The sequence below is a fragment of the Gracilibacillus timonensis genome (assembly GCF_900086715.1).
Lineage (GTDB): Bacteria > Bacillota > Bacilli > Bacillales > Amphibacillaceae > Gracilibacillus > Gracilibacillus timonensis.
This window is the reverse complement of record NZ_FLKH01000010.1, coordinates 634,098-691,330: the sequence shown is the minus strand read 5'-3', so window position 1 is coordinate 691,330 and position 57,233 is coordinate 634,098. Positions and strand designations below refer to the sequence as shown.

The 57,233-nt window shown below is 40.5% G+C and carries 44 protein-coding genes, 9 tRNA genes, 2 rRNA genes and 1 pseudogene (1 of these 56 only partly in view); 49 read left to right on the top strand and 7 right to left on the bottom strand.

All coding sequences use genetic code 11. The annotated features are described in order from the left end of the window. The 17 genes from BN6556_RS07230 to BN6556_RS07150 form a co-directional block, all read left to right on the top strand. Window positions 1-87 (top strand): 23S ribosomal RNA (locus BN6556_RS07230); the annotation flags it as partial. A 120-nt stretch (window positions 88-207) separates the two neighbouring features. Beyond that, window positions 208-322 (top strand): 5S ribosomal RNA (rrf, locus tag BN6556_RS07225). Between the two features lie 45 nt (window positions 323-367). Further along, window positions 368-442, top strand: a tRNA-Asn gene (locus tag BN6556_RS07220). Between the two features lie 3 nt (window positions 443-445). Further along, window positions 446-517, top strand: a tRNA-Thr gene (locus BN6556_RS07215). 26 nt (window positions 518-543) lie between these two features. Next, window positions 544-618, top strand: a tRNA-Glu gene (locus BN6556_RS07210). Between the two features lie 68 nt (window positions 619-686). Next, window positions 687-762, top strand: a tRNA-Val gene (locus BN6556_RS07205). Between the two features lie 5 nt (window positions 763-767). After that, a tRNA-Thr gene (locus BN6556_RS07200) sits at window positions 768-843 on the top strand. Window positions 844-869: 26 nt separating this feature from the next. Next, window positions 870-955, top strand: a tRNA-Tyr gene (locus BN6556_RS07195). 59 nt (window positions 956-1,014) lie between these two features. Further along, a tRNA-Gln gene (locus tag BN6556_RS07190) sits at window positions 1,015-1,089 on the top strand. A 35-nt stretch (window positions 1,090-1,124) separates the two neighbouring features. Then, window positions 1,125-1,200, top strand: a tRNA-Lys gene (locus BN6556_RS07185). Window positions 1,201-1,215: 15 nt separating this feature from the next. After that, window positions 1,216-1,291: transfer RNA gene (locus BN6556_RS07180), tRNA-Ala, on the top strand. 336 nt (window positions 1,292-1,627) lie between these two features. Beyond that, window positions 1,628-2,470 (top strand): rhamnulose-1-phosphate aldolase, encoded by an 843-nt coding sequence (rhaD, locus tag BN6556_RS07175; protein WP_392388587.1) that lies wholly within the window; start codon window positions 1,628-1,630, stop codon window positions 2,468-2,470. A 161-nt stretch (window positions 2,471-2,631) separates the two neighbouring features. After that, window positions 2,632-3,360: a GntR family transcriptional regulator gene (locus BN6556_RS07170; protein WP_066188952.1), complete on the top strand. Its 729-nt coding sequence runs from the start codon at window positions 2,632-2,634 to the stop codon at window positions 3,358-3,360. Window positions 3,361-3,476: 116 nt separating this feature from the next. After that, the gene (locus BN6556_RS07165; RefSeq protein WP_066188949.1) at window positions 3,477-5,228 is read left to right on the top strand and encodes a class I mannose-6-phosphate isomerase; all 1,752 of its coding nucleotides are present in this window, start codon (window positions 3,477-3,479) and stop codon (window positions 5,226-5,228) included. 131 nt (window positions 5,229-5,359) lie between these two features. After that, entirely contained in the window at window positions 5,360-7,792 is a 2,433-nt protein-coding gene (locus BN6556_RS07160) for a glycoside hydrolase family 38 N-terminal domain-containing protein (RefSeq protein ID WP_078059964.1), read from the top strand. Window positions 7,793-7,807: 15 nt separating this feature from the next. Continuing rightward, window positions 7,808-9,892: a DUF5054 domain-containing protein gene (locus BN6556_RS07155; RefSeq protein WP_066188947.1), complete on the top strand. Its 2,085-nt coding sequence runs from the start codon at window positions 7,808-7,810 to the stop codon at window positions 9,890-9,892. Window positions 9,893-10,288: 396 nt separating this feature from the next. After that, a complete protein-coding gene (locus BN6556_RS07150; protein WP_066188944.1) occupies window positions 10,289-10,780 on the top strand; it encodes a DUF4306 domain-containing protein in 492 nt (163 codons plus the stop codon). 17 nt (window positions 10,781-10,797) lie between these two features. On the opposite strand, the gene BN6556_RS21870 is transcribed toward BN6556_RS07150, so the two are convergent. Further along, window positions 10,798-11,055, bottom strand: coding sequence for a hypothetical protein (locus tag BN6556_RS21870; RefSeq protein ID WP_148436685.1), 258 nt, complete (start codon window positions 11,053-11,055; stop codon window positions 10,798-10,800). Between the two features lie 138 nt (window positions 11,056-11,193). On the opposite strand from BN6556_RS21870, the gene BN6556_RS07145 reads away from it, so the two are divergent. Further along, a complete protein-coding gene (locus BN6556_RS07145; RefSeq protein ID WP_066188939.1) occupies window positions 11,194-13,356 on the top strand; it encodes a Dam family site-specific DNA-(adenine-N6)-methyltransferase in 2,163 nt (720 codons plus the stop codon). Beyond that, the gene (locus tag BN6556_RS07140; protein WP_066188936.1) at window positions 13,353-15,470 is read left to right on the top strand and encodes an AlwI family type II restriction endonuclease; all 2,118 of its coding nucleotides are present in this window, start codon (window positions 13,353-13,355) and stop codon (window positions 15,468-15,470) included. Before BN6556_RS07145 ends, BN6556_RS07140 begins: the two co-directional genes overlap by 4 nt. Before the next feature lie 39 nt (window positions 15,471-15,509). Here BN6556_RS07140 and BN6556_RS07135 read toward each other — a convergent pair whose 3' ends face one another. Continuing rightward, complete coding sequence (locus tag BN6556_RS07135) at window positions 15,510-17,441, bottom strand: sucrose-specific PTS transporter subunit IIBC (protein ID WP_066188933.1); 1,932 nt, start codon at window positions 17,439-17,441, stop codon at window positions 15,510-15,512. Window positions 17,442-17,642: 201 nt separating this feature from the next. Here BN6556_RS07135 and BN6556_RS07130 point away from each other — a divergent pair, with 201 nt between their 5' ends. From BN6556_RS07130 to BN6556_RS07025, 22 genes are all read left to right on the top strand, one after another. Next, complete coding sequence (locus BN6556_RS07130; protein WP_066188930.1) at window positions 17,643-19,139, top strand: sucrose-6-phosphate hydrolase; 1,497 nt, start codon at window positions 17,643-17,645, stop codon at window positions 19,137-19,139. Between the two features lie 18 nt (window positions 19,140-19,157). Then, window positions 19,158-20,138, top strand: coding sequence for a LacI family DNA-binding transcriptional regulator (locus BN6556_RS07125; RefSeq protein ID WP_066188927.1), 981 nt, complete (start codon window positions 19,158-19,160; stop codon window positions 20,136-20,138). Window positions 20,139-20,605: 467 nt separating this feature from the next. Further along, complete coding sequence (gene sigW, locus BN6556_RS07120; protein ID WP_066188924.1) at window positions 20,606-21,172, top strand: RNA polymerase sigma factor SigW; 567 nt, start codon at window positions 20,606-20,608, stop codon at window positions 21,170-21,172. Window positions 21,173-21,187: 15 nt separating this feature from the next. After that, window positions 21,188-21,796 carry an anti-sigma factor family protein gene (locus BN6556_RS07115; RefSeq protein ID WP_066188921.1) on the top strand — a complete coding sequence of 203 codons (609 nt, stop codon included), beginning with the start codon at window positions 21,188-21,190 and terminating at the stop codon, window positions 21,794-21,796. A gap of 225 nt (window positions 21,797-22,021) precedes the next feature. Beyond that, complete coding sequence (gene cdaA / locus BN6556_RS07110; protein WP_066188918.1) at window positions 22,022-22,843, top strand: diadenylate cyclase CdaA; 822 nt, start codon at window positions 22,022-22,024, stop codon at window positions 22,841-22,843. Next, a complete protein-coding gene (locus BN6556_RS07105) occupies window positions 22,836-24,074 on the top strand; it encodes a CdaR family protein (RefSeq protein ID WP_066188915.1) in 1,239 nt (412 codons plus the stop codon). The genes cdaA and BN6556_RS07105 overlap by 8 nt, the downstream gene beginning before the upstream one ends. Before the next feature lie 61 nt (window positions 24,075-24,135). Next, on the top strand, window positions 24,136-25,488 hold the full coding sequence (gene glmM, locus BN6556_RS07100; RefSeq protein WP_066188913.1) for a phosphoglucosamine mutase: 1,353 nt from the start codon (window positions 24,136-24,138) through the stop codon (window positions 25,486-25,488). Between the two features lie 87 nt (window positions 25,489-25,575). Then, entirely contained in the window at window positions 25,576-26,442 is an 867-nt protein-coding gene (locus BN6556_RS07095; RefSeq protein WP_148436683.1) for a hypothetical protein, read from the top strand. A 141-nt stretch (window positions 26,443-26,583) separates the two neighbouring features. Further along, window positions 26,584-27,687: an ABC transporter substrate-binding protein gene (locus BN6556_RS07090; RefSeq protein WP_066188905.1), complete on the top strand. Its 1,104-nt coding sequence runs from the start codon at window positions 26,584-26,586 to the stop codon at window positions 27,685-27,687. Next, on the top strand, window positions 27,677-28,522 hold the full coding sequence (locus BN6556_RS07085; RefSeq protein WP_066188902.1) for an alkaline phosphatase family protein: 846 nt from the start codon (window positions 27,677-27,679) through the stop codon (window positions 28,520-28,522). The genes BN6556_RS07090 and BN6556_RS07085 overlap by 11 nt, the downstream gene beginning before the upstream one ends. Further along, a complete protein-coding gene (locus BN6556_RS07080; protein WP_066188899.1) occupies window positions 28,519-29,358 on the top strand; it encodes an ABC transporter permease in 840 nt (279 codons plus the stop codon). Before BN6556_RS07085 ends, BN6556_RS07080 begins: the two co-directional genes overlap by 4 nt. Then, window positions 29,355-30,212 carry an ABC transporter permease gene (locus tag BN6556_RS07075; protein ID WP_066188897.1) on the top strand — a complete coding sequence of 286 codons (858 nt, stop codon included), beginning with the start codon at window positions 29,355-29,357 and terminating at the stop codon, window positions 30,210-30,212. Before BN6556_RS07080 ends, BN6556_RS07075 begins: the two co-directional genes overlap by 4 nt. Further along, complete coding sequence (locus BN6556_RS07070; RefSeq protein WP_066188894.1) at window positions 30,209-31,222, top strand: ABC transporter ATP-binding protein; 1,014 nt, start codon at window positions 30,209-30,211, stop codon at window positions 31,220-31,222. The genes BN6556_RS07075 and BN6556_RS07070 overlap by 4 nt, the downstream gene beginning before the upstream one ends. Window positions 31,223-31,238: 16 nt before the next feature. Continuing rightward, a complete protein-coding gene (locus BN6556_RS07065; protein ID WP_066189069.1) occupies window positions 31,239-32,057 on the top strand; it encodes a DeoR/GlpR family DNA-binding transcription regulator in 819 nt (272 codons plus the stop codon). Then, a complete protein-coding gene (locus BN6556_RS07060) occupies window positions 32,029-33,030 on the top strand; it encodes a histidinol phosphate phosphatase domain-containing protein (protein WP_066188892.1) in 1,002 nt (333 codons plus the stop codon). Before BN6556_RS07065 ends, BN6556_RS07060 begins: the two co-directional genes overlap by 29 nt. A 664-nt stretch (window positions 33,031-33,694) precedes the next feature. Beyond that, entirely contained in the window at window positions 33,695-35,497 is a 1,803-nt protein-coding gene (gene glmS, locus BN6556_RS07055; protein ID WP_066188889.1) for a glutamine--fructose-6-phosphate transaminase (isomerizing), read from the top strand. Window positions 35,498-36,215: 718 nt separating this feature from the next. Next, window positions 36,216-37,058: a BglG family transcription antiterminator LicT gene (licT, locus tag BN6556_RS07050; protein ID WP_066188886.1), complete on the top strand. Its 843-nt coding sequence runs from the start codon at window positions 36,216-36,218 to the stop codon at window positions 37,056-37,058. Between the two features lie 188 nt (window positions 37,059-37,246). Beyond that, window positions 37,247-39,106: a beta-glucoside-specific PTS transporter subunit IIABC gene (locus BN6556_RS07045; protein ID WP_066188883.1), complete on the top strand. Its 1,860-nt coding sequence runs from the start codon at window positions 37,247-37,249 to the stop codon at window positions 39,104-39,106. Between the two features lie 115 nt (window positions 39,107-39,221). Beyond that, entirely contained in the window at window positions 39,222-40,634 is a 1,413-nt protein-coding gene (locus tag BN6556_RS07040) for a glycoside hydrolase family 1 protein (RefSeq protein WP_066189066.1), read from the top strand. A gap of 17 nt (window positions 40,635-40,651) precedes the next feature. After that, window positions 40,652-42,091, top strand: coding sequence for a glycoside hydrolase family 1 protein (locus BN6556_RS07035; RefSeq protein ID WP_066188880.1), 1,440 nt, complete (start codon window positions 40,652-40,654; stop codon window positions 42,089-42,091). 347 nt (window positions 42,092-42,438) lie between these two features. Beyond that, window positions 42,439-42,960 (top strand): TetR/AcrR family transcriptional regulator, encoded by a 522-nt coding sequence (locus tag BN6556_RS07030; protein WP_066188878.1) that lies wholly within the window; start codon window positions 42,439-42,441, stop codon window positions 42,958-42,960. A 395-nt stretch (window positions 42,961-43,355) separates the two neighbouring features. Then, window positions 43,356-44,306: an SDR family oxidoreductase gene (locus tag BN6556_RS07025; protein ID WP_066188875.1), complete on the top strand. Its 951-nt coding sequence runs from the start codon at window positions 43,356-43,358 to the stop codon at window positions 44,304-44,306. A 402-nt stretch (window positions 44,307-44,708) separates the two neighbouring features. Here the strand turns inward: BN6556_RS07025 and alr are convergent. The 4 genes and pseudogenes from alr to vanG all read right to left on the bottom strand — a co-directional run. Beyond that, a pseudogene (alr, locus tag BN6556_RS22390) lies at window positions 44,709-46,606 on the bottom strand (alanine racemase); the annotation flags it as partial. 43 nt (window positions 46,607-46,649) lie between these two features. After that, window positions 46,650-46,835 carry a hypothetical protein gene (locus BN6556_RS22385; RefSeq protein WP_205410314.1) on the bottom strand — a complete coding sequence of 62 codons (186 nt, stop codon included), beginning with the start codon at window positions 46,833-46,835 and terminating at the stop codon, window positions 46,650-46,652. Window positions 46,836-46,840: 5 nt separating this feature from the next. After that, the gene (locus BN6556_RS07015; RefSeq protein ID WP_066188873.1) at window positions 46,841-47,596 is read right to left on the bottom strand and encodes a D-alanyl-D-alanine carboxypeptidase family protein; all 756 of its coding nucleotides are present in this window, start codon (window positions 47,594-47,596) and stop codon (window positions 46,841-46,843) included. Next, window positions 47,593-48,648, bottom strand: coding sequence for a D-alanine--D-serine ligase VanG (vanG, locus tag BN6556_RS07010; protein WP_066188871.1), 1,056 nt, complete (start codon window positions 48,646-48,648; stop codon window positions 47,593-47,595). The genes BN6556_RS07015 and vanG overlap by 4 nt, the downstream gene beginning before the upstream one ends. Window positions 48,649-49,161: 513 nt before the next feature. Here vanG and BN6556_RS07005 point away from each other — a divergent pair. The 8 genes from BN6556_RS07005 to BN6556_RS06970 all read left to right on the top strand — a co-directional run bounded on the left by BN6556_RS07005 (window position 49,162) and on the right by BN6556_RS06970 (window position 57,015). Continuing rightward, the gene (locus BN6556_RS07005; RefSeq protein ID WP_066188869.1) at window positions 49,162-49,848 is read left to right on the top strand and encodes a response regulator transcription factor; all 687 of its coding nucleotides are present in this window, start codon (window positions 49,162-49,164) and stop codon (window positions 49,846-49,848) included. After that, window positions 49,845-51,629, top strand: a complete 1,785-nt coding sequence (locus BN6556_RS07000; RefSeq protein WP_066188867.1) for a sensor histidine kinase — start codon at window positions 49,845-49,847, stop codon at window positions 51,627-51,629. The genes BN6556_RS07005 and BN6556_RS07000 overlap by 4 nt, the downstream gene beginning before the upstream one ends. Before the next feature lie 191 nt (window positions 51,630-51,820). Next, window positions 51,821-52,498, top strand: a complete 678-nt coding sequence (locus tag BN6556_RS06995) for an N-acetylmuramoyl-L-alanine amidase family protein (protein ID WP_066188863.1) — start codon at window positions 51,821-51,823, stop codon at window positions 52,496-52,498. 429 nt (window positions 52,499-52,927) lie between these two features. Continuing rightward, complete coding sequence (locus BN6556_RS06990; RefSeq protein ID WP_066188857.1) at window positions 52,928-53,794, top strand: polysaccharide deacetylase family protein; 867 nt, start codon at window positions 52,928-52,930, stop codon at window positions 53,792-53,794. Between the two features lie 34 nt (window positions 53,795-53,828). Continuing rightward, entirely contained in the window at window positions 53,829-54,539 is a 711-nt protein-coding gene (locus BN6556_RS06985) for an N-acetylmuramoyl-L-alanine amidase family protein (RefSeq protein ID WP_066188855.1), read from the top strand. A 174-nt stretch (window positions 54,540-54,713) separates the two neighbouring features. Continuing rightward, a complete protein-coding gene (locus BN6556_RS06980) occupies window positions 54,714-55,271 on the top strand; it encodes a TetR/AcrR family transcriptional regulator (protein WP_066188852.1) in 558 nt (185 codons plus the stop codon). 98 nt (window positions 55,272-55,369) lie between these two features. Further along, entirely contained in the window at window positions 55,370-56,494 is a 1,125-nt protein-coding gene (locus BN6556_RS06975; protein ID WP_066188849.1) for an MFS transporter, read from the top strand. A gap of 116 nt (window positions 56,495-56,610) precedes the next feature. Next, window positions 56,611-57,015: a VOC family protein gene (locus BN6556_RS06970; RefSeq protein ID WP_066188846.1), complete on the top strand. Its 405-nt coding sequence runs from the start codon at window positions 56,611-56,613 to the stop codon at window positions 57,013-57,015. Window positions 57,016-57,168: 153 nt separating this feature from the next. Here the strand turns inward: BN6556_RS06970 and BN6556_RS06965 are convergent, their stop codons facing one another. Further along, window positions 57,169-57,233 carry the final stretch of a C69 family dipeptidase gene (locus BN6556_RS06965; protein WP_066188843.1) on the bottom strand. It continues 1,522 nt past the right edge of the window, so 65 of the gene's 1,587 nt are visible here — the last part of the coding sequence; its start codon lies beyond the right edge, outside the window — the gene reads right to left on this strand; the stop codon is at window positions 57,169-57,171.

Below are 57,233 nucleotides of genomic sequence, written 5' to 3'. Positions count from 1 at the left end.
TCCAAGACGAGGAGGTAGATAGGTTCGAGGTGGAAGCATGGTGACATGTGGAGCTGACGAATACTAATCGATCGAGGACTTATCTATACATGATGTTGGCTTGTCAGATGAATTCTTATCTAGTTTTTAGGGTATATGTGATATAATGGATAAGCAATGACAAGTTGTCTGATTCTGGAACGACGTCGAGCGATTTCCAACCAAAAGTCTGGTGACGATAGCGAAGAGGACCCACCTGTTCCCATGCCGAACACAGCAGTTAAGCTCTTCAGCGCCCATGGTAGTTGGGGATTTCCCCTGCAAGAGTAGGACGTTGCCAGGCTTTCCTATGGTAAGCTTTGTGGAACAGACGATTGAATCCATTCATTCCACAGTAGCTCAGTGGTAGAGCAATCGGCTGTTAACCGATCGGTCGTAGGTTCGAATCCTACCTGTGGAGCCATTTGCTTCCATAGCTCAGTGGTAGAGCACTTCCATGGTAAGGAAGGGGTCGCCGGTTCAAATCCGGCTGGAAGCTTTGTTTTACTTTAGAACTTCAAGATTGGCCCGTTGGTCAAGTGGTTAAGACACCGCCCTTTCACGGCGGTAACACGGGTTCGAATCCCGTACGGGTCACCATTATCACTTTAAAGAAGGCATGTTAAGATCGCGACTTCCTGTCGCAACACATGCATTAGCACATTATTGGAGGATTAGCTCAGCTGGGAGAGCACTTGCCTTACAAGCAAGGGGTCGCAGGTTCGAGCCCTGCATCCTCCACCATATAAGCCGGCCTAGCTCAACTGGTAGAGCAACTGACTTGTAATCAGTAGGTTGGGGGTTCAAGTCCTCTGGCCGGCACCAGTCAGTCCAATGTTATATTTATGTATGGAGGGATAGCGAAGTTGGCCAAACGCGGCGGACTGTAAATCCGCTCCCATCGGGTTCGTAGGTTCGAGTCCTACTCCCTCCACCATTGTATAAAAAGTTTGTAAGTGTATATAATAACATTGTACGCTTTCTTTTTTAGGTTATTGGGCTATAGCCAAGCGGTAAGGCAACGGTTTTTGGTACCGTCATGCGCTGGTTCGAATCCAGCTAGCCCAGCCATTTTCTTTTCCTACATAATAGAGATAATCTTGTCAGAGCCATTAGCTCAGTTGGTAGAGCATCTGACTTTTAATCAGAGGGTCGGAGGTTCGAATCCTCCATGGCTCACCATCTGTTATAAAAGTTGGGGCCTTAGCTCAGCTGGGAGAGCGCCTGCTTTGCACGCAGGAGGTCAGCGGTTCGATCCCGCTAGGCTCCACCATATATAACTGTTCAAGCACTTTTCCAAATGGGAAAGGCTTTTTTTATTGGTGAAATACTTTTACATAAATGCTTGAAACAAGCAATTATTAGAGCATTTGAACTTTTTATTGTAGTAAGTGAAAGGAAATTTGATGATATCTGCCACCTTCACTACTATTATTCTGAAATCAAGCTTTTCCATTTACCACAGTTGGCTGTTCATAAGTCTTACTTGAATCTATCATTGACAGACACAAAACAAACACAAATGAAGATTATTTTTCTGTTTGTGTTTGTTTGTGTTTGTTGTTGAGTTATAATAAAGATATAACATCAATGATGGAGGGCGATTGAAATGAAAATGAGCCAAGCAGTTCCAGATGATTTGCTAGCGTTAGATGCACCATTTGTAACCGAAATGATGGAAATTACCAATTATATGTGGCGCTTTGGATGGGATGAGCGAAACGGCGGCAATATCAGTTACCTTTTAAAAGAGGATGAAGTAAAGCCCTACTTAGATACGAGTCGCGTCTTACGTAATATTATCTTAGATTTTCCTGTAAAGGAACTGGCTAATCAGTTTTTTATTGTCACTGGTTCTGGTAAGTTTTTTAAAAATGTGACGTCAAAGCCTTCAGAATGTCTAGGGATTATGCGTGTTAGTGAGAATGGTGACAGTGTTGATCTGCTTTGGGGATTAACGGGAGATGGTAAGCCGACAAGCGAATTACCAGCCCATTTCAGAAGTCATATTGCCAGGTTAAGACAAGATTCTGACCATCGTGTTATCATGCATAATCACGCAACAAATATTATTGCTATGACATTTACCCATGAATTAAACGAGAAATCGTTCAGCAAAACCCTGTGGAAAATGTGTACGGAATGTATCGTTGTTTTTCCTGAGGGTATAGCCATATTGCCGTGGATGATCCCTGGCACGGATGAGATAGGCATCCGTACAGCAGAAAAAATGGAGAGATATCGCTTAGTTGTGTGGCCGCATCACGGAATCTTTGGTGCAGGAAACGCAATCGATGACGCATTCGGATTAATCGAGACAGCGGAAAAGGCGGCGCAAGTATACATGCTGACAAGTGCCCATCAAGGCGGTATCAAACAAGAAATTACAGACGAGCAATTGATTGCTTTGGCGCGGGCTTTTGGAGTAAAGCCAAATATTGATTTTATTTAATCAAACGATAACCAGTTCAGTATATGAGCAGGTTTTTTGCATCATACACTACTATCAGCCATGCTTTCTAATCCATATCACAAAAAATGCTGCAACTTGACTTTAGTGAAAAAACACAGGACACTATGTCTAGTGATGATGACGAAAGGAGTAGTTTTTTGATGAAAATGGATAGTAAAGGGGCATATCCGTTATATGCTCAGTTGGCAGACGAGATGCGGCAAAATATTCAAACCGAAAAATGGCCAGAAGGAGCACGAATACCAACCGAAATGGAGCTTTGTGCCATCCATCACGTAAGTCGAATTACGATACGTAAGGCTATTGATGAGCTGATGAAAGAAGATTTATTAATTCGTATTCGTTCGAAAGGGACGTTTGTCAAAGAAGCCTTTCAGGAGGAGGATCACTTCACCGTTGTCAAAGGTTTTACCCAAGAATTGCAAGAGCGAGGTAAATTAGCCAAAACGGTAGATGTTGATGTTCAGCTAGCGAATGCCAATAAGCGTGTAGCCAAGTTTCTAAACATAGAGATAGGCAGTCAGATATTCGTGTTAAAGCGGGTTAGAGGTGATGAAGACGCCGTTTTTGCCTACTTTATTACCTATATTCCCTATGATCGAGATTATTCTTTAGACCCGCAGGATTATTATACCTCTTTTTATGCCTATTTACGCACCAAAAATATTGTAATTGATCAGGAAAGAGAATATGTGGAGGCAGTCTTGCCCAATCGTGAGGTGCAGCGGAAATTGAAAATAAAGGCTACAGAACCAGTGCTGAAACGGGTTCGTTTTACTTCACAAGTATCAGGTGACTTTTATGAATATACCGAATGTTTTTATATAGGCAAAAAATATCGTTATTACTTGGATTTTAATCCGGAATGAATTTCTATAACAAACCCTGTAATCCCTTGGGACAGAGCCTTTTTAAAAAGACAATGAGAACCCTTTATCCTATGCTATAATGTTATAACAAAAGAACAATTGTGGGGGTATGTTATGTGTATGATGCTTTTCCAGAGACGAGAGTTAATGTAGCGGGAGGAGTTGCTGGATATCAAGCGATTCAAGATCAAATACGATCGAACAAAAGCAGGGTCATTGTTCTAGAATGTTATCCGACTGTTGATGAAAAAGAGCTATTGGAGCAATTGATTACACCTTTAGAGCCAGATGTCATTATTCAGGCGTCAGAACAGTTTTATCCGCCGAAACAGGTTACGACTATGGTGGAGGATTATTTAACGGATGATCGTGTTTTTGGAGTGATTAGCCATCATCAACTGCAGGACTTTATTGATAAAGAACGCCAGCAGACATTACAGGAAAAAATTATAACTGCTCTAAAAAGTCATCAAACCATTGTGATTTATGGGGTAGGTGCTTCATTGCTCCATACAGCTGATTTGCTCATTTATGCCGATCTTTCCAGATGGGAAATCCAAAAACGCTATCAATCTGGTGACTATAGTAATTGGCAAGCCAATAATGCGGGAGAGGATCCTTTGCGTATGACCAAGCGTGGCTATTTTTTTGAGTGGCGTATGGCTGATCGCTTCAAACAGCAATGGTTTGCTTCAGTAGATTATTTCTTAGACACCCATCAACCTAATCAACCTGTTATGCTAGAGGCTTCTGCTTATTTTGAAGCATTAAAACAGGTGGCTGCACGTCCCTTCCGATTGGTTCCTTTCTTTGAACCAGGTATATGGGGAGGCGAGTGGCTGCAGGAAACCTTTCAAGTTGGTCAAGATCGCCCGAATTTGGCTTGGTGTTTTGATGGAGTACCAGAAGAAAATAGTATCGTGTTAAGAACCGATAAGATAAGGATGGAGATTCCGGCCAATAATTTAGTCTTTTTTCAGCCTATTGCTCTATTGGGAGAGAGTGTTTATTACCGTTTTGGCAAAGAATTTCCGATCCGATTTAATTATCTTGATACGGTAGACGGAGGTAACTTAAGCCTGCAGGTACATCCTTTACTAGCATATATACAAGAAACGTTTGATATGTCCTATACCCAGGATGAGAGCTATTACATAATGGAGGCCAAGGAGGGAGCTTCGGTTTACTTAGGGGTGCAAAATGGTACCGATAAACAAGATTTAGTGGAGGCATTGCAGTATTCTTTCGCAAGCGGCGATCGCTTTCCAGATGAACGATATATTTATCAGAGATCGGTGAAAAAGCATGATCATTATTCGATCCCGGCAGGCACTATCCATAGTGCGGGTGCCGATACCGTGGTGCTTGAGATTAGTGCTACGCCTAATCGCTTTACCTTTAAACTTTGGGATTGGGAGCGAGTAGGGCTAGATGGTTTACCGCGTCCTGTGCACATCAACCACGGTGAACCTAATTTGGTTATATCACGTGATCAGGATTGGGTGGAACGAGAGTTATGCAACCCATTTGAGGTGATAGCAGAACATTCTCATTGGAAGGAAGAACGTACCGGCCTGCATCAAACAGAGTTTATTGAAACGAGAAGGCACACGTTTACCGGTAAGGTACTACACCAAACCCATGGCAGTGTGAATATGCTGAATTTGGTAGAGGGGGAAGAGGCAGTTATTGAAAGTTTGGATAATAGCTTTGAGCCTTTTATTGTACACTACGGAGAAACCTTTATTATCCCGGCATGCGTGAAGCAATATACCATTCAGCCGTCTGGGAAAAGTATGGATGAACAACTAATGACGATCAAAGCGTTTGTTCGAGATGGTGCTGAGCAGTACCATTTAACGTCATAAGCAAAGGAAAATCCGTATGTTGAGCTGCAGGTGAGGGCGAACCGAATGAAGTTACCACTCAGCAAAGCTGCTGACACATATTACAATTGTTGATTGTCAACGAATCTAAGGTTCACAAAAGGAGAATAAAAATGAGCAAAAAATGGAAACTGCAACTAATCCATCATTCGCACACTGATATTGGTTATACCGACAGGCAAGAAAAGATTGAACAACATCACGTCGATTATATCAAAGCCGTCATCGACATTTTGGAGGCGAGCGAAAATGGCTCCCGCCCAGAATGGCAGGGGTACAAGTGGACATGTGAAAACTATTGGCAAGTTGAGCGCTTTTTTCAACAGGCTGAGACGCGAGATAAGCAGAAATTTATTGATTATGTGAAAGCAGGAAAGATCGATATTTCCTTAACCTATTTGAATATGACGGAGCTGGTCGATAACGATATTTTGGATCACATGTTTAAAAAGGGAAGGGCTTTTTCAAATCAGCATCAGCTTGGCTTAGATGCCGCGATGACTGCAGATATCAATGGTTTTTCCTGGGGATATGCAGAAACGATGTATCAAAACGGCATTATCAATCTATATTCGTGCTTACATACCCATCATGGCATGTTTCCACTGTATCAAAAGCAGATTCCATTTTGGTGGGAAACGCCTAAGGGAAATAAGGTGCTCGTTTGGAATGGAGATCATTATCAAATCGGCAATGATTTTATGCTGATTCCGAATAGCTTTCGCATCGATGATGGTGCGGAAATGACCACATTAGAAGACCAGCTGGAGGTAGCCGAACAACGTATTTTTGAATACTTGGATAATCTGGAACAAGAGGGGTATCCATTCGATTTTGTCCCCAATATGATTTCGGGGATTATGACCGATAACTCACCGCCTAATCCGCGTTTAATCGAAATGATTCACTGCTGGAATGAGAAACATGGAGACCAAGTAGAGATCGAACTGATTACCTTGCACCAGTTTTTCACTTTTCTTCGTGGGCAAGCATTGGATTTGCCGGTATATGCCGGTGATTGGACGGACTGGTGGGCAGATGGGGTAGGCTCTACACCTGCACCGACGAAGATTTATCGAGATGCACAACGAAAATATCATCTGACGCAGAAACTAGATCCACAAGCGGAGTGCAACAAAGGTTCTCTTGTTCAGGAGGCGGAGTACCAATTGATGTTATATGCGGAGCATACCTGGGGTTATGCCTCGTCCGTCAGCGAGCCCTGGAATACACTCGTTAATGATTTAGACTACCGTAAAGCAGCTTATGCAATTAACGCCAATCGTTTTCTTTCTCAGCAGCTGGATCAAGTGCTTCGTCATAGGGGAGAAGTGCCACCGTCTATTGATCGGGAGAAATATTTCAAAGTGGTCAATCCGCACGACCATCCAGTGACAGATTATGCGATGGTGCCTATTAAGCATTGGGAACATATTGATGGCAGGTACTTGGCAGGAGATTTGGAAAAGGTCGTAGATGTGATGGATTGCCAGACAAACGAGCGGCTTACTGCCCAACTTACCTCGATACCCAGCGGCGTGCAGATTGAATTTGCTATTTCATTAGAAGCCAAGGAAGAAAGAGTTGTAAAATTGGTAAAAGCTAATGTGCCTAAGCAACCGAGGATAAAGAATTATGCCCATATCGGTACCGATCGAGTGGAGGATTTGGCTGCTTACCCAGGATATGCAGGTATTCCGAATACCCATGTGCTGGAGTCGGAACATTATCGCATAAGTTTCGATCAAACAACAGGGATCATCTCCTTATGGGATAAATGGAACGATCAAGAACTGATTCATCAAGACGCTCCTTATGCACCTTTTGCTGGTGTGTATGAAAAGACACCTATTACAACGGATGCCTGTACCGAGAGAAGGCTAATGGGGCGAAATCGTAAAGGACGACTGGCAGAGCGTCATCATGCCCATTTGAAGCACATTGAAGTGACCAAAGATGGCGATTTATTTACCATGCTGCAAATGGACTTTGACTTGGCAGGTACTCAAGCTTACAGCGTTCTGCTCAAGCTGTACAAAGACATACCTAAGATAGCTGTAACCGTTAGAATTCAGAAGCAGAATGAGTGGGCGCCAGAGAATCTTTATATAGCCTTACCGTTTCAGATGAGAAGAAATGGCGAATTATTTATTGAAAAGACAGGTGCCATGCTTCGACCAGTGATCGATCAATTGCCCGGAACGAATACCGAATTTTATTCATTACAGAATGGGCTTGCCTTTACGGGAGACGAGAGCGCCTTTGTAGTTGCGATCAAAGATACGCCACTCATTACGTTAGGTTCGCTGGCACATCATCCGGTGGAACTGGCTAACCCTAAGCTCCATGAGAAAAACCAACAGCCAGTTTACTCCTGGGTGATGAATAACTTTTGGGAAACCAATTTTAAGGTGGATTTGTCCGGCTTTTATGAGTTCGATTATCAGCTATATCTTGTGACAGAACAACAAAGCCCGGCACAATTAATGGAAAAGTGTCAGCAGCTTAACCAAGGCTTAGTGGCATTCCCGATTAATCCTGAATAACAAAGGAGCTTGGTCATGAAGACGTTACACGTGGTGTTTAAAACACATTTGGATATTGGTTTTACCGATCTTGCGGAAAAAGTAATGGAGACGTACCTCCATGATTTTATCCCACGGGCAGTTGAAATAGGTGAGTTGCTGCCCGGTCAATTTACTTGGACTACGGGTTCTTGGTTGATTGATCACTACTTAAGGCATGAATCCGTGACGGAAGAAGCGAAACAACGATTAATAACGGCAATTGAGGCGGGTACGATTAAATGGCATGGTCTTCCTGTAACTACTCATACCGAGTTAATGGATCGCGAGCTGTTTGAATATGGACTTTCGATTTCACAAGCATTAGATGATCGATTTGATCAGGAAACGATTGCTGCCAAAATGACCGATGTCCCTGGCCATACGATCGCGATGGTTCCTCTGATGGCCAAAGCAGGTCTGAAGTATTTGCATATTGGTGTCAATGCCAGCTCCGCAGTGCCAGATGTGCCAGAATTATTTGTCTGGAGGGCAAGCGATGGCTCAGAGATTATAGTGCACTATGCCAAAGATTATGGACAGACCTTTGAACGAGAAGGATGGGAGGACCTGCTCTATTTTGCTCATAGTCATGATAATCAAGGGCCTCCGGCTGACGCAGAAGAGGTGCGGTTCCTTCATCAACAACTACAACAGCAGTATCCAGAAGCCGAAATTATAGCTTCGAGTTTAGATGCCTTTGCCCAAGCTGCCTGGCAGAAAAAAGATTTACTACCTGTGATAGAAGAGGAGATAGCCGATACGTGGATTCATGGTGTAGGTTCTGCACCTGCTAAAATTAGTAAGTATCAATGCTTATTGCGCCTGCGGGATCAATGGTTGGAAGAAGGCAGCCTGTCAAGAGACAGTACCAGCTACCGCCAGTTCTCCGAGCAATTGCTGCTGGTAGCAGAGCATACCTGGGGCGGTAATGGGAATGTCTTTTTACCTGATTATCGTAACTATTTAATCGACGATTTTCATCAGGCTCGTGCTCAGGATAAGATAACTTTTCATCGTGAGCAAACCGGGAAAGATTTTTTCGACCTGATGACGTCCATCAGCACAAATATTGACGATGCCGAACAAGCGCATAAGCGTTCTTATAACCTCTATGAAAAAACATGGCAGGAACAGGAGCGCTATCTGGAACAGGCTGTGGCAAGCCTCTCTGTCGAACAACAGCGACAAGCGAAAGCAGCATTTGCCGATCTGGAAGCAACTATTACACCGATTGCAGTCGCTAATCAATCTGTTGTTGCTGGGAAGCTATATCAGTTTGGGGATGTGTCGCTTTCCTTTACAGCAAGCGGCGCCTTACAAGAGCTGCGAGTGAAGCAGCATTCCTTGCTGGCGGATGGGAAACGATTTGGTGAATTATCCTATCAACGCTTTGATTTTGCTGATTTCAATCAATTTTTAAGTAAGTACAGCCGACTGACTCGATGGACGAGCTCTTGGGCGTTAGTAGATTTCGCCAAAAGGGGAATAGAGGCCTATGCAGAAATTCGCCATGAGCTCATCTATCCGTATGTGGAAAAATCATCGTTTACACAGGAGGGAGATCAAGTTGTTTTCTATTTTGATTTGGCCTTTCATGAATGGGATGTTCGCAGCTATGGTTTGCCGTCACAAGTACGACTCCGTTATCAGTTAGACCTTGTTGAACAGACTTTTCAAGCAGAATTGCGAATGAAAGATAAAGATGCCAACCGCATGCCGGAAGCTTACTGGCTGGAAACGACTTTATCGGTTGCCAATCCATACCGCTGGCAGATGGATAAGCTTGATCAACCACTGTCCCCGTATCAAGTGGTTCGAAATGGCAATCGTAATATGCATGCCCTGTCGAAAGAGGGACTAACCTATAGCGGGATAGAGGGCAAGCTTGCCATCCGTTCTCAGGAAGCGCCATTATTCTCCTTTGGACGCCGCAGCTTGTTATTATTTGATAATGCCCAGCCTTCTTTAAATGATGGGATTTTTATTAATCTGTATAACAATGTATGGGGAACCAACTTCCCAGCTTGGTATGAGGGGGATATGTGTTATCGGTTGGAGGTAGATTTACAGGTGTATTAGGGGAAGTTGGAGGCGTCTGATCTAAGGTGAGGCGCCTTATTTTTTTGGATAAAAATGAAGCTTGCCATCTCGGATGTGAAAAGTAGCGACAAAGCTGTATGGATACCTTCTACTAGAAATAGCGGTTGACCCTATGATCCCAAAATACGATAAATAGCAGCCTGTTTGCCGGAGAATGTTTTTGCTCTGCCATATGTTAAGGGATATTTTGTTTTGAATATCCCTTGTAATAATTGTTAACTATGCAAATACATATTGTTACAAATCAGAAAATGGATGCTATACTTGAATGAATACAGTTCGCAAGCAGGGGATTAGATTAGATATGCCCAAGGATAACGAAAAATTATTGGTTTTTTGGAGTGACTAAATCGCAATGAACATAAATCAATCCTAATGGAGGTGTTCACTATTACTGGAAAAGTTATGCTTCGATTAATCGTTAGTTTTAGTTTTTTTGTGATATTCTTATGGTTTGCATTATACGAGGGTAGTTTTTTGCTGATGGATAATACGGAGTGGAATAGCTCGACAAAGTTCACTCACTTTTTGTATACCAATCCTAATCTCCCAACAGATATCGTAAATGTTGACTTTTTTATCTATGCGATTAAATTCCGACCTGTATTTCCTGTCATTTCGTTAGTTTGTTTGTTATACGGACTTTATATTCTATTAAGGGGTCTAGAAACAAAATATCAATTCATTCGTAAGCTGCGTTATTTACTAGGTGGTTTGTTCATCGTAGCAGCATTCTGGATGTTTAGTACGCTAACAGTAGGAACGATTTTATTTTCGACCATCGTTTTTATAGTTGGTTTGGGTTACCTCACAGGACCCTTTATTAAAAATATGGTGTATAGAAATGGTACAGCTTCCCCGGTATAGGCGCAGAACAAATGTCGTTATCTTGAGATGACGGCCAAAATCTGAGGGGAAAACACTGAAATGGGCGTCATCGCCGAAATGACGGCCAAAATCTGAGGGGAAAGCACTGAAATGGGCGTCATCGCCGAAATGACGGCCAAAATCTGAGGGGAAAGCACTGAAATGGGCGTCATCGCCGAAATGACGGCCAAAATCCGAGGAAAAAGCGCTGAAATGGGCGTCATCCTGGAAATGACGGCCAAAATCTGATGGGAAAGCGTCGAAACGGTCGTCATCCCACTAAAGGTTTTATTAGATAAATAACATCGCCCCGCTCAACTGTTTTCCAATTCACCATATCACCATCTATTCATTTTATGCTATAATAGACTGTAAAAAACATAAGATGCATAGTTGCAAAAAAGGGGAAAGCGATGAAAACTACCAAAGAAATCGAAGAACAGTACCAGATCAGTCGGCAGACCTTACATAACTGGATCAATGAAGGGTTACTACGTATGCCACATAAAGACTGGCGCGGCTGGTTTAACTGGTCAGAAGATAACGAAAGGCAGATTAAACAATTGATGGATATAAAAGAACAACAAAACAACCAAACACCACAGCAACCAACCGAGAAACTGAAATTAATCAATCGTCGTTATTTAGGCTCGAAGCAGAAGATTCTCCATTTTATTGAGGAGACGATTGCCAAGCATACTTCCGATATACATAGTGTTGCCGATATATTTGCCGGAACCGGAGCGGTGGCTGATATCTTTCGAGCTCAAGGAAAAAAGGTGATCGTCAACGATATCTTATATTCTAACTATCTCGCCTACCTCACCTGGTTCAGCGATGAACAGGTAGACTATGAGAAGATTACTGATTATATTGAGGCATTTAATCGGTTTGACACGGAGCAAGATAATTATGTCTCGCTCCATTTTGGTGGCAGTTATTTTTCACCAGAAAATGCTCGTAAGATTGGGGCAGTACGTGAACGAATCGAACAACTTCAAGACGTGAATGAGCGGGAGAAGGCTTTTTTGATTACTTCTTTGTTGTACGCCATGGATAAGGTAGCAAATACGGTGGGGCATTACGACGCTTATCGTCAGAAATTGGACAGTCTGAAGCCACTACATTTACGAGTGCCCGAACTGCATCATAATCGAAAAAATGGTCTGTATTGTCAAGATGCGAATCAATTGGTTCGTGAGATTAAGGCCGATCTTGTTTATATTGATACCCCTTATAACTCGCGGCAATATGGCGATGCCTATCATTTGCTGGAAAACATCGCCAAGTGGGAAAAGCCAGAGGTTGCCGGGGTGGCCAAGAAGATGGTCGATCGTCAATCCTTAAAGAGCGAATATTCCACCAAACAGGCTCCTCTCGCCTTTGATGATTTGATTCAGCATATTGATGCGAAATATATTGTAGTCTCTTACAATAATATGGCGCAAAAGGGCAATGGCCGCTCAAATGCGAAGATTTCTAATGAAGAGATTATGAGTTCACTAGAAAAACGCGGACAGGTGACCGTTTATGAAACGCCGTTCCAAGCCTTTACAACGGGGAAAACGAATATTGAAGACCATAAAGAATTACTTTATGTCTGTGAAGTGGGTGCTCGTGAACAAGCACCAGCTGTCAAGACGGATTACACGATGTCACCGATTAATTATACTGGTGGAAAATATAAATTACTCCCTCAGTTGTTCCCGTTATTTCCTGATCAGTATGAAAACTTTATTGATATCTTCGCTGGTGGGGCGAACGTCGGCATTAATGCAACACCCAATGGGAAGGTGTGGATCAATGATCGCGAGGAACGGGTGATTGAGCTATATGAACTTCTAGCGAAAACACCGCAAGATGAAGTGCTGGCAATGGTAGAGCGCATTATTGCTACGTATCAACTATCCGATACCAAGAATAAAGGCTATCGTTTTTATGGTCTGGATTCGGCAAAAGGGATGGGGGCTTATAATAAAGAGAAATTCATTCGACTACGCAGGGATTATAACGAAGGTGTTTATGATCAGGATCCGCTGAAGCCGATTGTCTTTTATGTGTTATTAGTCTATGGGTTCAACAACCAGATCCGTTTTAATGCCAAAGGTGCTTATAATTTACCTGTTGGCAAGCGTGATTTTAACAGCCGGATGGAACAGAAACTCATCCACTTTATGGATGCCTTACAAGCAAAGTCTTTTGTGTTCTCTACCAAGGATTTTCGGGAGATTGATCAAATCGGCAAGGAGGATTTCGTTTATTTGGACCCGCCTTACTTAATATCCACCGCCAGCTATAATGAGAATGGCGGCTGGGGGGAGCAAGACGAACGGGATTTGTTGGATTTTCTCGATCGATTAGACCAGCAAGGGGCCAAATGGGCCTTATCCAATGTATCGTTGCATAAAGGACAGGAGAATCAAATGTTGTTAAAATGGGCGGAGCATTACCATATGCATATCCTTGATTACCATTATAATAATTCCAACTATCAATCAAAGGCGAAACATAACAAGACACAGGAAGTTTTGATTACGAACTATCAAAAGCAGCTGCCTAAAGGGGGAGCCGGATGAAGGTTAAAGAAAAGCAGGTCTTCAATTTATATGATACCAACGGCAGAAGGAAAGATGTGATCAATGCCTATAAAATCTATACCGAGATTCTGGAGCAAATCTATCAAGAGAGTGAATCAGAGGTTTGGGCCCGTTATCCAGAAGCCAATACCCAATTTCGCTTCTATGAACTGGCAATTGAACGTTCTCCGGAGATCTTCAAACAGCATAGCAATTATGATCGTTTCATCGAGGCAATGAAGGATCCAGAGGTGAAGAAGACCTTTGAACAGACCCCTGTCAAGGACATAAAGCGTGATCCGAAGCTGAAAGAACTGTATAAATTATTAGATACCCATATCGAAAAAAGGGCCCGTCACTATTCAAGCAATTTAGTGAAAATTGGCTTAGCGGATGAAAAAAGAAGGATATCACCTATCGGAAAATCCTGGATACATGGAAAAAAGCTTCGTCGCAGTCAGTTAGAAGAGCTGCTGCCGATTGATGATACCAACTTAATTTTCTTTCGCCAGTTGTTGAAGCTCAGGGTCTATACGAATGAAGGGGATTATTATTATTCACCGATGTGGATGGCGATTTATTTGTTATTGAAATATGAACGGATTCATCAAGACTTGTTTATTACTTTGGTTCAAATGATGAGTCCGTATCAACCGGTGGATGTTCAAGCGTTTGTAGAAGATTTTTTAGAAGGAGCTGCCCAGGTTGCCGAACGGAATTATATCGATAATCAGCATGGCGAAGCTTGGGAGGACATCACTGCAGCACCAATTCCCATGTCCAATGCATTATTTACTGCCCACTTCTCTAGTGGCAAAAGCGAGCAGGCGATTCAAGTGTATTGGGAGTTTTATCAACGATTAATTGCTTTTAATCATGAGCGGAAGGCAGAGCAGCTAGACAAGCTTGTGGAACTCTTTTCTGATCCAAAAAAGCGTGCGATGATTAACAAGGCGTTTGGATTTGGACGAAATCTGTTTCACTTCGATAAAAAGAAGACCAGTGATGTGGAGGTATTCTTAGAGCAGAATCAAGCGGTAGATATTCTCTCAAATGATCAGATCAATGAGAAGCTTTTTCTCCAATTTCAGGCTTCCAAACGTCATGATCAAATCCAGGAATATGGTGATGTTACCCAGCGCGTGATGCGAGTAACCGGTTTGATCCGCTTTAAGAATCAAATTGTTGAGTTAGCCCAACGCGATGTTTGGCAAAAGGTTTTTGATAAGATCGATATCCAGTCACTTATTTTCCGACCTTCTACAGAAAGAGCATGTGAGGCTTATGAGCAGGCTATTGAGTCTTCAGATTTCTTTCATCATCGAACGCTGGAGGAAATCGTCGCATACCCTTCGGATCAGGTTAAACCAACGATCCAGGCGATTAAGCAGGCCTTGCAGATAACGGAGGAAGAGGATATTCGGAATACCTTACTTACTCAAACAAGCAGGGCGTTTCAAAAGCATATTGTTGACCATTACCCGAAAGAAAAAATCTTGGAAATTCTCCCGCTTTTTTCGGATCGTCGAAATGATGCTAAGATTCAAAAAATGGTATCGGAAAGTACGGATGTACCGACTATTTTCGAGTATATCGTTGGGATTGCTTGGTATCATATTAGCTCAGAGAAGTTTGATTTATTTTCCAGCCTCAACCTATCAATGAATGCCGATTTTGAGCCGGAAACCCATGCCGGTGGAGGGTCAGGCGATATTGTGGTTGATTATGGCGATCGGATCGTCATGCTGGAGGTCACCTTAATGAATAAGCAGGCGCAGAAGCGTGGAGAGTGGGAACCGGTGCTTCGTCATGCCACCAACCTAACGATCGAATCGGCACCAAAGCCTGTCACTACTTTGTTTATTGCCGACGAATTGGATGAGAATACGATCAATATTTGGCGTGCTGTGGCAATGGTGCCCCTACAGTCCTCACGCCAAGCAGGGAAGTTTGCCGATTCGGTGACGATAATGCCGTTGAAGAACGATGAGCTGGCTACGATGTTGGCCCATGATAAGCATGATCAGGACTTCTTTCATCAGATTCAACAGTCGTTTGCTGCCTTGTCGCAGGATTTTGATAAGGAGTGGCGAGCAGGAATTATCCATGATTAGTAAAAGGGCAGGATCGTTGTCATCCTGCCCTTCTTTTTTTTATTTATGCAATTGTAAGAGGTTGTTGCCTTCCAAAATTTTTTGCTGATCCATTGCGATAACATCATGATAATCGGTAGTGTTGGTTACAATCACCATCACGGTAGGATCATAACCAGCATCGATAATACCTTGCAGATCAAAGCTGCCAAGCACATCCCCTTTTTTTACTGGTTGATCTTGGGTCACTTGTGCCTCAAAATGCTCTCCTTTTAAGTTAACTGTATCAATACCGATATGAATGAGAATATCAGCCCCTTGGTTAGTATGAATACCAAAGGCATGTTTGGAATCATAGGCTACGGTAATTACTCCATCTGCAGGTGCTACTACCTGTTGCACTGTCGGATAAATCGCAATGCCTTTCCCCATCATTTCAGAAGAAAAGACTTGATCATTTACTTCCTGAAGCGGAACAATCTCCCCAGTTAATGGTGCGGCTATCCAGTCGGCCTGTTGCTTGGACGCAACAACAGATTGATTCGATTCTTCGGAAGTTTCGTCTGGGCTTTGATCAATTGCCATCTTGCGCTTGCCGTAGAAATAGGTGATGGTAAACGAGATCACCATACTAATCACAATACCAACCATAAACATTGGAATCGAATTCGCTGAAATGGAGATAAAACCGATCACACTGGCAGGTCCCATCGCAACGGCTAGTACATGGAAGAAGCCAATAAATGCCGAGGATATCCCTGCACCGATCATACCACAAATGAATGGAAACTTAAGCTTTAAATTGACACCGAAAATCGCTGGTTCGGTAATCCCTAACAAAGAAGAGACACTGGCCGAAGAGGATAAACTCTTTTGTTTCTTATCTTTCGTGATAAAGAAAACGGCCAAACAGGCTGCCCCTTGCGCTACGTTTGCCATCGAAGCAACGGGGAAGATAAAGGACCCCCCTGTACTTTCAATATTGGCAAGCAATACCGTCTCGATCGCTGGGAAACTTTGGTGCAAACCAGTAATAACAATAGGTGAATAGAAGATACCGAACACACCTAAGCCAAATCCTCCGGTTGTTTCATATAACCAGACAAGTCCATCCGTTAATCCGTCTGATAAAGAACGCATAACGGGTCCTACTAAAATAAACGTCAAGAAACCTGTAATAATGACGGATAACATCGGTGTAAAGGTGAAATCAAAGGCATTGGCCATCCGTTTGTGGAAGAATTTCTCCAAATTGGCTAATATCCATGATACCGCCAATACAGGTAAAACGGAGCCTTGATAGCCCGCCTGAGCTACTTGCAGGCCGAAGACATTCCAGTAATTCATCGAACCATCTTCAATTGCCTCGGCAACCCCGTAACCATTTACTAAATCCGGCATTACCATGGCCATGGCCATCGCAGCACCTAAATAAGGATTACCGCCAAATCGTTTGGTAGCTGAATATCCAATTAAAATAGGTAAGAAAGCAAATGGTGCCGAAGCTAGCAAGTTAATAACACTAGCTACATCTTCAATAGCGGGATACATCTCCACCACCGATTGGGAGCCAAATAAATCAGGAGATGTTAAGATATTATTTAATGCCATCAACAAGCCGCCGGCAACCAAGGCCGGAATTATCGGTACGAAAATATCGGATAATACTTTGATCAGTGCCATGATTGGATTGGTCTTTTTTTGTTCGTTTGCCATCGCTTTCACTTCGTCCGTAGATGCTTCTTGCAACCCGGTAATTGCAGTGAGTTCACGATGTACCTTATTGACGTCACCAGGTCCAATGATAATCTGGAATTGACCGTTGGAGTTAAAGGTACCCTTTACATCAGGGTGGTTATCTAAAGCCTTTTGATCAATGTTTTTATCGTCTTTCAGAACTAAACGGAGGCGTGTTGCACAATGAGCGGCAGCAAGAATATTATCCTCACCAAGTGCTTGGATGACATCTTGGGCAACCTGTTTATGATCCATAAAAGAAAACTCCTCTCTTTGCTATCATTTTTTTTAGCATACAAAAATTTCGGTTATATGTCAATCGTTTATCATATTTATTTTTCGTTCCCAATAACTTATTTTAAATTAAAATAAGTATATATGTTATACGTTTGACATTATCTCCTTTTTTATCTATGATCTAAGTAACTAATTACGAATGCGAAGGGATGTTGTGAAATGGAATTCATTAAACAATGGACAACGGCATTGAGGTATAAGCCATACCAAGACTGGTCTAAATCATATAGAAAGGGATTGGAAGAAGCGGTTCAAGCGTCGAAATGGAAGCTGGCTTATCATATTCAACCGAAGAGTGGTTTATTAAATGATCCCAATGGTTTTTCTTTTTATGATGGAAAGTGGCATTTATTTTACCAAGCCTATCCCTTTGGCCCGGTCCATGGTGTGAAATCATGGTATCATCTGACGTCTGCCAATTTAGTGGATTGGCGGCGACAGGGTTTTGCGCTACTACCAGACACTTCCTATGATAGTCATGGTGTTTATTCCGGCTCTGCGTTACCAGTGGAAGATCAGTTATTTCTGATGTATACCGGAAATGTTCGAAATCAAGAGTGGGAACGTCACTCCTATCAACTGGGCGCTTGGATGAACCAAGCAGGGCAAGTGGAGAAACTTGATGCTCCATTAATAGTCAATCCTCCGACAGATTACACCCATGAGTTTCGCGATCCACAAGTATTCCGTTATCAGGGAGATTATTATATGATCATTGGGGCACAAACCAGTGATGAAAAAGGGGCCGTTTTGCTTTACAAAGGAACACCATTAACCGACTGGGAATGGATAGGAGAATTACACTTTACAGATGAGGAAATGGGTTTTATGGTGGAATGCCCGAATCTTGTTTTTGTCGATCAACAGCCTGTGTTATTGTTTTGCCCCCAAGGTCTAGATACGGAAATCGCATCCTATCAAAATATTTTCCCTAACATGTATGTGATTGGATCCTCTTTTGCGGCAGATGAAGGAACCATCACCGAGACTTCATCATTGAAGAATTTGGATGAGGGCTTTGATGTGTATGCAACTCAGGCATTTAACGCACCGGATGGACGTGCGCTAAGTGTGAGCTGGGTTGGATTGCCAGAGGTTGAATACCCGAGCTTTGCTGAAGGTTGGGCGCATTGCCTCAGTCTGGTTAAGGAATTACAAATCAAGGATGGACATCTATATCAAACGCCTGTCCAGGAATTACAACAATTGCGTCAACGTCATCAAACGCTGCGAGGGCATTTACAAGAAGAGGCTTGTCAGTTGGCAGCTATCATGAATAATCGTTATGAATTAAAACTGGAGTTAACAACAGATGCCTCAGGCCAGCTAATTTTATTTGCCGATGAACAAAATCAACAAGGTTTGACCCTGTCTTTCGATGCAAAAAATGGTACAATAATAATGGATCGAAGTAAGGCAGGGATCGCATTTGGCGAAGCTTATGGCATAACGAGAACCGCTCATGTACCACAGCAAACCAAGCTTACGCTGCATATTTTTGTAGATGAATCGGTTTGTGAGGTGTTTATTAACGACGGTTATCAGGTCATGACAAGCCGTGTTTTTCCTCACGAAGAACAGACATATATGTATATCCAAGGAGCAAATGGTGATTACCATGGCGATATATGGTCCTTGCGTTCGATGAAGAATTAACGTATAAGGGTGAACGTGATGGGAATAAAATTGACAGACGTAGCGCAAAAGGCGGGCGTTTCGGTGACTACGGTGTCCAGGGTAATTAATAATTACGGCTATTTAAGTCAAAAAACAATCGATAAAGTCCATGCAGCAATGGAGGAATTAAATTATCAGCCGAATTCACTCGCTCGCTCGCTGCAAGGCAAAAACACACAATTAATCGGATTAATTTTTCCAACCGTATCCCATCCTTTTTTTGGTGAATTGGCAGCGAAAATGGAAACAAAGCTGTTTGAACTAGGATATAAAACGATTCTTTGTGATAGTGCGGATAATAAGGAGAAAGAAAGGGACTACCTGCGAATGCTGGCGGCTAATAAAGTTGATGGCATTATTGCAGGGGCGCATAATCTTGGTATTCCGGAGTATGAAAAGGTGGGGCTTCCGATTATTTCCTTTGATCGATATTTAGCTGATGGTATTCCGATTGTTTCTAGTGACAGCTATCAAGGAGGGAGAATAGCGACTGAACAATTATACCAGCGAGGCGGCAGGCGGATTGCTATATTCACTGGAACGAATGAATCTGCTTCGCCAACGAATCGCAGATTGGATGGTTATATGTCAGTGATGAAGGAATATCATTTGGAGCCGTTAGTTTACCAGTTTCCATTGGACTATTCCCCCTTTTTAAAAACGATAGAGATTCGAAATATATTAAGAGATGAAGCGGTGGATAGTATCTTTTGTACAGATGATTTAACGGCGATCTTAGTGATGAATGCAGCTAACGAGCAGGGTTTAAAAGTTCCTGAGCAGTTAAAAATCATTGGCTATGATGGAACGGAATTTATTCAGAATTACTTCCCTCATTTATCCACCGTATTACAGCCAATCGATGAATTTGTCGATTTATCGATTAATTTATTAATGAAACGCATAGATAATCCAGAAGCAGCCTTAGATAATCTTTATCAACTACCAGTGAAATTTGTCCAGAGGCAGACGAGTTAAAAAAATGGGACTGCCATCAGTAGTCCACTGATAGTTAACTCTGTGATGAATGGGAACAATAGCCGAGTCCTTGACGGCTGTTCCCAGATTAAGCTAGAGCCATCATTACATTCTTCTTGTTAAAAATAAAGGTTCAGTAATCATTTTCAAGAACCTATTTCATCAAATCCAAGAGTAGCGAATTTTTCTACACCATTTTGACTGGATAAGGTCAACCACTTCAGCTTTTACCCACGAGGCGTAAACATACGCTATTTTTTTATCAAGACGTCGATGATTCCGTCATTAGTGATGGAATTAAAATAAAATAAAAAATAATAAAATCGCCCAAAACAAACCTGTTTCTTGATATAATAGTACTGGTTTATAATTATTTTAGGTTTTATCATCGATTTTAAAAGAAAATGAAACCTTCATCAAGAATCGTACGTAATATAATTAACCGCAAATGTAGCGGAGGTATATAGATGATCGAAGAAAAAATCACACATTATATAAAACAAGTGAAAAAGGGTGACCAGACAGCATTTGAGGACATCGTAGCGTATTATCAGAATCGAGTTTTCGCTATTTGTTTCCGTATGGTTGGAAATAAGCAAGAGGCAGAAGATATTGCGCAAGAGGCATTTATTCGAGCATATTATAATATTGAATCATTCGATGAAAATCGTAAATTCTCGACTTGGTTATATCGAATTGCTACGAACTTGACGATTGATAAGCTGCGTAAGAAAAAACCTGATTATTACCTCGATGCGGAAATTAAAGGGTCTGATGGGCTGAATTTATATGGTCAATTAGCGTCTGATCAGCCATTGCCTGAGGAAGAAGTAGAAAGTCTTGAAATTCAAAGCCATATCCAAAAAGAGATCATGGCTCTACCTGCTAAATATCGCAGTGTCATTGCCTTGCGTTTTCTTGATGAACTGTCACTCAAAGAGATTAGCGAGGTATTAGAAATGCCGGTAGGAACGGTCAAGACAAGAATCCATAGAGGCAGGGAAGCTCTTAGAAAAAGACTTCGCCATCTGTAAGGGGTGTTGATGAGAATGAAATGTAATAAAGAAATGGTAAGCTTAATGCATCAGTATTTAGATGGTGAGATAACGACAGTAGATAAAGAACGACTACGTGCACATCTTCAGACATGCCCAACATGTCAGCAGCACTTTAAAGAACTGAAGCGGGCCGTAGCTCTCGTGACGGCAACGAATGAATTGAGACCATCGTCCAGCTTTACGCGTAATGTCATGGCGTCTTTACCGAATGAAAAGAAACGAATGACGGCCAAACGATGGATAAGGGTGCATCCTTTATTAACAGCTGCGGCGGTGTTTTTCATTTTTATGTTCACAGGTATTTTCTCTGCTTGGAATCAAGAAGATCAATTAAGCTATTCCAATGCGGGAGATCTTGTGGTAGAAAATGGTACGGTCATCGTTCCGGAGGGCGTGGTCATTGAAGATGATTTGGAGATAAAAAATGGTGATGTAAGAATCGACGGAGAGGTACAGGGGGATGTGGTTATTATCAATGGCAATAACCTCACTGCTTCTGCTGGGAAAGTGGCCGGAGACATCAAAGAGGTGGATCAATTATTCGCCCGATTATGGTATAAAATCAAAGATACGACTCGAAGTATTTTTCATCTGGATTAGCAATGATTTCTATTAGGATCATTGCTTTTCTGTGACAAAGAGCCTTCACCAATATAAATCGTAGATATCCTGCCATCCTATCCTGTATAATTGCATGATCTGTGTCATAAGGTATAGAAGAGAAGCATGTATTTATTTAAGTAATCCAAGGTAAGTATGCTATAATAAAAATGATAATACTATAATATAGGAAGAGGATTCGGATGGAGATAAGGTTGTGGTGGCATGTTTAGCGGGGACTGGAACTTTCTAAACATATTAAGAGTTATTTTGGATATTGCAATTGTTTGGTATGTTTTATATAAATTATTAATGTTTATTCGTGGAACGAAAGCTATTCAGTTATTAAAAGGTATTTTCGTTGTTATTTTTATCTATTTATTAAGTGTCTTTTTAGAATTAAATACGGTTCGAATGATTATTTTCCAAGTGATTATGTGGGGGCCGCTTGGAGTGATTATCCTGTTCCAACCTGAGTTGAGAAGGGCGTTAGAACAATTAGGACGAGGTAGTTTCTTTTCTCGTAATATCACTACCGAGGAGGAAGAACTCAGCCAGTCGATTGAGGCAATTGTTGAGTCATGTGAGTATATGGCCAAGCGAAGAATTGGTGCTCTCATTACCATCGAACGGGAGACAGCCATGGGTGATTATGTATCTACTGGTATACCGATTAATGGGAAGTTGACGAATCAGTTACTAACGAACATTTTTATTCCGAATACACCTTTGCATGATGGGGCGGTTATTATTAATCGGGACCAAATCGTAGCAGCAGCCTGTTATCTGCCGCTATCCGAAAGCCCTTTTATTTCAAAAGAATTGGGTACGCGACATCGAGCGGCATTAGGGATTAGTGAGGTGACCGATGCATTGACGATTACGGTTTCTGAGGAAACAGGTGGTATTTCTTGTACGAAAAATGGAGAGCTGCATCGTGACATCACCTTGGAGAAGTTGGCAGAGTTATTGGAACAAGAATTAATTTCTAAGTTCAAGACCTCATCATCGAAAGGTTGGGATTGGATGGTGAAAAGAAATGAATAGATGGTTGGAGCACCGCTGGGTTATTCGGGTCATTGCCCTTTTTCTCGCTATCTTGCTCTTTGTTGTTGTTGCATTCGATGAGAATGTCAATAATGAGAATGGCGGACTGGACTTAGATTTTGGAAATTCAACGGAGACGCAAACATTAGAAGATATCCCAGTACAGGTGCAGTTAGATCAGGATGAATATGTCGTCACTGGTGTACCAGAAACCGTCACTGTATCGTTGCAAGGTTCTGTTAGTATGGTAACAACAACAGCTAGACAGAGGAATTTTGATGTGTTTGTGGACTTGGAAGACCTCGGTATTGGTACGCACCGTGTAGCCCTTGAAAGTTCGGGGCTATCGGATGGTTTGAATGCCTATATTGATCCACAAGAAATAGATGTGACGATTGAAGAAAGACATAACCAGACGCTCGGAGTGACAGTAGATACCGTCAACCGGGATCAAATTGAACCAGGTTACGAAATTTCCAATGTGTATGCAGAACCAAATGAGGTGGAAGTGACCAGCTCGAAAAGCATTATGGATAAGATTGCTATCGTGAAGACTTTTGTTGATGTAACCGACTTTAATGAAACACAGACACTCAATAATGTGCCGATTAAAGTTTATGATAATCAAGGCAATGAATTGAATGTAAGACTTGATCCACCTACCGCTAATATTACGGTGGATGTGAAGAACCCGAGTAAAGAAGTACCGATTTCCGTTGCAACAGAGAATGAATTGCCGGAGGATATGCGGCTTGTTTCCGCCGAACCGGCCGATGAGGAAGTAGAGGTTTTTGCAGCGGAAAGCTATTTGGAACAGTTAGATGAGATAGCAACAGAACCAATCGATTTAAGTGAGATAACCGAAAGTGGTACGGTGGAAGTGGCGTTAGAAGCCCCTTCCGACGTACGAAAGCTTGGTCAGGAAACCGTCAATGTGGAAGTGGAAGTGGAAGCCGTTGAGGAGGAAGAAGTGGAAGATGTGGCCATTGATTATGATGGACAAGCCGTTTCTTTTGTGGAACCAGCCTCCAACAGTATGACGGTGACCATGAGAGGATATCCTTCTGATTTGGAGGGGATAGCCGCGGGTGATCTACAATTATCAATTGATGTTGGAGATCGTCCGCCTGGTGAATACCAGCTTGATGTAGAATTTGACCGACCAAGCGGAGTTCCAGATGATGTAGAATTTGAATTAGAGCATGAACAAGTAACCATTAACACGCAATAATGATTTTCCTACATATCGAAGATACATGGTGAAGACATGCAAAAAGGAGAGATTTTTAAAAATGGGTAAATATTTTGGAACAGATGGTGTCCGCGGGGTAGCGAATCAAGATTTGACACCAGAACTAGCCTTTAAATTAGGGCGTTATGGCGGATATGTGGTGACAAAAGGAGCAGAGAAACCAAAAATTTTGCTTGGAAGAGATACCAGAATATCCGGGACTATGTTAGAAGGATCTTTTATTTCTGGTTTGCTGTCTATCGGGGCAGAAGTTATGCGATTAGGGGTGATATCCACGCCAGGAGTAGCGTATTTGGCCAAGGTTATGAATGCGCAGGCAGGCGTGATGATCTCTGCCTCCCATAATCCTGTTGAGGACAATGGCATTAAATTCTTTGGTTCCGATGGGTTTAAACTATCTGATAGTCAGGAAAATGAGATCGAAGCATTGTTGGAACAAGAGGTAGACGATTTACCAAGGCCAATAGGAGAAGATATTGGACGGATCAATGATTACTTAGAAGGCGGACAAAAGTATATCCAATATTTGAAAGAAACGATTGATAATGAATTGGATGGTATGCATATTGCTTTAGACTGTGCACACGGAGCGACCTCAGGGCTTGCATCTCAGCTATTTGCCGATTTAGAGGCTGACATTTCGACCATTGGTTCCTCACCAAATGGATTAAATATTAATGATGGGGTTGGATCTACCCATCCTGAAGCATTACAGGCGATGGTAGTAGAGAAAGATGCCAACATTGGTCTTGCCTTTGACGGGGACGGCGATCGTTTAATTGCTGTGGATGAGAAGGGAGATATTGTTGATGGTGATCAAATTATGTTTATCATCGGAAAATATTTCAATTCACTTGGTAAATTGCGTCAATCAACCATTGTTTCTACGGTAATGAGTAACCTAGGTTTCTATAAGGCCTTAGAAGAGAATGACATGAAGAGCAATAAAACAGCAGTAGGAGACCGCTACGTGATGGAAGAGATGCGTAATGGTGATTACAACCTTGGCGGGGAGCAATCAGGGCATATTATTTTCCTTGATTACATTACAACAGGTGATGGTATGCTTTCGGCATTGCAGCTGGTTAACGTCATGCAGGAGACAGGCAAACCATTATCTGAATTGGCAAACGAAATGGAAAAATTCCCTCAAGTGTTAAAAAACGTGCGTGTCATGAAAAAGAATGAGGTTATGACAAATCCAGTGGTTGCCGATGCTATTTCCAAGGTAGAGGCAGAAATGAATGGTCAAGGCCGCGTACTTGTTCGACCATCTGGTACGGAACCATTAGTACGTGTGATGGTGGAGGCGCCTACGATAGAGGATTGCAATCGTTATGTAGACGATGTCGCCGCCATTATTCAGCAAATTATGGGATTAGAAGAAGAATAAAAAGTGATACGAGTCATGCCATTTGGGCGTGGCTCTTTTTTTTATATTTTTGATTTGTGATTGGATTATGGTCGTGATATCACGAAAATGACGGCCAAAATCCGAGGGAAAAGCACTGAAATGGGCGTCATCGCGGAAATGACGGCCAAAATCCGAGGGAAAAGCGCTGAAATGGGCGTCATCACGGAAATGACGGCCAAAATCCGAGGGAAAAGCACTGAAATGGGCGTCATCACGAAAATGACGGCCAAAATCCGAGGGAAAAGCGCTGAAATGGGCGTCATCGCGAAAATGACGGCCAAAATCCGAGAGGAAAGCACTGAAATGGGCGTCATCACGGAAATGACGGCCAAAATCCGAGAGGAAAGCACTGAAATGGGCGTCATCACGGAAATGACGGCCAAAATCCGAGGGAAAAGCGCTGAAATGGGCGTCATCACGAAAATGACGGCCAAAATCCGAGGGAAAAGCGCTGAAATGGGCGTCATCGCGAAAATGACGGCCAAAATCCGAGGGAAAAGCGCTGAAATGGGCGTCATCACGGAAATGACGGCCAAAATCCGAGAGGAAAGCACTGAAATGGGCGTCATCGCAGAAATGACGGCCAAAATCCGAGGGAAAAGCGCTGAAATGGGCGTCATCGCGGAAATGACGGCCAAAATCCGAGAGGAAAGCACTGAAATGGGCGTCATACTCGTCATTTCTATGATATGGATATTTGATGTTTTAAAGTACATAGAACTCATTATCCTTGCAGTAATAACTGTTGTAGTACTATCACCCAGCGGAGGAAATAGTGTAAGAAAGGTTGCAAGCGTTATTTATTCCCGCAGCGCTTGCTTCGCACAGATAAAACAATCATACTCACTACTCAGGAAAGTAGCCTGCTTTACACAATCCCGTCTTATCGGCGGTTTTTGTCTCATTGGTCATGCCGCGGTTATTAAATGCTAATACCCTCAATCTCTTTCTCATTAACATCCCTCCCCATCTTTTTTTTACAATTTATTTACCTTGGCTTTATATGAGGTTAATAGTCATTTCTTATACTAAAAACCAAGTAATACAATAGAAAACCAAACAGGGGGAAAAGAAATGACAATCAATTGGAAGCATATGTTGCAAACTGCACTATTAGGGGGGAGCTTGGTTGCTTTAGCGGCTTGTGGTTCAGATACCAACACAAGTGAGGCAGCCATCGACCCTGACAATCTTACACTGGAAGAAATCGAAGAAAAGGCACAAGAAGAAGGAGAGGTTAATAGTGTCGGAATGCCAGATTCCTGGGCAAACTGGAAGGGTACTTGGGATGATTTGAACGAAGAATATGGTTTAGAACATGTTGATACAGATATGTCTAGTGCAGAAGAGATCGCTAAAATGGAGTCAGAAGGAGAAAATGCTACAGCTGATATTGGCGATGTTGGTATTTCCTTTGGACCAATTGCGAAAGACAAGGAAATTACGATGCCATATAAAACAAGCTATTGGGATGACGTGCCAGATTGGGCCAAAGACGACGAAGGGCACTGGCTAGTGGGGTATCAAGGAACAATTGCCTTTATTGTTGATAAAGACCAAGTAGATGAGGTTCCAACATCATGGGACGATTTATTGACAGGGGATTATGAGGTAATGGTTGGTGATGTATCAACCGGGACACAGAGTCAAATGGCTGTATTAGCTGCAGCGATAGCAAACGGTGGCGATGAAACCAATCTACAGCCTGGGATTGATTTTTTCGCAGAATTAGCAGAGAAAGGCAACCTAAGTACAGCCAATAACTTGAGTATAGCTGGAATGGAAACTGGTGAATTGGAAGTAGGAATTATGTGGGATTTTAATGGCTTAAGCTATGCCGACGCGGTAGATTCTGAGCAATATGAGGTCGTGATACCAGAAGAAGGATCGGTTATCAGTGGTTATGCAACCATTCTTAACAAGTATGCACCTAATCCACACGCTGCAATGCTTGCCCGTGAATATATCTTAAGTGATGAGGGACAGATTAATTTAGCAAGAGGATTTGCTCGTCCGATTCGTGACAATGTCGATCTGCCAGCGGAGGTGGAGGAACAAATGATTCCAACAGAGCAATACGAGAATGCCCAGCCGGTTGGTGATCATACTGCATGGGAAGAGACAGCACAGGAACTACCGCAATTGTGGCAAAAAGAGGTACTTATTCATGTCCAATAAGCTGATTATCGTTGTATTGGACGGCTTGCGATATGATGTGGCTATCGAGACATTAGGGTATATGGAACATTTGGTGGAAAAAGGACAAGCATTACGCAGCGCCGTATGTTCCGAACTGCCAAGTCTATCCCGCCCTTTATACGAAGTGTTATTAACGGGCACGCCAAGCTACAGTAATGGGATTCACACGAATAGGAGTGTAAGGCTGTCTAAGCATAAGAGTTTATTCCATCTCAGCAAAGAGGCGGGGCTGACCAATGCCACGGCTTCCTACTATTGGGTTAGCGAGCTCTATAATCGAGCACCCTTTCATTATATCGAGGACAGAGTGCAGCTGAACACCGATCAAGCGATTCAAAATGGTATGTTTTATTTTGAAGATACGTATCCAGATTCTCATTTATTGCTAGATGGAGAGGCATTAAGGCGGCGAGTACAACCAGATTTCTTATATATTCACTCGATGAACATTGATGATATTGGTCATAAACATGGCGGGCGTTCCAGTGAATATCGTGAAAAGGTATTACTCGCTGATAATATACTAGCAGAATTAATGCCTATCTGGCTTGAGGAAGGCTATCAAGTTGTGGTAACGGCTGATCACGGAATGTCAGAACAAGGGCAGCATGGCGGTACAACAGAAGCAGAACGTCAAGTCCCGCTATATATGATCAGCAATAAAACCCATAAAGGTATGCAAGATCTGTTATTGCCTCAGCTTCCTTTTGCCTCGTTTATGTGTGAGTTAATGGGGCTGGATAAGGCGGAAACCATGCCGGTATTGCCACAGATGTGGAGAAGCTTGCTTAGACAAGAGGAGGGTAACAAGTGAAACAATCATGGAAGATATGGCTATGCTTGGTTCCATTAGCCTTATTGGTATTAGGTTTTCTCTTTTTCCCAACAATGAATATGGTGATGTCGAGCTTTCAATCCGAGGACGGCAGCTTTACCTTGGCGAACTATCAAGAATTATTTTCCGAGGCTTATTATCTCCAATCGATTACCAATAGTTTGAAAATTGCTTTTTTATCTGCGACAGTAGCGATTATCATAGCAGTTATTGGTGGCTATTCGATTTCACAATTAGCCGGACGCGGGAACAAATGGATGACGACGATCTCGAATATGACCTCTTATTTTGAGGGGATACCATTAGCTTTCTCCTTCATCGTGTTATTAGGGAATAATGGTTTATTCACCTTACTGTTTAACCAACTGGGACTCGATGTGTTTGGTGACTTTAACTTATATTCTTGGTTTGGTCTTGTTGTTGTCTATATTTATTTTCAGATTCCATTTGCTATTATCCTGCTGCTGCCAACCTACCAGGCACTGAACGATGATTGGCGCTATGCCTCACAGCTATTAGGTGGTACAACGTGGACATTTTGGCGTAAAATCGGTATTCCGTTACTTTTTCCAGGTGTGATTGGAACCTATACGATATTGATTGCTAATGCACTAGGGGCTTTTGCGACAGCCAATGCTTTAGTAGGTTCCACCTATAATTTGATGCCGATTCAGATTGCCTCGCTAATCTCAGGCGATGTCTTTCTCCAGCCGAATTTGGCCAGTGCATTTGGTGTCCTGTTGGCCTTGATAATGATTGCAGCCCTATGGTCGAATAGTAAAATCATGAAAAAGGTAAGGAGAGATTTACGGTGAAGAATAAAAAGGGACATGTGGTGGTGGCGATTGTTCTGGCAGTTTATCTAGTATTACCGTTGGCCGGTACGTTCTTGTATTCCATCGCAACGGAATGGAGCACAACCATTCTGCCGACATCATGGACATTCGATTGGTATATTCAATTATTCCAAGATTCCCGTTTCCTGCAGGCACTTGGCAGAACGGTACTCGTTATTTCTGTTGCCGTTATTTTATCGATTATCGTCATGCTGCTTGCCACCATAACCATCGTATTATATATTCCCAAATGGGAAGGAGTCTTAAAAACGATCGCCCTGCTACCTTATGGTGTCCCAGGTGTTGCTTTAGCAGTTGGCTTAATCAATCTATATGCCAATGATGTCGTGAATATAGCAGGCACACCATGGATCTTGTTTGGGATTTATGCGATTGTGATTATGCCGTTTGTTTATCAAGGGATTCGCAATAGTTTATACACAATCCATGCCAGAGACCTGATTCAAGCCGCCGAGCTACTAGGTGCTTCCAAGATCAAGGCGGTTATGACGGTGGTATTACCCAATATGAAAAAAGGTATATTCTCCGCAGCATTCTTGGCCATCTCCATGCTATTTGGCGAATTTGCCCTTGCAAACCTTTTAGTTGGCGGACGATTTGAAACCTTGCAAATCTACCTTTATCAGCAATTGAGTAAGAACGGTCACCTGACCAGTGCGATTGTGATTTGTTACTACATGATTATCGTGTTTATTACGTTATTTCTGCTTTATTTTCAATCACCAAAAAGACAGAAGCAAGTCGCATCAGATAAACAAGATATGCCGATTTCAACATTACAACAAACGACTTTGGAAGGAGAAAAATCATGAGTTATGTACAAATTGATTCCCTGCTGAAACAGTATAGTGGAAAAACGGTATTAGACCACATTTCGTTATCGGTCGAAAAGGGTGAGTTCATCACATTATTAGGTCAGAGTGGCTGTGGAAAGAGTACATTGCTGCGAACGATCGCCGGGATTGCCGATGTCGATCAAGGGAGTATTACCGTTAATAACAAGGACATCACACAGGTGCCGTCTCGTAAACGAGGGGTCGGCATGGTGTTTCAATCCTATGCCCTTTTCCCTAACATGACCGTCACAGAAAATATTAGCTACGGATTAAAGTTGCAAAAGAAAAAAGGCTACCAGCAGATTGTTCAAGATACGATGAAGATGATGGGGTTAGAGGAGTTGGGAGACCGTTATCCACATGCATTATCCGGCGGTCAGCAGCAACGTGTGGCCTTATCCAGATCCTTAGTGATGGAGCCCGATGTATTGTTGCTTGATGAGCCTTTTAGTGCCTTGGATGCCAAGATTCGTAAATCACTCCAGCAAGAAATTAAAAATATTCAGCGCAAGCTAAATATTACGACTATATTTGTCACACATGATCAGAAAGAAGCGATGCTATTAAGTGATCGAATTTTTGTCATGAATGAAGGGAAGATTGTCCAAGAAGGTACACCAGACGACATTTATATGAAACCAAAAAATAAATTCATTGCAGGTTTTATCGGCTCATACAATATTATTCCAAGGCAGATGTTGCAAAAATGGACGAATCAGTCAGCTGATTTTGAACAAGATATTGCGATACGTCCGGAGAGTATCACGATGTCCAAAACAGAAAATCGTCGACTACAGGAACAAGCGTATCATGTCGAAGGGAAAATCGACACCAAAATGGTTACCGGCAATGTATTAATTTACCGCGTAGCCCTTCCCGATCAAACGATACAGATAGACACGTTATACCAATATCATGAACAACTAGATGAAGGAGAAAAAGTACACGTGTACATCCCAAGAGAGGCATGTGTACAAGTTTCATAGCGAGCGAGGTGTAAAGATGGAGTGGTTTCCCGAGGAAAGATGGACCTATATTATAGAGGCATTACAGAAGCATAATAAAGTAAAAGTCAGTGAATTAGCAGATACATTTCAGGTAACCATGGAAACGGTACGACGTGATTTGGATCAGCTGGCTGTTACAGGCGACGTCAAGCGAGTTTATGGTGGAGCGGTAAATATCGGCTATCCACAAGGTGAACCACCTTTGCATCAGCGATCCAATCTGATGACAGAGGAAAAACAAGCCATCGGCAGATCAGCAGTTTCATTAATTGAAAATGGTTCGACCATTGCCATTGATACCGGCACAACCGCACTGGAGCTTACCCATGCGTTAAAGGAAAAAGTCGGAATCACGATTGTTACACATTCCTTAGCCGTGGCAGCTGCCATTGCTGACAAATTAGCAAAGGAAGAATGTAAAGGGGAGCTCATTATGCTTGGAGGACAGCTTAATCCCGAGCAACAATCGATGACAGGAATGATGACCATGGATCAATTAAAGACGTTTAACTTTGATCAGGCCTTTATTTCGGTTGGTGGTATGTCTATGCAAAATGGGTTGAGCGATTATGATTTGAATGAGACGGTGATCTCAAAAGAAATGATCAAAAGATCAAAAGAAGCTATTGTATTAGCCGATCATTCCAAAATAGGAGTGGACGCAGCTTGCAATATGGCCTCTTTTGATCAGGTGGATGTGATTATCTGTTCGGAGGCAAAGCCAAAAGGATGGAAACGAAAGGATTTTGAGAATATAAACTGGATCAAGGCGAGGGGACAAGGCTATGAAAGTAGACTACCATATTCATCTTGAAGAAGGACCCTACACACATAACTATCTGGAGAAAATCACCCAATCCATGGAGCATTTCGTACCACTTTCATCCAAGCAATATAGCAAGGCGTGGTTTGCTGAAGTCGTTGCACAGGCACATCGACGCATGCAGGAAACCGAGTACTCCGAATGGTGGTTGGATTTTTACCTCGAACGTGCCAAACAAAGAAATTTGAAAATGGTTGGTATCGTCGATCATTTATACCGTTTTAACGAGACAAGCGATTATTTTCATACATATATGGATACCACATCCAGTGAGATTGGTGCGATTCAAGCAGATTGGCTGGATTGTGTGATGAATCGCAGCTTATCAGAATTTGTTGAATTCATCGAAGGTCAAAAAGCGAAATGGAAAGCAAATGGCATCGAATTAAAGTTAGGTATGGAAGCAGATTATTTCATTGGGGGAGAGGAGCAATTACAAGCATTGCTCCAGCCTTACCCTTTTGATTATGTAATCGGCTCTGTCCATTTTTATGATGGCTGGGGTTTTGATAACCCAGGCTTGCAAACGAAATTTCTTGATTATGACTTACTGGAGCTATACCAAAATCATTTCGAAACGGTCAAAAGAGCAGCAGCAAGTAACTTGTTTGATATTATTGCCCATTTAGATAACCTCAAGGTATTTAAACATCGCCCTGATGAGGCATTGCTTCGTGATATGTATCGATCTGTAGCAAAAACCTTGAAGCAGGCAGATGTTGCGACAGAAATGAATCCAGGTCTGTATTACCGGTATCCCGTCAAAGAGATGTGTCCTAGTGATACTTTTTTGGATATCTTAGTGGCAGAAGGTGTGCCGTTTACCACCTCCTCCGATTCTCATTTTCCACATGATGTTGGGATCTATGCCGATCAGATTCAGGATAAGCTGAAAGAGAGTGGGGCAAAAGAAATCGCCGTGTTTGATAAGCGAATGAGACAGATGGTTCCGATACACGGATGAATATAAGGAAGCGAAGGCAGATGGGATCGCCTTCGTTTTTTTATCGAGGGTGAGCGTGAATAAGGAACTGAGCTGCAAATCACATGTCTGGTCGTGTGTTGGATTCTCTTTATAAGGGTCAACATTTTAACAAATGGCACATAATATAACAGTATCTTATAAAATCATTGCGAAATAAGAACAGATGATTTAAAATGAAATAGTCGCTTTAAAGAAGTTGTTCAAAAAGCCCAATAAAAATGACGCATCGAACTTTTTGAACACGAACTTAACATGACATCACTCAAGCATAGAAAGGAGCATAGAGACACAAGCGAGTTAGACAAAGCGCCAGGGCTATGACGGTCGAAATGATCATAGCTGACGAGGTGGGGGTTTATCGAGAATGATCGGCGGATACCTCCCGATTGCACATCTCAATCGAGACGTCTTTATCTGAAACCAGGCAGGCAACTACCTGTACAAGGATAACGACAAGATGCTCAAATGACTACACGAGAAAGGGGCAGACAATCGCCCCTTGTTAGCTAAAGTCAAATAATAGGCAGAAGCAACGCTACAGGGGATACCCTTTTTTTCTAAAGGATATCTCTGCCTGAGCAGGAGCTTGCCGTCTTTAAAGGTGGTCGTTTGTTTGCCCCTTTCCAGAGGAGGAAACAAGACGATGTGCGGAATTGTAGGTTATATTGGAGCAAATGATGCAAAGGATATTTTGTTAACAGGATTAGAGAAACTAGAGTATCGCGGGTATGATTCAGCGGGAATTGCCCTATTAGATAAAGGTGATGTTGACGTAACCAAGGTCAAGGGAAGAATAGCAACATTAAAGGAAAAAGTAGATGCAGGCAAGACAGCTACGGTTGGTATTGGTCATACACGTTGGGCCACACATGGGGAGCCAAGTGAAGACAATGCCCATCCACATCAAAGCAGTTCTGGTCGATTTACGTTAGTTCACAATGGTGTGATTGAGAATTATGCCGAAGTACGTGGTCAATTTTTAAGTGATGTTACCTTCCAAAGTGAAACAGATACCGAGATTGTTGTACAGTTGATCGAACGTTTTGCTGAATGGGAAGAGGATGTACTGACAGGGTTCCGTCAGGCATTATCAGTCTTAAAAGGTTCTTACGCGATCGCTTTAGTAGACAATCAAAATCCTGATCAATTATATGTGGCAAAAAATAAGAGCCCCTTACTGATCGGTTTGGGCGAAGGCTTTAATGTAGTAGCAAGTGATGCGATGGCTACATTAAGGGAAACCGACCGTTATGTAGAAATTGAGGACAAAGAAATCGTGTTAGTCCGTCGAGACAATGTAGAAATTCAAAAGTTAGACGGCTCTGTGGTAAAACGTGATGCTTATACAGCAGAAATCGATGCAGCAGACACAGAAAAAGGCACCTATCCGCATTTTATGTTGAAGGAAATTGATGAACAGCCATTTGTTATCCGCAAAATTATTCAGGAATATCAAGATAAAGAGGATGATATTAAGTTAGACAGTGATATTCGCAAAGCCATGAAAAAGGCAGACCGCTTATACATTATCGCAGCTGGCACTAGTTATCATGCCGGCCTTGTGGGTAAGCAATTCCTTGAAAAATTGGCTAATATTCCAGTAGAAGTGCATATTGCGAGTGAATTTTCTTATAATATACCACTTCTTTCGGAAAAACCACTGTTTGTATTTATTTCCCAAAGTGGGGAAACGGCAGACAGTCGCTCGGTTTTAGTACAAATTAAAGAATTAGGACACCCGGCATTAACGATTACCAATGTGCCAGGTTCTACCCTTTCTCGTGAAGCAGACTATACCCTGCCATTATATGCAGGTCCCGAAATTGCCGTTGCCTCAACCAAGGCTTATACTGCTCAAATTGCCGTATTGGCTATTTTAGCGGTAGATAGCGCTAGGGCAAAAGGTATGAACTTATCGTTTAATCCATTGCAAGAACTAGGTATTGTCGCCAGTGCAATGGAAACCTTGACCGATCAAAAAGAAGAGTTCGAGCGTATTGCCAAAGCATTTTTCGCAACAACCCGCAACGCTTTCTTTATCGGTCGTGGTGTCGACTACTATGTCGTATTGGAAGCAGCCTTGAAGCTGAAAGAAATTTCTTATATTCAGGCAGAAGGCTTTGCCGGAGGAGAATTAAAGCACGGAACCATTGCCTTGATTGAAGAAGGTACGCCAGTGATTGCCCTGGCCACACAAGAAAATGTCAATCTTTCCATCCGCGGTAACGTGCAAGAAGTAGCCGCTCGCGGTGCCAATACATGTATGGTGAGCATGAAAGGATTAGAGAAAGATAGTGATACGTTCGTTGTTCCTACTGTACACGAACTACTGACACCACTAGCCAGCGTGATTCCAATGCAGTTGTTTGCCTATTACGCCGCCTTGCACCGTGATTGTGATGTGGATAAACCAAGGAATTTGGCGAAGAGTGTGACAGTGGAGTAGAGTAGGGTTGATTTTGAGATGAATATAGTAGTTTTAAGCTGAAGCCACAACGTTTATAAAAAATTGCCAAGCATTACCCCTTTAGATGTGATTATCTAAAGGGGTGTTTTTTGTGATTTTTTTTAATAGTTTCCTTGCTAGGAAAGGCTACAGATCATCCATTTATACATTATAAAGCTTAAGTGTCCCTGTATAAAATCACCATTCCTTATTGAAAAGTAACGTTTCCAAACCCAATAGTGAATCATTTTCTGAACTTCCTTTCTTATTAGCAAAAATTATTTTTGCCTTCTCTCGTTACATTGGTGATTTTTCCATAACTGACTCTGCATCAACTTTCAAGATCAACAGGTTGACGTAATTCTATTCTTGTTATATAATTTACTTTAGTAAAGGTGAAGAAACCGTTTTACTTAATTTAATGATTAACAGGGTGTTACTGAAGAAGGCATAACCTGGATGGACATACAAGTTGACATTTTTCTGTTGTGTACTTGTGGGCCTCCAGGTTTTTTTGTGTGGTTTATGTTATATATTATGAATATGAGTAAGATAATAAAAGTCATTTACCAGTACTCAACTGCTTAGAAGCCTTTCTTGATCATAAGACAAAACAAAGCAGTAGCTCCCGTCAGTTATATATTAGTTTGATTCCCTTTATAAAAAATTGACATTAGTCTCTGAATGATCGAGATTTAATCGGCAAGGAGGAGAGGCTATGAAATTAAAGAAAGCCTTAAATAATAATGTTGTATTAGCGAAAACAGACGTTCACCAGGAAGTAGTCGTTTTCGGTAGTGGAATTTCCTTTAAGTTAAAACCAGGGGATCCAATAGATGAGAGCAAAATAAGCAAAGTGTTTACTTTGCAAACGAAAGACATCTCGATGAAACTTGCTAATTTATTAAAAGAAGTTCCCGTCGAATATGTTGAGATTGCGCAGGAGATTATTAGCTACGCTAGTAATAAAATGAATGTATCGATAAGTGATTATACGATTTTAACACTAACCGATCACATCTACTTCGCCATCAAACGTTATCAACAAGGAGAGCAAATCCGCAATGTTTTGTTGTGGGAGGCAAAGAAATTTTATAAAACAGAATTCGAAATTGGATTGAAAGCTTTAGAAATCATCAAAGAGAGATCAGGGATAGCCTTTGATGAGGATGAAGCCGGATTCATTGCTCTTCATCTGGTTAATACACAAGTAGAAGGAAATGAGATTGATAAAACCATCAAAATTACGAACATTGTTCAGGATATTTTAGGTATTATCAAATATCACTTTAAAATAGATTTTGATGAGGATTCGTGGAATTATGGAAGGCTTGTTACCCATTTAAAATTCTTTGCACAGCGCATTATAGCAAAAGATCGCATCGATAATGAAGAAGATGATTTGTTTAACCAGGTCAACTATAAATATCCCGAAGCGTTTGAATGCGTAAAAAGGATTGAAACATATGTGTTAAATGGATATGGTACCCAAATAACACATGCCGAGATGGTTTATCTCGTATTACACATAGCGCGTGTTACGAGTCGTAATAAATACTAATTTAATGATAACAGGGTGTTACTGAAGAAGGCATAACCTGAAATGATGTAGGCTTGCGAAGAAGTTACTTCGTGAAAATACTATATCGTGAGGGTTATGTCTTTTTTATATATAAGAAAACAAAACAGCCGGTATGGAAGTGGATTGTTGAGTTTTCAATTAAAGATACTTCAGGGGGGTAAAATAAGATGGCTGATCAAAAGCAATTAGCTAAGAAAATAATAGAAGGAGTAGGCGGCGAATCCAATGTTAACAGTCTTTATCACTGTATGACCCGTCTTCGCTTTAAGTTGAAGGATGGAAGTAAATTTGATAAAAATGAAATTGAGCAACTGGATGGTGTTGTTTCAGCACTAGAAAGTAATGGACAGTATCAGGTTGTGATTGGTAACAATGTAAAAGCTGTTCATGATGCAATTATGGACTTATATGATATCAATAGTGCCTCATCGTCCAGTAACAAAAACAATGAAAAAACGAAAAACCCAATCGCCAAACTTTTTGATGTGATGTCTGGAATTATTACGCCGATTGTACCGACATTAGCTGGTTCTGGTATGTTAAAAGCATTGCTAGTCATTTTAACAACATATTTTGGATTGTCAGAAGAAAGTAGCACATACTTAATCTTGAGCGCTGCAGCAAATGCTGTATTCTACTTCTTCCCACTGGCGTTAGCTGTATCTGCTGCTAAAGTGTATGGAGTGAATATCTTCGTATCATTAGCGATTATGGGGGCGCTACTTGAGCCGCAATTTACAGGCTTAATGGCGGATGTCGGGGATATTGTTGATTTTGCGGGGCTTCCGATTGTATTAATGAGTTATAGTGGACAAATCATTCCTGCAATTTTAGCTATATGGTTGTATTCATATTTGGAAAGATTCCTGAACAAAGTAATCCCTCAAGTGATTCAAATGTTTGCTGTACCAATGCTTGCCTTATTAGTCATGGTGCCACTAACAGCTGGTTTAATTGGGCCGTTTGGTGTATATCTTGGTAATGGCATTGCTTCTGGTATTGACTTTATGGGCAGCACAAGTGGTATGTTAACTGGTGCGATTATCGGTGCAGGTTGGACATTCCTCGTTATGTTCGGTATTCACTGGGGAATTGTTCCTGCTATGTTACAGAACTTGAGCACAACAGGTTATGATACGATCCGCCCACCAGTTGCTAACGCAACGTTTGCCCAAGCTGGTGTTGCATTAGGTGTTTTTCTAAAAGCAAAAGATAAAAAATTGAAGTCTTTAGCGATTTCTTCGATGATGCCTGCTATATTAGCAGGTGTAACAGAGCCAATTGTTTATGGTTTATCCGTTCGATATAAACGCCCGATGATTGCCGCAGTTATTGGTGGTACGGTTGGTGGTGGGTTTGCCGGTGCGATGAATACGACCGTTATGGCCTATGTATTCCCAGCATTAACAACATTACCAGCATTTATGACAGATACATTTGCTTACTATGTAATTAGTATTACCATTGCCTTTGTATTAACAACTATTTTAACGTATGTGTTAGGTTTCGATGAAGGATTGTCAGATAAAGGTGCCGGGAGAATTAAACAGGATTCCGGTATTGAAGGTGGAAGATCAACTGTTGCTTCACCAATGACTGGAGAAGTAGTTTCATTAGACAAAGTTAATGATCCAGCATTTTCAACAGGTGCAATGGGGAAAGGTGTGGCGATTATTCCGACAGAAGGAAAAGTATATGCACCTGTTTCCGGGAAAGTAACAACTTTATTCCATACAAATCATGCAATTGGTCTAACTTCTAAAGATCAGACGGAAGTGCTTATCCATGTTGGCTTGGATACAGTGAAATTAGCAGGGAAACATTTCGAGGCGTATGTTAAGCAAGATGATATTGTGGAACAGGGCCAGCTATTATTGAAGTTTGATTTAGAAGCAATCAAAGCGGATGGCTACGATGTAACAACACCAATTATTATTACAAACTCTAATGATTATACCGATGTGATTGAAACAGATAAAGGGTCTGTCACAAAGGATGATGTACTATTATCAACTGTTTCCTTATAAGAAACATAGCATCATGTAGGAATCGAACGGGATGGATCCCGTAATGGGAATTGCCCGTTCTATTTCTCCCATGATTTTGACTATCGAAGTATAGTAGGGGTGATTTATAATGCCAATGGAAAGACACGCTTTCCCGAATGACTTTTTATGGGGAGGAGCGATCGCAGCTAACCAGGCAGAAGGGGCTTGGAATGAAGATGGAAAAGGTCCTGCCATTAGTGATGTGATTAGAAATGGAATAGTTGGTGGTCAGTTTGACGGAGAAGTGATAGAAGGACATTACTATGCCAGTCATGAGGCGATAGACTTTTATCACCGTTATAAAGAAGATATCGCTTTGCTTGCGGAAGCTGGTTTAAAATGTTTCCGAACATCGATTGCCTGGTCACGTATTTACCCGAATGGTGATGACGAAGCTCCGAATGAAAGAGGATTGCAGTTTTACGATGATTTATTTGATGAGTTATTAAACTACGGGATTGAGCCGGTGGTGACGATATCCCACTTTGAACTTCCTCTACATTTAATTAACGCGTATGGCGGTTGGAAGAATCGAAAACTGATAGACTTTTATACTCGGTATGTTGAGACGATATTAACGAGGTATAAAGATAAAGTGAAGTATTGGATGAATTTTAACGAAATTAATCATTTTCATACAATCCCGTTAGCTGCTGGTGGCATTTTGATAGAAGATGAAGAAACAAAGCTGCAAACTATTTATCAGGCTTCGCACCATGTGTTTGTTGCTAGTGCAAAAGCAACGAAGTTTTGCCATGACATTATTCCAAACGGAATGATGGGTGCCATGCTTTCCCTTAGTCCAATCTATCCACATACGTGTCATCCTGATGATATTTTTGAATCGTATCAGCTCAGACGGCGGTCGCTTTACTACTCAGATGTAATGGTTCGTGGTGTCTATCCGAGTTATGTCAAGCGAATTTGGCGCGAGCATGGTATTGAGGTGAAGATGGAGGAAGGAGATCTTTCTTTAATAAAAGAACATACGGTGGATTATTTAGGCTTCAGCTATTATCGGAGCTCAACGCATCAGGCAGGCATGCCGGTTCTGGGGAATACAGGAGGGATTATTGGTAAGGATAATCCCTATCTGGAAAAAACAGAATGGGGCTGGCCGATCGATCCGAAGGGATTACGCTATGTTTGTAATGAGTTATATGATCGTTATAACATCCCGTTATTTATCGTGGAAAATGGTTTTGGTGGCAAGGATGAGTTCAATACGGATCGTGAAATAGCGGATGACGAACGTATTGAATATATTCAGAAGCATTTAATCGAAATGCATGAGGCGATCATGGATGGATGTGAGGTTATCGGTTACACCTGGTGGGGGCCGATTGATATTGTCAGTGCGGGAACTGGAGAGATGGAAAAACGCTATGGCTTTATTCACGTTGATAAAGACAACCATGGTAAAGGAACGTTAAATAGAACGAAAAAGAAAAGCTTCTATTGGTATAAGCAAGTTATTGAGTCCAATGGTAAGTCACTATACGAATAATAGGAGGGGACAGCATAATGGAACATAAACAGAGAGTGCCATTTACAAAAGATTTCTTATGGGGGGCGGCTTCGGCTGCATACCAGATAGAAGGTGGATGGAACGAAGATGGCAAAGGCCAGTCAGTATGGGATGTTTTTGTACGAAAAGAAGGAACTACTTATAAAGGGACAAACGGGGATGTGGCAGTCGACCATTACCACCGGTATAAGGAAGACGTACAGTTAATGGCCGAACAAGGCTTGAAAACATATCGGTTCTCGGTTGCGTGGAGTCGCATTTATCCAACTGGTAACGGAGAAGTGAATGAACAAGGTTTAGCTTTTTATGATCGCTTAATTGACGAATTACTCGCAAATAATATTGAACCGATGATTACCCTTTATCATTGGGACGTACCACAGGCACTGATGGATCAATATGGGGCCTGGGAGTCCAGACAAATTATTGAGGATTTTAACAACTATGCGATTACACTGTATAAACGATACGGAAATCGTGTGAAATATTGGATTTCACTTAATGAACAAAACTATTTTGTAAGCTATGGTTATGAGACGGCGCTTCATCCGCCAGGGGTCAAGGATCGCAAGCGATTTTATGAAGTGAATCATATTGCGAATCTCGCGAATGCAAAGGTGATTCAATCATTTAGAAAATATGTCCCAGATGGAAAAATTGGTCCAAGCTTTGCTTATAAGCCATACTATCCGCTTAATTCTCATCCAGATAACATGCTTGCTTTCGAGAATGCCGAGGATCTACAAAATTATCTTTGGATGGACATTTACGCATGGGGTAAGTATCCGATCACAGCCTGGAAACACCTTGAGGAACACGATTTAACACCAACAATTAAGGAAGGCGACTTTGAATTATTAGCATCTGCAAAGCCGGATTTTATGGGTGTGAACTATTACCGGACGCAAACCGTAGAACACAATCCGATAGAAGGAGGTATTGGAGTAGGTGTCAAAAACACAACTGGTAAAAAAGGATCCACGAAGGATTCTGGTATCCCAGGAATGTTTAAAACAACTGCAAACCCACATGTGGATTCGACTAACTGGGACTGGGATATCGATCCAGAAGGCTTACGTGTAGGTTTACGAAGAATAGCAACTCGCTACGGATTGCCTGTCCTGGTTACAGAAAATGGTTTGGGAGAATTCGATACACTCGAGGACAATGATATCATTAATGATGGTTATCGAATTAATTATATAAAGTCACATCTGGAGGCAATTCAAGAGGCAATGGCAGATGGAGTTGAGGTTTTAGGCTACTGTGCGTGGTCGTTCACTGATTTGCTAAGCTGGTTGAATGGGTATCAGAAACGATACGGTTTCGTTTATATTGATCGTGATGAAGAAAGGGAGAAAGAGTTACGAAGAATAAAAAAGAAAAGTTATTACTGGTATCAGCAAGTAATTGAATCGAATGGTGAATCCTTGTAAAAGGGATATAATAATAGGTTTATCCGTAATGAGGCAGTATGTAGTAGATTGAAATCTTAACCATGAAAATATCAATTAGTATCAATGCTAGTTGATATTTTCATTTATTAGATAAGTCGCAATTTATTACATATCCTGAAACATTAAGTTCAATAAATAAAGAGTTAGAGTGGCGGAATGACTAGGAAGAATTAAAAACAACGATTGAAATAATGAAATATAAATTGAACAAACTAACAGTTATTCACCAGCTATTTGAGGATAAATGTGTTTTCCTCTGTTGACCTTCTATGTAAATTTGATTATAATGTAATTGATCAATAAATAACTATAAGTGGGTGTCTGACATGGTAAGGTCTAGTAAGGAAAATCGCAAAGAGGAAATTCTTGAAGCTGGATTAGAAGTATTCGCAAAAAAAGGTTACTACAATACAACTACCGCACACATTGCAGAAAAAGCAGGTATATCACAACCTTATGTCTTTCGATTTTTTAAAACAAAAGAAGAGCTGTTTATTGCAGCTTTAGATCGAGCATTTGAAAGGATTCTTCATACTTTTAAACAGGTGGATGCTGCTCCTGAACAACTTGTTGGAGAAATGATTGCTGCATATGAAGAGCTTTCTGAATTATATCCCAATGAAATTGCATTACAGGTGATAGGAATATCCGTAACAGAAAATGCTGTACGAAAAGCAGCGCAAAAAGGATTGTCGAGTATCCAAAACTATACCATAGATCGTTTTAAAGCAGCAGGGATTAAGAATGTAGAAAATGAAGTTACTACATTTCTAGCAAGGGGGATGTTATGTAATATTTCTTATTTTATAGATCTTCCGGAGTTGATGGATGGTCAAAGAAATGAATAATCGCGTTTAGTAGGTTATTTATTTTTCTATCATTATTTATTGATCAATCACTAAATAATAAAAGGGGGGAAAAATATGAAATTAGCTAAAATAGACTATGTTTCAATCGGGATAATTGTCTTTTGTGTCATTAGTTGGTTGGATTAAATCAAATGATCAATCCTCTTGAAGGAGGTGTTATAGATGAATAGAAGCAATAACGAAAATTCTATTGCCCCATTTTCCTTTGTATTAGGTATTATAGCCATTGTGGTCACATTATTCACATTTTGGGATTAAGATAAAATGGTTAACTGTTAGGAAAATTTAATGTTTTGTGTTAAATAGAAAGGAAACATCAAATATGTTTGCGCATTTTGTTATTGATTGATCACTAAATAAAGGAGATATTGTGAATGAAAACAGCAATGGTGTTAGGAGCAACTGGTGGAACAGGCCAAGTTATTGTTTCAGAATTATTGAGCAGAGGAATAGAAGTTATTGCTTTCGGACGGTCCCAAAGTAAATTGGATGCACTAATGGTAGAACATGATTATAATTCCAAATTAACATACAAACTGGGGAATATATTCGATTATCATACAATTATAAAAGCTGCTGAAGATGTGGAAGTCATTTTTCAATGTGCAAATGTAAAATACCAGGAGATGAAGGATAAGCTCCTATTACTTGGAGAAAGTGTGATGAAAGCAGCAGATACTCTCGGGAAGAAGATCGTTATTGTAGACGGAATTTATGTATATGGACATCAGGTTGCAAAGGGAGACGAAAGTCATCCGCATCAACCACATACCAAGAAAGGTAAAATTAGAGTGAAATTCGAGCAATTGATATTCAGTCCCGAATGGAAAAGAGCAAACTCATTAATTGTTAGATTACCGGATTATTATGGTCCTACATCACAAAATTCTTATCTACAGCCCACTTTAGAAGGAATAGCAGCCAATAAAATTTCGATTTTTATTGGAAACCTGAAAAAATCTAGGGAATATGTCTATTTGCCAGATGCCGCTAAAATGATCGTAAATATAGCTTTGAAAGATGACGCTTATGGGGAAAATTGGAATATACCAGGCGCAGGATTAATTTCTGGTAAAGAAATTATCAGAATTGCTCGTCAAGTAACAGGAAATCGAAAGTTTGTTATTCCACTTACTAAAAATGCTATTCGTTTTATAGGATTGTTCGATCTGTTTATGAGAGAAATTATCGAAATTATGTACCTCACTAAAGAAGGTTTTATTTTGAGTGGCGAAAAATATGAAAAACGAATCGGACCCATTCCAAAAACATCTTTCAAAAAAGGACTGGAAGAAACATTAAAACGACTGAGACATGTAGAGTAATGGCACTGAACTATTTTTCAGAATGGATGGAAAGAAACCGAGCCTTCTATATGGACAATTGTCCATATAAAAGGCCCACTTCATCTAGGAGAAACACACACTCTTTTACAGGGTTGAGCATTTGGTTATATGCAATGATACTCAAACGGCGAAAATAGGTATTTAAAGACTTTATACAATTGTCTATATGCAATAAATTTTTGTGGATTTATTAAAATAGTAGAAGGAAACACTGGTTACCAACATTAGTGCACGTTAGCCAAGTTTCTATAGAAGTCTTTGCAATCTCTTGTAATCTTATCTAAAACAAAGATACAGGGGGGCGCTTTGATTGTTAATTAGCCAAGCCATTAGTGACATATCATGGACCAGCCTAGTTCCCCCCCGCCTCCAATCATTCTCTCACTTTAGATATATATATTCTAAACGTGAACCTAGTTGACTAAGAATTTCATTAGTAATCGTTCCATTTTGCTGGGCAATGTCTTCACAGTGAATTTGTTTGTCACCATCCATGCCGATAATAGTGACGGTATCATTAGCTCTTACTTCTTTTATGTGGGAAACATCGATAATGAATTGATCCATACAAATGCGCCCGATAATCGGGGCTTTTTCACCATGTAGTAATACGTAAGCATCGTTTTTTTCATTAAGCATTCGAGGAATCCCATCTGCATACCCAATCGTAATAGTCGCTACTATCATGTTTGATCTGGCCCTAAATTGTCTCCCATAACTAATAGTATCTCCTGGTTCGATCTCTTTCATAGTAGCAATGCGAGCTTTTAGCGATATAACAGGTTTTAAATGGATGGATGTACGTGTTTTGTCGGGAGCACTTAACACTCCGTATAACGCAATTCCCGCTCGTGCAAAGTCACAAGTTAAATCTGGATAGTTTAATATGCCATAACTTGATTGGAGATGTAGCTTTCCGGGGTGATATCCTTTTGCTTTTAGTGCATGCATTAGCTGGTAAAATCGTTGAATCTGTTGCTTGGTAAACTGAATATCCTCGTCTCTCAAACCATCTGAAGCAGATAAATGAGAAAATGCCCCTTCCACTTTTAAATTGGTACAATGGAATATCCTTTCGATGTCCGAGAGGTTTTCAGCATGAATACCAAGTCGATTCATGCCAGTATCAATTTTTATATGCACACGAATCTGTTTGGAAGAATGATTCAGCAGTTGTGCATATGGATAATCTACCACTGTCTGTATCAGCTTGTACTTTGTTAATTTGGAGAAATCTTTGGGTTTGTATATCCAAGAATAAGAATGTCCCCTTTGATTCCATTTTGCCGTAAATGTATTCCTTCTTTTAGCGTAGCGACCGCGAATGATCGCACACCGGTACGCATTAGTTCCCGTGCAATGGGCACATCCCCATGCCCATAGGCGTTAGCTTTTACGACTGCCATTAATTCATTTTGGTCTGGAAGCAGCTGACGAAGTTCTCGTGCGTTGTGTCTAAGTGCTGCTAGATTCACTTCAGCCCAAGCTCGATGGTCGGGTGCTATATCTTGCTGTTTTTCCCACCTGGAGAATAGCTTCACGAAAAGGATTGCTGCTAAAAAGGAAAGACAACTAACTACTAAATAGTGAATAAAACTGTTGTGTATGAATAATTGCTCCTGATTCATAAACTTAGCAAAACCGCGGACAAGTATGATGATCCCGGGGTGGATAAGGTAAATGATTAAGGATACGTTACGCAATGCCTTACTTTTTATACTGGGTAGTTGCAGCAATAATAAAAATAAGTAATACATGCATGGCACAAGCAGAATGTACATACTATCGTGTCTCTGCCAAGAAAAACTGTGTATTACTAGTCCTTCAACTAGTAGTAAACTAATTGCTATACTTAGTCTGATAAGAATTTGTTGCTTGGAAAACCTTCTATTAGATGCTGCGATGGCTATACCTAAAACGAGAAAGATTGGGACAAAAAATAAGCCATTTCTCGTGTATTCCGATATAGTGAAGATGAAATGATAGAAGGTGGAAAGCGTATCGGATTTTTCCGCAAGTCCATAATAGCTATCTCCCAGAAGTCCAACTCCATATAATATTATCGAACCTATCCAAGATAATTTAAGGCCAAATCGCTGTATAGCCAAGGTCACAATTGGAATGGCAATAATCATCGCTGGTAAATACCATAAATGATAAAAGGTACCATTAATGAGAATGTCCTGTACAAGCTTTCCCCATGTCAAAGTATCCCCTGTGTACATATTGATCGGTAAAAAAAGCAAGATAGAAATTCCATAGATCGTACAAAGTTTGATAAGCGAGCTTTTGATATCATCATTTTCCCTATTTTGAATGGCTTTATATAGAAAATACCCATGTAACCATGATGAAAAATGGAACAGCTACTCGGCCAATAATACGAGTGAAAACAAAATTTGCCGTTTCATTAATGGCATATAAGGGAGATGTGTGAATAGCAACAACTAGAAAAGCCGATATAAGGCGAAAGAAATCTAGTGCGCCTGTTCTATTCCATTGTGTCATCGAAATCACCTCCATGTAGTTAGGATAAAGCCATCCACATTATTTCCGGATATTTGGTAGCAGAGCGTATCCGATAAATCCAAGTTCATGGAATCAGCTTCTGTCTGGATGTAGCTAACTTCTACTTTCTTATTATCTAGTGAAAAACCATAATGCTTTTCTCCGAATTTATAATCCTTGATAAAAGGGATATATTCTTCTAAACAAAGATCATGATGGTGCATGATGGAGGCGTGTGGATAACCAACATAACGAAAATGCCAAGGCTCATGAGAGATTCCCGTAACTGCTTCCTTGTGTTTTTGATATCGTTCGAGAAAACCATATCTTACGGCGTTCTCTCTTAAAATTTGGGCAATGCCTGAATAAGGGAAGTGAGGTCGGATGAAATCAATATTATCCGCACGTTCGCCTAAATCAATGGCCATGCCTGTTTGGTGTTCACTACAGTTTGGTAATGCCACGTATTTTTCGGTGAATAGCTGGCCGTTCTCTACTATCGAAGACTTATAAATCTCTTCTTGCTCTTGTTGACTTCGGTACCCGCTAACCAGAGCAATTTTTTCTTTAGCAGCGATGGTGTCGAGAAGCTGATTTAGTAGGTTTCCTGTGTTTTTTTTCAATAGCGTTTTGTTGAACTTGCCCCCCATAGGCAGCAATTGTCTTGTAAAGTACTGATTATCTTTAATAGAATGCTGCTTGTTCACTAGCATTTGATAGCCTTTATGAATGTCCTCTTTATGCAATGTGATAACACTCATTTTTCTAACCCCAATTGAATCAGCCTGTCTAAGAGATCGGTAAACTCTATTCCAATTTCTTTCATCATGGTTGGGTATCTGCTATGTGCTGTAAATCCAGGAAAGGTGTTCACTTCATTAAACACTATTTGCTTGTCTGGAGTTAGGAACATGTCTACTCGTGCCAACCCGCTGCAGTCTAGCGCGCGATAGATAGTAGCAGCAGCTTCTTTTACTTTTTCTGTAAGATATGCATCTAGGCGAGCGGGAACATGAATTTTAGCCGTTTCTAGTGTATATTTTTCATTAAAGTCAAAAAAACCCGACGCTAATTCAATTTCATCTACTTCACCAATGGTTAGGTCATGGTTTCCTAAAATGGCACAACCAACTTCAAAGCCATCAATGTTTGCTTCTATAACCAATTTATCATCATATTGAAAAGCCTTATTAATAGCGCTTGGCAGTTCATCATCTTGGTAAACCTTTGTAATGCCGTATGAGGAACCAGCTTTTACTGGCTTTATAAACAAAGGGTAGTTTAGCTGTTTAGCTTGCTCGAGAATGTCAGCTAATACATGATTTCTTGAGAATTCAAGGGATGATGGCGTATGGATTCCAGTCAAAGAGACGATTTGGTGAGCTTTTCTCTTGTCCATACATACTGCTGAGGATAAGGTGTTACATCCAACAATAGGGATGCCAGCGATCTCTGCTATACCTTGAACTGTCCCATCCTCCCCATACTTTCCATGAAGAATTGGAAAAATCGCATCGATCGTAACTGTTTCCATAGAATCATCATGATGAAATTCAATCAGTTTGTTTTCGTGTCGGTCTAGTGAGATCACAATAGAATGGCAATAGGTATGATCTTCAAACCAAGTGTTGCTGAGAATGTGATCGACATCCCCACGGTAACGAAGCCATTTTCCTTCCCGTGTAATGCCAATTAAAATAGGATCATATTTCTCTTTATCTAGATTGGCGATAATAGCATGGGCGGATTGTAGCGAAACATCATATTCACTAGAATAACCGCCAAATAATATTACAATTTGTATTTTTCCCATTTGATATGCTCCTTTGTTCGTGTTCGTGACAAATAAAAAACACTTGCTAGCTTGTCACGTACATCATACCAAGCTAGCAGGTGTTCTTCTTCCGTATTTCATAACAGGAAACAAATGATTTTCTCTTAGATTTCTTACAAAATTCTTACGAAAGGGCTGGAGGATAGATATGAAAATTGTCATTACGGTGTTATTGATACCTGACAAATACAGTTGTTTAAAAATAATGAGCGTATCGAATGAGGAATTTTTGTTAATGGACTTATAATCGCAAAGGAACGGACACTATTACGATAGCTAATAAAATATACCTAAAAACAACAAATTCACGCCTTAACTTTAGATAATACGTATATAGTATGACGAAAAAAGCTTAAACTAAATACATTCATGCAAGTACAGAAAAACGTGTCACCAACAATTTCCTGACAAAGATATCATGTCTTTATCTCATCTTTACATCATTATGGTATGCTTATACATACGAACTTTTTGACATTGCGAGGGAGAAAAATGCAAAAAACCATATTAATTGTTGAGGACGAAGATATATTACGTGAAATAGTGAAAGATTATTTATTGAATGAAGGATATGCCGTATTGGAAGCGGTGGATGGAAAGGAAGCACTAGCCATTTTTGAAGCGTATGACATACATTTGATTATTCTGGATATCATGCTGCCGGAGTTAGACGGATGGACTGTATGCAGACGAATTCGCAAAAACTCCAATGTAGCCATTATTATGTTGACAGCACGTTCGGATGAGGATGATACATTGCTTGGTTTTGAATTAGGTGCCGATGACTATGTTACCAAACCATATAGTCCGCCCATTTTGTTAGCAAGAGTAAAACGATTAATTAATAGCCGCTATTCTTACGGGAATACATTTTCTAATGAAGATACCTTGGCTGAGAATGGCATCCACATCCATATTCCTTCCCATGCAGTGAAAGTAAACGGAGTTCATATAAGCCTGACGCATACCGAGTTTGAAATATTAGCTTATTTGATGCAAAATCCAGGGATTATTATTACGAGAGAGCAGCTAATCATTAACATTTGGGGTTATGAATTTGCCGGTGATGATCGTACCATCAATAGTCACATCCGTAATTTACGTCATAAATTAGGCGATAAAGCAAATAGTATCGTAACGGTTATTCGTGTCGGTTATAAATTTGAGGCAAGAGCATGAAAAAAGGGATCGTATTAAAATTATTTTTGCTGACAACGATGTTATGTATGCTCATTTTGGCGGTTGTTTTCATTGGACAAACGGTATTTTTTAAGCAATATTATGCAAATCAAAAAATAAACGATATTGAAACAGGTATTCAATCTTTTCAGGAGGAGTATGTAAAGGCTGATGGAGATGTATCAGTAATTCAAAAGCTGGAGCAGGATTTCTATAAGGAGCATGCCACATGGATTACCACATTAGATAGTGCAGGTACTATTAAAAATGCCAATGATTTTTCTGTAAAAGTTCATATTGACCGTACCGAAAACGAGGATTTTATGGACCGCGATATAACCATACCATTATATAGCTTTACGGGCTTAGAAGATATGGACAGATTAAAATTTCAGTTAGAAAGGGGAAAGGAAATCATGATTGATGGGATCATGAAAGATGATGCGGTAATCCCTGCTATTTTGATGAAAGAGAACGGAATTATCACCTTGGAAAATAAGCAGCTAACCAAAAAGCTATATGGTAATGGAGTGACAACGGAATCTTCCCCAAAAGAAGACTCATCAATATTTTTAAGGGGAACCATTGAAGAATTTCAGTTACCTGAAGGGACGATTCGCTCCAACATATATACCAATCGTTTGTTTGTCGAACGCATCAAACAATTTCAACAAAACCTGCTTTTTAATGAGAAGCCCGATACCGATGCTAGAACCATGGATTATACGCAAAATAATATGGAATACAAAATATTCCTTAGACCTATTAAAGATATTAATGGTGATACGAGCTATATTTTTGCAATGACATCCTTACAGCCCATTGATGAAGCGGCACAGATGATGGAGGATTATTATGTATACCTAATTATATTTGTATTGCTCTTGATTGTTCTTGCATCCTTTTATTATTCAAAGAAAATCGCTAGACCATTGTTACGAATTAACAATACAACCAGCAAGATGGCAAACCTGGATTTTTCAGAATCCATACCAATTGCATCAAAGGATGAAATTGGCACCTTGTCACACAATATTAATACACTTTCTCATACATTACATTCATATATTAATCAGCTGCAGCAGGATATAGAGAAAGAAAAACAATTAGAAAATACACGTAAAGATTTTATTTCTGGGGTTTCTCATGAATTAAAGACGCCGTTAAGTATTATGAAAAGCTGTATCTCTGTTTTAGAAGATGGGATTGCCAGTGATAAAAAAGAGTATTATTTTAAAGCAATGTCCAAAGAAGTAGATAAAATGGATATGCTCATTGTTGACATGCTCGAATTAGCGAAATTTGAATCGGGTACGTATAAAATGAAAATGGACGTTTTCTATATTGATCAAATCATGGAGTATATATGTGAACAATTAGCTTTAGATATTACGAGCAAGAATTTACATGTGCATAAACAACTTTCTCCGATTAAGGTGGTTGCAAATCAGCATCGCATAGAACAAGTAGTGACCAACTTTATTACCAATGCGATTCGGCACACGCCAGAAAATAAAAGTATTATTGTTTCCACGATAGAAGAGCAGGAGCGTGTGAAAGTATGTGTGGAAAATAAAGGCATTCATATTGCGCAGGAACATGTAGAGAAAATATGGGATCGTTTTTATCATGGAGATATGTCTCGCAGACGTTCGGAAGGCGGGACAGGGTTAGGACTAGCTATTTCAAAGAATATTTTAGAGTTGCACGATGTAGAATATGGTGTCATGAATACCGAAGATGGTGTGCTGTTTTACTTCTTTTTGAACAAAGAGAAATAGCTGTTTACTCAAGCTTTTCGTTCCAGGATACGCTGTTAATGTATGGAACGAAAGGCTTTTTTGTATGCTTCCTATTATTCTTTAAATGATATTGATATCATCTTTACCTCATCTTTATTTCCCGCCATTATCCTATAACCAAGGATAAAAGGAATTCCTAAACTATAGAGAATTGGAAGGAAGGAATAAGTATGAAAAAAGGGATATTAATGATTACATTATCTGTGTTACTCATCCTAATATTCATATTAGTGGTTAGCATAAACAATCCCCGCCCTAAGATGGAGAGTAATTCTGATTTAAAAGTTGTCATCGATGCGGGACATGGCGGTAAGGATAACGGGGCTACAGGTGCTAGCGGCAAATATGAAAAAAAATTCACGTTAAGTTTATCAAAAAAAATAGAAGAAAAGTTGAAACAAGATCCGGAAATAGAGGTTTTTATGACCAGAACAGAGGATAACTTTATATCGCAGGAAAGCCGCTACAGACCCAAATATGCTAATAAATTAAATGCCGATTTATTTTTATCTATCCACGGCAACACTTTTTCCAGCCCAGAGGTTGCAGGGACAGAAACGTTTTATTATCACAAAGATTCCCGTCGCTTTGCCAAGATGATACAGAAACATGTGGTTGAGGCAACCGGATTTAATGATAGAGGAACAACAAAGAAAGATTTATTCGTTGTAAAGGATACGGAAATGCCTGCAGTATTGTTAGAAGTAGGTTATCTGACAAACCCCAAGGAAGAATCTGAAATGTGGACAGACGATTTTCAATCACGTGTTGCCACTTCCATTGTTGAAGGGATTAAAGAATACAAAGAGAAAGCGGAAAAACGAGGTATTTTTAATTGGCTTTTCTAACCGCTGATCCAATAATTATGTTCATCATAGGCCATCCACTTTATGACGTTATCTGTCACTGAAGTGGATGGCTTTTTAGCGTAGTTTGGCTATAGGAATTTTGTGGTGGCTGGGACCCTTGGTTTTGCGGTGGGGAATGTGGAAGTAGACTAACTTCGCAACGTCATGGTTCTTATGTCTGCGAACCTAAATCGTCTAGTGGTCGGCAAGTATTATGATGTCTCCAAGTGATCCCAAGTAGAATTTACATAATATGTCCTTCCGTCAATTCCGTACCTATTTTGGTTGGAAGGAAAAGGACCAGCGGGATTAAGTTCGGCTTTCTTAACCAATCTTTAGTTTAAATCCTTCTCATCTTGATCTCATCTTTATGTCATTATTTTAATCTATGAATGAGCATAAAAAACGAAATAGAATAGAGGTTTTTACATGAAACAACTGAAATGGCTTATCCCCCTTGCCTGTTTGGTCATTTTTTATGTCCTTCAAAGTGATGTTAACCATGATCAGGTGGAATCAAAGTCGAAGGCGCCAGCTTTGACAAGTCATCATTCAGAAACAGAACTTGACCAAAAAGCGGAGGAGTATATCTTTTCATCAGACGTTCAGAAAACAGAATCGGAGAAGTCGCAAACGGATCAGGAGCTTGTTCCTGGAAAGGAAGAAAAAACAATCTATTTAACCTTTGATGACGGGCCTTCTTCAGCAACTACAGATATTTTAGCTGCTTTAAGCGAATTTGATGCAGAAGCAACATTTTTCATGTTGGAACCCGCCATGAGAGAGTTTCCGGGAGCGATAGATGAAATTGTGGAGGAAGATCATGCTGTCGGTTTACATGGTGTTACTCACGATATCCACCACTTTTATAAATCGGAACAATCTGCCCTTGAAGAAATGATGACTGCTCAGAAAACACTTCAACAAATGACAGGAGTCCAGTCTAGTCTGATCCGAACACCTTATGGCAGTGTTCCATATTTAACGGAATCTTATCGGAACGTTTTAGATAATGAGGGGTTCAAAGTGTGGGATTGGAATGTAGACAGTGATGACTGGTCATTACCCGGCAACCAGTATGTGAACGCGGTTATCGAGCAAATAGAGGAGCTGTTTAACGCTGGAGAAACACCCATTATTTTGTTGCATGACACGCAGAATACAGCGGACCATTTGCCCAAGCTATTAACTTACCTATCGGAACATGCATTTCAAACAAAAAAGATTGAAGAAAAGATAGAGCCATACCATTTCAACTGTTATGACCGCTGTTATCAACTATCCGTAAAGAAATAGAATAAACAATCAGTAAAAGATAGGAGAGAATGCAATGAATAAGAAAATGCGATTTTTAATATGTAGTTTAATCTTAATGTTAATAGCGATTGGTTTCATCATCGATCAGAAGCCATTTATGTCTGACTCTAAAGAGGAGCCGAATAATCAAGAAAATGATCACTTGGAAGGTACAGTAGCCAAGGATTCGACAGGGGAAAAATACAAAATAATAATTGATCCAGGGCATGGCGGTGAAGACCCTGGTTCTATTGGTGTCAGTGGTTCATACGAGAAGGATTTCACCCTAAGTCTTGCAATGAAAGTATTCCATTTAATGGATGATATCCCGCGAATTGAAGTTTATATGACTAGAGACAAAGATGTTTTTCTTTCAGCTGAAACACGTGTGAGACCGAAATTTGCCAATGATCTGAAGGCAGATTTATATATTTCTTTACACGCTAATACCTTTACAGATCCATCCGTTTCCGGCACAGAAACGTATTATTACGATCAAAGTTCTTTCGCATTGGCAAACATGCTGCACAAATATGTGGCAGAGGCTACAGGTTTTCGTAACCGTGGGGTAAAAAAAGAAGATCTTTTTGTTTTACGAGATACTAACATGCCTGCCATTTTACTTGAAATAGGTTATATGACCAATCCAAAAGAAGAGCAAACCATGTTAACAGAGACATTTCAACAGCAGGTTGCTAAATCTATCAAAAACGGAGTAAAAGAGTATTTGAAGATAGATGGGTAGGATCGTCATTTGACGGTAGGTCTCCTTATTGTAGAAGAATCATTATAAATGTTGTAAGATCACTGCTGCAATTGTATGCGAAAAACTGTTTTTATGTTCATATAAAGAACGCTTGCAATCCGATAAGTGAGATGTTATCATTTATAATGAACGTTCTACATAGGAGGTTGTTCTATGAAAAACTCTCAGAAAAAAGCAGATATCATTAATACAGCGGAAAAGTTATTTTATCAACATGGCTTTCATGCAGTTGGTGTAAAAAATATCTTGGAGCAAGCCGGGGTAGCAACCATGACGATGTATTATCACTTCAAATCGAAGGAAGATGTTATTAAAGAAATATTAATCCAACGAGATAAACAATATTTTCACCTGTTGGAAATGAAAATCGACAAAAAGAATGGGATGCATTCGTATATCGATTCGATCATTCAAGCACATCTCGAATGGATAGAAACAGATGGCTTCAATGGCTGTTTATTCTTAAGAGCAAAGCAAGAATATGAAGGGGTAAATGAAGAAATTGTTTCACTAAGTAAAGAACATAAAAAAAGGCTCTTAGATAAAGTGGAAAAAGATCTAGGGCTTCTTCAGGGAGATAACTCACTAAGTGTGCAAATTTCTATTATTCTTGAAGGGTTAACATCCATGGCTCAAATACTTGATGTAGATAAAGTAAATGATACGGCAAAAGATTTAGCAAAAAGTATTCAAGTTTCGGATAATGGATGAATAGAGGAGAGAATAGTGTCATGAAAAAATGTACATTGTTCTTTCTATTTTTTAACATTTTATTATAATGAACGTTATATATAAAAGGGGTGGGAATAATGAATGCAAAAAGATTAATAGCAGCGGGTTTACCGATGATTGCTGTGACATATGGTTTGTCTCGCTTTAGTTATGGTCTGATGCTTCCATATATGAATGAAACGCTTCATATGAATCCGTCCACTAGTGGTATGATCTCATCTTTATCGTATATGGCTTACTGTATAGCCATCGTATTTGCCATGGCTTATTCGAATAAGCTATCTCCTAGAACGATTCTTGTAATAGCTGGATTATCATCCGTTATCGGTCTTGGTACCATTGCCATTTCTCCAAATGCAGTAATGCTAGGTTTAGGTATATTTCTGGCGGGATTAAGTACAGGCTTATCCTCTCCGCCATATGCCGACATTGTTAGCACGAATGTAAAAACAAGGTTACAAAATCAGGTGAATTCATGGATTAACTCTGGTACAAGTATTGGCACAGCTTTTACAGGGGCAGTGGCCATCTTTTTGGCTAATAGCTGGAGAGAAACATATTTGATCTTTATGGTGATTGCTATTTTTGTGCTGATGGTGAATGTGAAAGTACTTCCCAAGCGGCATGCTTCAGAAAAGAAAGAGAGTACAGGTTTCTCTAAAAAGGAGTGGGGCTATGCTATTCCATTAATCATTGCCTCTTTACTGATAGGCATATCCTGTTCCGCTTACTGGACATTCTCGAGGGATTTTATATTGAACCTAGATCATGTTTCCTCTTATCTAGGAGAATGGCTTTGGGTGATTATTGGTATAGCAGGTTTACTAGGAGGGACTGCTGGGGCGTTTATAGATAAGTTTGGTGTCATCAGTGCATACAGGATTTCTGTATTAGCACTTTCGACTGCTTCTCTTATTCTGGGAGTTGAAGCACTTAACAATATAACAGATTTTCTGTCAGCCGTTCTGTTTGGAGGTTTCTATATTTTTATGGCAGGAGTGCTTATTGTTTGGGGGATATCGGTATTTAAGACAAATGCATCATTTGGATTAGGTGTGCCATTCTTAACACTGGCACTAGGACAAGCGATAGGTTCTATTTTATCAGGGGTAATAGCTGATATAGTAGGATATCCTATCTTGTTTATCGGGGCTTCTATTATTGGTTACATTACTTTAGTATTCAGACCCAAGACCAATTAAGCTTATGTTTTCGGAAGGTAAGTCTATCTAAAAAATGCTTTATCATCGAATGTAAGCAGTAATCCAAACGAAGTGGTATAATGGTTTAAAATCCAAAGGAAAGGAATTGATCGATCATGTCACTGCAATTGACGCCTTATTTTATGATGGAAGGGAACGCAAAGGAAGCTATTTATTTTTATGAAAAAACACTGGGAGCGACCATTATTTCCATCCAGACGTATGGAGAGGTGATGCCTTCATGCCCTTCAGCTATAAAAGAGCATGTGGCCAATGCCATGTTAAAAGTAGGTGACACCAATCTTTTGTTTTCCGACACTCCCGGTTTCCCTATTCAAAAAGGCAATCAAATAATGATCTCTCTTTCAACTAATGATATTGATGAATCCAAACGAATCTTCAAAGCTTTGGAGCAAGATGGTAAAGTTAATCAGCCACTAGAGGAAACCCCTTTTAGTCCAGCTTTCGGTAATGTAACGGATAAATTCGGTGTGACCTTTCAAATTGTAACGGAAAGATAATAATGCAAAAAGTATAGAATTTATTTATACCTGTGTTTGTTTTGTCTTTCGACTGAATGCGACAATGTAAGACACCCGGAACATTTCCGGGTGTCTTACAAATTTGATTAGGAAAAGGAGAGCAGCATGCCCTGTTTTTTATCCAAGGAAATATTATTGAAATAAAATTCCATAGGTGCATTTCGTTGTGTAGGGTATACCACAGTTATACATACCAA

Bases quoted from the DNA above. Each gene is read 5' to 3' on its own strand.
- BN6556_RS07170 (WP_066188952.1), top strand. From the start codon at position 2,632: ATGAAAATGGATAGTAAAGGGGCATATCCGTTATATGCTCAGTTGGCA.
- BN6556_RS06985 (WP_066188855.1), top strand. From the start codon at position 53,829: ATGAATAAGAAAATGCGATTTTTAATATGTAGTTTAATCTTAATGTTA.
- BN6556_RS07070 (WP_066188894.1), top strand. From the start codon at position 30,209: ATGAGTTATGTACAAATTGATTCCCTGCTGAAACAGTATAGTGGAAAA.
- BN6556_RS07060 (WP_066188892.1), top strand. From the start codon at position 32,029: ATGAAAGTAGACTACCATATTCATCTTGAAGAAGGACCCTACACACAT.
- BN6556_RS06975 (WP_066188849.1), top strand. From the start codon at position 55,370: ATGAATGCAAAAAGATTAATAGCAGCGGGTTTACCGATGATTGCTGTG.
- BN6556_RS06990 (WP_066188857.1), top strand. From the start codon at position 52,928: ATGAAACAACTGAAATGGCTTATCCCCCTTGCCTGTTTGGTCATTTTT.
- BN6556_RS07090 (WP_066188905.1), top strand. From the start codon at position 26,584: ATGACAATCAATTGGAAGCATATGTTGCAAACTGCACTATTAGGGGGG.
- licT (WP_066188886.1), top strand. From the start codon at position 36,216: ATGAAATTAAAGAAAGCCTTAAATAATAATGTTGTATTAGCGAAAACA.
- vanG (WP_066188871.1), bottom strand. From the start codon at position 48,648: ATGGGAAAAATACAAATTGTAATATTATTTGGCGGTTATTCTAGTGAA.
- BN6556_RS07015 (WP_066188873.1), bottom strand. From the start codon at position 47,596: ATGAGTGTTATCACATTGCATAAAGAGGACATTCATAAAGGCTATCAA.
- BN6556_RS07140 (WP_066188936.1), top strand. From the start codon at position 13,353: ATGAAGGTTAAAGAAAAGCAGGTCTTCAATTTATATGATACCAACGGC.
- BN6556_RS06995 (WP_066188863.1), top strand. From the start codon at position 51,821: ATGAAAAAAGGGATATTAATGATTACATTATCTGTGTTACTCATCCTA.
- cdaA (WP_066188918.1), top strand. From the start codon at position 22,022: ATGTTTAGCGGGGACTGGAACTTTCTAAACATATTAAGAGTTATTTTG.
- rhaD (WP_392388587.1), top strand. From the start codon at position 1,628: ATGAAAATGAGCCAAGCAGTTCCAGATGATTTGCTAGCGTTAGATGCA.
- BN6556_RS07155 (WP_066188947.1), top strand. From the start codon at position 7,808: ATGAAGACGTTACACGTGGTGTTTAAAACACATTTGGATATTGGTTTT.
- BN6556_RS07005 (WP_066188869.1), top strand. From the start codon at position 49,162: ATGCAAAAAACCATATTAATTGTTGAGGACGAAGATATATTACGTGAA.
- BN6556_RS06970 (WP_066188846.1), top strand. From the start codon at position 56,611: ATGTCACTGCAATTGACGCCTTATTTTATGATGGAAGGGAACGCAAAG.
- BN6556_RS07035 (WP_066188880.1), top strand. From the start codon at position 40,652: ATGGAACATAAACAGAGAGTGCCATTTACAAAAGATTTCTTATGGGGG.
- BN6556_RS07025 (WP_066188875.1), top strand. From the start codon at position 43,356: ATGAAAACAGCAATGGTGTTAGGAGCAACTGGTGGAACAGGCCAAGTT.
- BN6556_RS07150 (WP_066188944.1), top strand. From the start codon at position 10,289: ATGGAGGTGTTCACTATTACTGGAAAAGTTATGCTTCGATTAATCGTT.
- BN6556_RS22385 (WP_205410314.1), bottom strand. From the start codon at position 46,835: ATGACACAATGGAATAGAACAGGCGCACTAGATTTCTTTCGCCTTATA.
- BN6556_RS07125 (WP_066188927.1), top strand. From the start codon at position 19,158: ATGGGAATAAAATTGACAGACGTAGCGCAAAAGGCGGGCGTTTCGGTG.
- sigW (WP_066188924.1), top strand. From the start codon at position 20,606: ATGATCGAAGAAAAAATCACACATTATATAAAACAAGTGAAAAAGGGT.
- BN6556_RS07135 (WP_066188933.1), bottom strand. From the start codon at position 17,441: ATGGATCATAAACAGGTTGCCCAAGATGTCATCCAAGCACTTGGTGAG.
- BN6556_RS07030 (WP_066188878.1), top strand. From the start codon at position 42,439: ATGGTAAGGTCTAGTAAGGAAAATCGCAAAGAGGAAATTCTTGAAGCT.
- BN6556_RS07040 (WP_066189066.1), top strand. From the start codon at position 39,222: ATGGAAAGACACGCTTTCCCGAATGACTTTTTATGGGGAGGAGCGATC.
- BN6556_RS07000 (WP_066188867.1), top strand. From the start codon at position 49,845: ATGAAAAAAGGGATCGTATTAAAATTATTTTTGCTGACAACGATGTTA.
- BN6556_RS21870 (WP_148436685.1), bottom strand. From the start codon at position 11,055: ATGACGACCGTTTCGACGCTTTCCCATCAGATTTTGGCCGTCATTTCC.
- BN6556_RS07160 (WP_078059964.1), top strand. From the start codon at position 5,360: ATGAGCAAAAAATGGAAACTGCAACTAATCCATCATTCGCACACTGAT.
- BN6556_RS07105 (WP_066188915.1), top strand. From the start codon at position 22,836: ATGAATAGATGGTTGGAGCACCGCTGGGTTATTCGGGTCATTGCCCTT.
- BN6556_RS07065 (WP_066189069.1), top strand. From the start codon at position 31,239: ATGGAGTGGTTTCCCGAGGAAAGATGGACCTATATTATAGAGGCATTA.
- BN6556_RS07085 (WP_066188902.1), top strand. From the start codon at position 27,677: ATGTCCAATAAGCTGATTATCGTTGTATTGGACGGCTTGCGATATGAT.
- BN6556_RS06980 (WP_066188852.1), top strand. From the start codon at position 54,714: ATGAAAAACTCTCAGAAAAAAGCAGATATCATTAATACAGCGGAAAAG.
- BN6556_RS07045 (WP_066188883.1), top strand. From the start codon at position 37,247: ATGGCTGATCAAAAGCAATTAGCTAAGAAAATAATAGAAGGAGTAGGC.
- BN6556_RS07145 (WP_066188939.1), top strand. From the start codon at position 11,194: ATGAAAACTACCAAAGAAATCGAAGAACAGTACCAGATCAGTCGGCAG.
- glmS (WP_066188889.1), top strand. From the start codon at position 33,695: ATGTGCGGAATTGTAGGTTATATTGGAGCAAATGATGCAAAGGATATT.
- glmM (WP_066188913.1), top strand. From the start codon at position 24,136: ATGGGTAAATATTTTGGAACAGATGGTGTCCGCGGGGTAGCGAATCAA.
- BN6556_RS07130 (WP_066188930.1), top strand. From the start codon at position 17,643: ATGGAATTCATTAAACAATGGACAACGGCATTGAGGTATAAGCCATAC.
- BN6556_RS07115 (WP_066188921.1), top strand. From the start codon at position 21,188: ATGAAATGTAATAAAGAAATGGTAAGCTTAATGCATCAGTATTTAGAT.
- BN6556_RS07095 (WP_148436683.1), top strand. From the start codon at position 25,576: ATGACGGCCAAAATCCGAGGGAAAAGCACTGAAATGGGCGTCATCGCG.